Below are 57,671 nucleotides of genomic sequence, written 5' to 3'. Positions count from 1 at the left end.
CGCGCTTCTGACTACGCCATGCAGACCCCGCCAAGGGGTCAGGGTCTGAATGGCTGATGACTTGCAGAAAAGGTTTTCAGAACAGCTTGGAAACAATATTCAGGATGGTCAGCACACCGATGATGGTGACAAACAGGTTGCTGGCCTGACCTTTATATTTTGCCAGTGCCGGTGTCTTGTTGACGGCATACATCGGCAGCAGACAGAGCAGGGAAGCGATGATCGGCGCCCCCATTGCCTCAATCAGGTCGAGGATGTTGGGATTGACATAAGCAACCAGCCAGGTAGAGCCCATGATGAACAACATACTGATCATGTTCAGCTTTTTACTGGAAACCTTGCTTTTGTCGCCCTGATAGCCAAAGCGGAGGATGAGGCCGTTCAACCCTTCCAACGTTCCCAGATAGTGGCCGAAGAAGGATTTGAAGATGGCAACCAGCGCAATGATAGAAGCCGCATACTCCAAAGTGGTGGCAAACGCAGACTTGCTGCCCGTCATTGAGGAGAAGTGGTTGGCCAGATAGGAGAGCACCGGAATGTTCTGGGCCTTGGCGTCCGCCATATTTTGCGGCGACAAGGTAAAGAGACAGCTGAAGGCAAAGAACATCACCACGGCAACCATCAGCATGCTGGCACCGGAGATGATTTTGGAGCAGCGTTTCTCGGTAAAATCGCGACCGAACTCATGCTCATACTCTTCCCGTTTGGAAACGATGAAAGAGGAGACAATCGGCGAGAAGTTGAAGGAGAAGACCATGATGGAGATCCCCAGCCAGACGGTGACCAGAATACCGTCGTGACCAAACATGGATATCTCGCTCAGGTTGACCTGATCAAAGACGGCACTGTTCCAGTAAGGAATGAGGGAGAGAGAAATAACGATCAGACTGGCAATAAAGGGAAAGACCAGATAGCTCATTACGCGAACCATCAGATCCTTGCCGAAATAGATCACGAAGGCCATCAACAGCAGCAGCCCAAGGGCGACAACACCCCGATTGAGCGGCGCCATTTGCAGTTGATGTTCCCAGAATGCCATGAAGGTATTGGTGATTGTCACACCATATATCCACAGCAGTGGGCAGATGGCAAAGAAATAGAGGAAGGTAATTACCACCCCGCCCATTTTGCCAAAATGCTCTTCAACGGTCTCGGTAATATTTGCCGATGGGTTACTGCCGGAAAGACATAATCTGGCCAACGCTCTGTGGCAATAAAATGCAATAGGGTAAGCCAGCACCAACATGATTAATATTGGTATCAGGCCACCATATCCGGCCCGAATGGGGAAAAATAGAACACCTGCACCGATCGCTGTACCAAACAGACCGAGTCCCCAGGTTGTATCCGATTTACGCCATGCTTTGACACTCTCTTTACTGCTGCTAACGACACTATCCAAGATCATGACTGTATTCCTTACAGGCTAAATTGACGGATATTGTTCTGTTCGATAATTTCGACGATCCGGGTCAGGTCAATATTGCCACCCGAAATAATGCTGACGGTCTTTTTGCCTTCGACATAATGCTTGAGTTTGCCGCTGAGCAGTGCTGCCGAGGCCAGAGCTCCCGCCCCTTCGGTAATCACCTTGTTGCGCTGAATCAGGTCAACCATGCTGTGACGAATATCATCTTCAGTCACCAGAACAATGTCATCGACCAGCTCTTTGACAATTTCATAGGTCAGGGTGCCGGGTCTTGCCACGTCACAGCCATCAGCCAGCGTGCTACTGGTTCTATGATTGGTAATGGTGCCTGCGTAGTATGAAGCCGCCATGCCGTGAACATTCTCCGACTGCACGCCAATCACACGGATAGTCGGGTTGATGGATTTGATGGCCATGGCAACACCCGCAATCAGACCACCGCCGCCAATCGGCACTATGATGTTATCGACATCATACAAATCTTCGATAATTTCCAGGCCAATGGTTCCTTGGCCGGCAATCACTTTTGCATCGTCAAAAGGGGGTATAAATACGCGACCTTCCATTTCCACGATTTCGCTGACTTTGGCAATGGTGTCATTGAAACTATTGCCATGCAGAATAACTTCCGCCGAATAATCGCTGGTTGCAGCAATTTTTGATTTGGGTGCGCAGCAAGGCATGACCACCTTGGCATCAATTCCCAGCATGGCACTGGACAAAGATACCCCCTGCGCATGATTACCGGCAGAGCAGGCGACAACACCTTTTTGACGCTCCTCCAGACTTAATGAACTGAGTTTGTTGAAAGCACCGCGAATTTTAAAAGAGCCAGTACGTTGCATGTTTTCAAGCTTGAGGTAAACCTCGCCATGACAACGTTCGCTGATGTAATTAGAGGGTAATTGCGCGGTCTTGTATATATGGTTGGTCAGTCTTTTTTTGGCTTCGGTAATATCATGAAGACCAATGGGCAGATTGCTATACATCTTCATCGCAAATCTCTTTTTATTTATTAATTTGTAGGGTTTTATTTCACTGGGCGAAGCGATACTAGGTTCTATCACTTGCAATTAATGTGAGCATAAACACAAAAAAATCTACAAAGAGACTGCGTAACGGTGAAATTATCAAAAAATGTGATGACAGCGACACTTGAATCCAAAATTATTAAAAAAAGTAATCGTAGATTGGAAAATCAATATGGTTAACAACTCCAAAACAAAGCGGAAAAGATTAGATTTTTCAGGGCAATCGCGTTGCTTTTTGCAACCGGTGATCAGTTTCTTGCCTGCCAGAACCGGGATAATAAAAAAAGGAGCCGATGTGGCTCCCTATCGACAACACAGGACCGATTACTCGGCTGCTGCATCATCTTTCTTGTACTTGGCAGCAGTCTCTTTGATCAGACTCTGCAACTCGCCAGCCTGGAACATCTCGATCATGATGTCACAGCCGCCGATCAGCTCACCTTCAACCCACAACTGCGGGAATGTCGGCCAGTTGGCAAACTTCGGCAATTCAGCACGGATATCCGGATTTTGCAGGATATCAACATATGCAAACGGCTCGCCGCAGGACATCAGTGCCTGGGAGGCCTGGGCAGAGAAGCCACAGCTGGGTAGCTTGGGGGATCCCTTCATATAGAGGATGATGGGGTTGTCAGCCAGCTGCTGCTTAATCTTTTCAATAGTTTCCATAGGTGCCTCACTAGAGCGATTTCGGCGGCCATTCTACTGCAATCTTGCCAGAGCACAAACTGACAAAGGGGTGACTCGGCTCGAATTGTGCAAAGAACCTACTCAGGCTTGATCGCGATCATGGCGCCAATCAAGAGTTGTTAGGCCATCTTTGATACTGCTACAATCCCTTGGCTTTGGGCTACTCGGCCCCATCATTTTAAAAACAACTCTTTTCAGATATAGAAAAGAGTACGCAATGTCTTGCAACCGTCGCCTTCGCACGGTCCAGCCAATGGAGAGTAGAAAATGGCATTCGAACTTCCCGCTCTGCCCTATGCAATCAACGCTCTGGAACCGCACATCTCCCAGGAAACTCTGGAATATCACCACGGCAAGCACCACAACACCTATGTGGTCAACCTGAACAATCTGGTGCCGGGTACCGAGTTTGAAGGCAAGTCTCTGGAAGAGATCATCAAGACCTCCAGCGGCGGCATCTTCAACAACGCAGCCCAGATCTGGAACCACACCTTCTACTGGCACTGCCTCTCCCCGAATGGCGGTGGTGAGCCGACTGGCGCCCTGGCTGATGCCATCAACAAGGCATTCGGCTCCTTCGCCGAGTTCAAGGATGCCTTCACCAAATCAGCCATCGGTAACTTCGGCTCCAGCTGGACCTGGCTGGTGAAGAAAGCTGACGGCTCTCTGGCTATCGTTAACACCTCCAACGCAGGTTGCCCGCTGACTGAAGCCGGTACCACCCCGCTGCTGACCGTTGACCTGTGGGAACACGCCTACTACATCGACTTCCGCAACCTGCGTCCGAAGTACATGGAAACCTTCTGGGCTCTGGTTAACTGGGAATTTGTGGCCAAGAATCTGGCTGCCTAATAAGCCTCGCTTGTCAAAACGCCCCGCACTGCGGGGCGTTTTTTTATCTCTATATAGCAGCTGAAATGAAAGAGGCGCCCGCAGGCGCCTTTTTACATATCGGGATGGCCCACTTACTGGTCCAACTCGTCCATATATTCATCCAGATTGGCATCGTCGGCCTGCTCTTGCTGAGACGCTTTCAGCTCAGCCTGCTTGCCCGTCACCTTGCCTTGGCTGTACTGCAGATAGAAGTCCTTGGTTAGCGCATAGGGGTCGAGGGAGTTGTCGATGATCCGCTCCTGATCGATCAGCTTGGCGCGATTACCCAAACCATCCAGTACCCAATGGGTAACCCTTAACGGGATAGTCAGCAAGGCATAGGGGAAATAGATGGTATCAATAGTGTCACCGACCAGCTCCCGGGTGGTGGTCGGACCGTAAACAGGCACCATGATGTAAGCACCATTACCAATATCAGCCTTGCCAAGTACGGTATCCATCTCCAGCTTGTTGCGCTCGAGACCGGCATGTTTGGCCACATCGAAGATACCCAGCAGACCGACCGTGGTGTTGATGGTAAAACGCCCCAGGTTGGTACCCGCTCCTTTCAAGTCGCCGGTGATCAGGTGGTTCACCATGCTGCTCGGTTCATCAAAGTTGGCAACAAAGTTGGCAATGCCATCCTTCACCCCCACCGGAATATAGCGAGCGTAAGCATGTACCACAGGACGTGCTACATAGGGCTCCAGCACATCATAATTGACCGCCCACATGGCCCGGTTTGCTCCCTGGAAGGGATCACGCGGGTCGGCCGCCTTACTGGTGGCGCCCGGACGATTCATACCGGGATTGAGATCCAGACTCTCTGGGCCAGGCTTGGGCGGGCCACCGGCACAACCAGCCAGCAAGAGGGCTGCCAGTATGGCCCCTGAACGAAGATACATATGATTGTCCTGACGTTTTATTTTGATTTATCAGAAGTATAGATAACCCGGCCCCTATCAAGGAGCCGGGTTATTCAAAGGACATATTAGAGGGCGTGATCGATACGGATGTCAATCGGAGCAGTAGGGATCTCGGCCGTCTTGACCGGAACGGATACCCCTTCGAAGGCTCCTTCCTTGTTCATCACATTGCCACCGCGGGAAAGACGTGCCTTGAACTGCAGTTCTGGATACGCTTCCAGCTTGCTGCCCTCCATCATGGCGTCACCATCCCCCAGTGAAAGGGTGACAGGCAGGGTTGGCCCAGCGATACGTTTCACCGCGATGGGCATGGGTGGTCCGTTGGGCACTACAGCAAAGACGAAGAGATGAGCATCTTCCGGCATCTGGATGCCCGCAGCCAGCGTGATGTGGATGGGGAACTCTCCCTCATTAACGTCAGACTGCTTTACCTGCTCTGTTCCCGTTTTGGCTGCGCCTGAATTCGTCACCTCTATGCCACGCTGCTTGAGCTGCGTGCGGGCATACTCCATGGAGCGCTCAACCATCACATAACGGGGAGAGCCTTTTTCCATCAAGGGCAACATCGCCTGCCAGCGATCGAGGGCGGTCTGGAAGTCCTCTTTCTGCAGCGCCATAAAGGCATAGACGGAGCGCGCCTCGATATTATCAGGCTCCTGCGCGATGGCTGCACGCAGCAGTGCATCGGCCTGCACCTCCTCCCCCGTCATCATCAGCGCTTGGGCATAGGGCACCGCCACCAGCGATTTCTGGGGAGCAAGCTTGTAGGCACGCGACAGCGCATCGTTGGCCATCTCGGGATCATTGCCATCCAGTGCCAAGCGCCCCAACAGCAACCAGCCTCGATAGTCGTTCGGTTCATCCTTGAGGCGGGTACGCAGTGCCAGCGTGAAGTCGAGCAGATCCTGCTCGGTTACCTTGGCATCGCGCTCAACCAGTATTCGGTTGCTGAGCTCGCCAAGACGGCTGCTGGTGTCTTGCCAGCGGCTCACCTCCTGCCATGAACCCAGCTTGTAGTAGATTCCCAGGCTCACCACCACCAGCACCAGAACACCCGGGATCCAGCTCAGACTCTTGCTACTGCGGGCGGTCTGCTCCACATCGGGAATATCATCCAGCAGGCTGCGCTGCAACTCGATGAGCGAATCGGGCTCCTCGGCAAGCACACCCTGTTCTCGCTCCTCGCCGATCTCCAGCAAGCGCTGACGATAGAGCTGTTTGTTGAGCGCCGAACGACTGATGCTCTGGTTCCCCTCACTGCGCCACAACGGTAACACCAGAGCCAGACTCACCAGCACCAGCAGGGCCGCAATCACAATCCAAAAGGCGGTCATTGTTTCTCTTCCTCTTTGAGCAGCTCGGCCAGGCGACGCTGCTCTTCATCGCTCAGGGTGCTATCCACAGGCTCTGACGTTGCCGCAGAGCGTCGGCTACGTATCACCACCACGCCGAGACCGATAACGATCACTAACAGCGGGCCCAGCCAGAGGATCAGGGTCGAAGCCATCAGGGGCGGGTTATAGAGGATAAAGTTGCCATAGCGGGCAACCATGTAGTCCACGATCTCCTCTTTATTCTTGCCCTCGCGCACCATCTGGTAGGTCTTGTCGCGCAAGTCCTTGGCCAGCCCCGCATTGGAGTCGGCGATATCCTGGTTCTGGCACTTGGGGCAGCGCAGCTCTTTGGTCAGTTCGCGAAAGACCTGCTCCTGATTGTCGTTTTCGAAGGTGTAGACATCGATCGCAGCCATGGCCGGCGCTTGTACCACCCATCCCAGCAACAGTAGCAGGGAAGCAATAAACACTCTCATCGAAACACCCCTCACTTCATGGCGTCAAAGATGGGTTTGAGGGTCGATACCCAGTTCTGGGGGTTGATATCCCCCACGTGGCGATAACGGATTATCCCCTTGCTGTCGATAAAGAAGGTTTCCGGCGCGCCGTACACCCCCAGATCAAGCCCCAGCATGCCGTCCGGATCATAGAGATTGACCTGATAGGGGTTGCCCAGCTCAGCCAGCCACTTGATCGCCTTGGCGCGTTCATCCTTGTAGTTCATGCCGATAATGGGGATCCCCTGCCCTGCCAGCTGTTTGAGGTAAGTGTGCTCGCCATAACAGGTAGGACACCAGGTAGCCCAGACGTTGAGCAACATGGGTCGGCCGGTCAGAATGGTGCGATCATGCTGTTTACCCAGATCGTAAATGTCCTGAAGGGTAAATACCGGCACCTCCTTGCCCACCATCACGGATTCGAGTTTGGTGGGATCGGAGTAGAGCCCTTTGAACAGGAACACAGCCCCCAGCAAAAAAACGATAAAGGGAATTAGAAACAACCAGACCTTTTTGTTCATGCCTTGGCTTCCTCCTCACGACGGCCGAAACGGTAACGCTTGTCCAGCATCGCCAGCACGCCACCGATAGCCATAAAGACGCCACCGAACCAGATCCAGCGCACGAACGGCTTGTAGTAGATCCGCACAGCCCAGGCATTATTGTCTAGCTGCTCGCCAAGGGCCGCATAAAGATCTCGCGTGAAACCGGCATCAATGGCCGCTTCGGTCATCGGCATCCGGGTCACTGTGTACATCCGCTTCTCGGGTTTGAGCAGGGCTACCTGTTTGCCATTCTTGTGTACTTCCAGCACGCCTTTGAAGCCATCATAGTTGGGGCCATTCTTCTCCTTGATACCGGTGAAGACGAACTCGTAATCAGCAAAGTGCACCCGATCACCCGCCTGCATCCGCAGATCCTTCTCGATGCTGTAGTTCTGGGTACAGGCGATGCCTATGATGCTGACTGCCAGCCCCACATGGCCAAGGATCATCGCCCAGTGACTGTTGCCAAGCTTGCGCACACCGACCGCAAAATGGTGCTTGTGGGTGGCCCGCACCCAGGTCTCCTGCAGGCTGGTAACGATGATCCAGACCCCCAGACCAATCCCTACCGCCGCCCACGGCTTGAAGGTTTCGGCCAAGAGCAGCGGTAACAGCAGGGCTGCAGCCAGGCTCAGCACCAGCGCAAGGATCACTTTGCCCTTGAGCTCGCCAAGCTCCTGGCGGCGCCAGCGAAACAGCGGACCAACCCCCAGTAGCAGAGCAAACGGAATGATCAGCCAACTGTAGATATGGTTGAAGAAGGGGGTACCGATAGAGATGCTCCCCAGCCCCAGCTCCTTGTGCACCAGCGGCAGCAAGGTGCCGAGCAGCACAGTCAGCAGGCCAGCCACCAGCATGATGTTGTTGGCCAGCAGCAGGGTTTCACGACTCCACAGCTCATGCTTGCCGTGGCTTTTCACCTGCGAACCTTTGAAGGCAAACAGCAGCAAGGATGAACCGATCACCGCCAGCAGGAAGCCGAGAATAAACAGGCCGCGGGTCGGGTCGGAGGCAAACGCATGCACAGACACCAGCACGCCGGAGCGCACCAGGAAGGTACCCAGCAGGCTCAACGAGAAGGCCGAGAGGGCCAGTAGCACGGTCCACGCCTTGAAGGTGGCGCGCTTCTCGCTCACTGCCAGCGAGTGCAGCAGGGCCGTACCCGCCAGCCAGGGCATGAAGGAGGCGTTTTCTACCGGATCCCAGAACCACCAGCCGCCCCAACCGAGCTCGTAGTAGGCCCACCAGGAGCCCAGCACGATGCCGAGGGTCAGGAATACCCAGGCCGCCATGGTCCAGGGGCGCGACCAGCGGGCCCAGGTTGCATCGAGACGACCGGTCATCAATGAGGCTATGGCGAAAGCAAACGCCACCGAGAATCCCACATAGCCCATGTAAAGCATCGGTGGATGGAAGATCAGACCCGGATCCTGCAGCAGCGGATTGAGGTCGCGGCCATCGACCGGAAAATAGGGCAAGGTGCGGGTGAAGGGATCAGAGGTGAACAGCACGAACGCGGTGAAGCCGACCGAGATCAGCCCCAACACGCCAAGCACCCGCGCCACCGCATCGAGCGGCAGACGGCGGCTGAACATGGCCATCGCAGCAGTCCAGCCGCCCAGGGTCAGCACCCACAGCAACAAAGAGCCCTCATGGGCGCCCCATACTGCGGAAATGCGATAGGCAAGCGGCAGCAGGCTGTTGGAGTTAGTGGCCACATACTGCACGGTGAAGTCGTTGTCGATAAAGGCCCAGGTCAGGCAGAGAAACGACAGCAGCAGTAACAAAAACTGGGCATAGGCGAGCGGACGCGCTGCCGACATCATGCCAAGACGCCCCCAACTTGCACCAAGCAGCGGATAGCTACCCAGCAACAGAGAGGTCGCAAAGGCCAGGATCAGCGCAAACTGTCCTAATTCCGGGATCATGGCTTATTCCCCTTCAACTGCGCATCAGTGTATTCCGGTTTGAAGTGCATGCCACTGGTGGCATCGGCCACTTCTGGCGGCATGTAGTTTTCATCGTGTTTGGCCAGTACCTCGAAGGCTTCGACCGTGGTGGCATCTTTGAGAGTTCCTTGCGCCACAATCCCCTGCCCCTCGCGGAACAGATCCGGGAGGATGCCATCAAATTGCACCATCACCTGATGACCACCATTGTCGATCAGGTTAAAGCTGACCTTGAGGCTGTTCGGATCACGCTTGACTGTGCCGGGGACCACCAGACCACCAATGCGCAGGCGCTGCCCCTCTTCCGGTTTGATCTTGTCCGGCCCCTTCCCTTCCACCAGCTCGCTCGGGGTATAGAAGAGGTCGATATTCTGACTGAGGGCGTAAAGCACCAGCCCGCTCACGGTGGCGAGGCCCAGCGTGATGGCCAGAATAATGGTGAGGCGTTTTTTGCGTCTCGGGTTCATAGGGTGTTCTCCATCTGCCGAGCTGCCTTGCGACGGCTCTCGCGTGCCTGCTTGCTGCGTAACTCATTAAACAGACTACGGGTTTTCATACGGGTGGAAATGATGATACCGACCAGACAGAGCAAGGTCAGTCCGAAGGAGAGCCAGACGTAAAAGGCGTAACCGCCCATCGCCAGAAAGTCACTGAATGAGGCAAAGTACATGCTTACTTCTCCTGCTCGGCAATCTCTTGAACCCAGGGACGATGCCACTCCCGCATCAAGAGCTCGTTTCGAAAACGCATCAGGGTAAGGGCCCCGAGAAAGGCAGCAAACGCCAGGATCATGATGAGTAATGGCCAAAGCATCTCGGGAGAGATAGAGGGTTTGTCAAACTTGGTAATAGTGGCCCCCTGGTGCAGGGTATTCCACCACTCAACCGAGTAGTGAATGATGGGGAGATTGATCACCCCAACCAGCGCCAGAATGCCGGCGGCACGGCCAGCAACAACCTTGTCACTGAAGGCGTTGTAGAGGGCAATCACGCCAAGATAGAGAAACAGCAGGATCAGCTCGGAGGTGAGCCGTGCATCCCACACCCACCAGGTTCCCCACATGGGTTTGCCCCAGGCTGCACCGGTAAACAGTGCAATAAAAGTGAACACGGCACCGACAGGAGCAATAGCCGCCACTGTCATGTCCGCCATCCGCAGTTGCCATACCAGCCCGATAAAGGCTGCCACAGCCATGGTAGAGTAAGCTCCCATTGAAAGAATGGCGGAAGGAACATGGATATAGATGATCCGGAAGGAGTCACCCTGCTGATAATCGGCGGGGGCAAAAGCCAGCCCCCAAACAGTGCCGATGATGAACGACAGCAGACTTATCACGGCAAACCAGGGTAACAAGGTTCCTGCCAACCGATATGCCCGTTCGGGTTTAGCGTAAGGGTGCAACCATTTCCACATAACTCACAAACCTTTTTGTTATTAATTGTTTGGCGAGGCCTAAACATACTGACCTCGGGATAACATCAAATACCTCGAAAGCAATAAGCGGCAATCCGCTTGATCCATCGCAACTTTATTTCAGGAAAAGAAAGCCCCCACACGAAACCACACTGCGTTCTACCAATAGACCATCAGTTAAGACTGACCCTCAAGGCAGCCGAAACGGCCAGTGGCGTTAGCGTCAAGGCACCAACCATCATGGCGGCCAGAATGGCAAGCTGACCGCCATAGGGCAAGCCCATCCCCGCCGCATCAATAGCAGAGGTAGCAAAAATCAGCACCGGAATATAGAGCGGCAGGATCAGCAGACTGAGCAGCACTCCACCTTTGCGCAGTCCGACCGTAAGGGCTACACCGACCGCACCGAGCAGGCTCAGCACCGGAGTGCCGAGTGCCAGAGTGGCGACTACCGCCAGATAACTGTCCATATCCAGCGACAGCAAAATCGCCAGCAAGGGCGAAATCAGCAGCAGCGGCAATCCAGTCAGTAACCAGTGAGCAATCACTTTGGCCAGCGCCAGCAACCCGAGTGAATGGGGCATCAACATCAGCTGCTCCAGCGAACCGTCGCCAAAGTCGTCGCGAAACAGCCGCTCCAGCGACAGCATGGCCGCCAGCAAAGCCGCAACCCAGATGATGCCGGGAGCAATGCGAGCCAATAACTTGGGCTCAGGGCCGATACCGAGTGGGAACAGGGTGATGACAATAAGGAAAAACCAGAGCGGGTTAAGAATGTCTGCACGCTGGCGCAAGGCCATCAATAACTCGCGGTGGATCAAATGCATGACGGCACGCAACATCGAAACTACTCCTGCAGCAAGGGCGTAAGCGAGAGGGTCTTCAGTCGCCCCTGCATCAGCGTCATATCCTGATGAGTGGTGAGGATTACCATCCCCCCCCGCTCGGCATGAGCCAGAAACAGCCTCTCCAGCACCTTGACCCCCTGCTTGTCAATGGCGGTAAAGGGCTCATCCAGGATCCAGAGAGCCGCTTTGTCACTGAGCCAAAGCCTGGCCAGAGCCACCCGGCGCTGTTGACCTGCCGAGAGCTGCCCGGTCGGGTTCTCTTCAAAACCGGCCAACCCAACCTGGGCAAGCACCTGCCACAAATCGACCGTCTGCCGGGACACATGATGCAGCTTCTGGTAAAAGGCGAGATTTTCGAGCGGAGTCAAAGCAGCTTTGACCCCGGGCTGATGACCGAGATAGAGCAGATTGGCATGGTACTCATCACGGCAATGGCGAATATTTTCACCATTCCAGCACACTTCACCGGCAAACGGCTGAGACAGCCCAGTCAGCAGGCGCAGCAGGCTGGTCTTGCCTACCCCGTTGGGACCTTCAATTTGCACCAGATCACCGGGAACTACCGCAAAGGAGAGATGTTCAAACAGAGTGCGATCTTCACGCACGCAGCTCAGATTGTTAACTTGAAGCAGCATGGAGATTTTTTCAGAGAAAATGAAGCGGCCTGCATCTTAACACAGTATTGGAATACGTCTTTTCCAAGATGCCCATCATCCACTGTTTTTGTGGAGAAGATCGCGCATAAGAGAAAATAGGCGGGAAAAATGATGACAATCAACGACTTCAAAATACATCAAATCGAAAAGATTAATAAAAAATCATCTTAAAACATAATAATTCAATCATCTCACTGTACATCGCGCTACATCAGAGAGCTGTATGCAAGGAGCAGAAAAAAATTCAGGAAGGCGACTGCCTCCCTGAATAATCAAGAGCGACCTTTTCGCAACGATATCAAGAGCTCTGCTTCTGCCTTTGGCAACTCACACTCACTCATGACTTCATCAAGATCGGCGCCCAGTTCGACCATCTTAGCCGCTCGACTGTAGAGCCTGCGTTCGGGATCTTGCATGGTCAGTTCTTGCTGGCGTTCATTGACCTGCTGCATCGCGCCTTCTACCGACTGTAACCGCTGTCCCATGCCAATGGAGCCGCTATGAAGCTCCATCATCTGTTTGCGCAAGCTTTCCAACTGACCTTGCAGCGTTGCCACACTGGCCTCGGACTCCTGCTTGCTACGCTTGCTCTTGAACCAGTTATAAGAGGCAAACACCAAGGCAATCAGGGACACCCCCAAGGCAACCATCTCGATTATCAAAACATCACCTTATTTGTCAGAGGGAACCGATATCTTCCCACTCTTCATCGGAGAGCAGCTTGTTCAAGTCAACCAGGATCAGCAGTTGACCGTCACGGTTGCTGACTCCCTGAATGAACTTGGCACTCTCTTCGGTTCCCACGGCCGGAGCCGCATCGATTTCGGAAGATTTCAAATAAACCACTTCCGCCACACTATCGACCATAATGCCAATCACCTGCTTCTCGGCCTCGATGATAACAATACGGGAATTTTCGCTCACATCACCGGAAGGCAGACCGAAACGGGAACGGGTATCGATGACAGTCACCACATTGCCACGCAGGTTGATGATCCCCAGTACGTACTCAGGCGCACCCGGCACCGGTGCAATTTCGGTGTAGCGCAACACCTCCTGAACCTGCATCACATTGATGCCGTAGGTTTCGTTTTCCAGTTGGAAGGTTACCCATTGCAGCACTTCATCTTCGGCCAGATTCTGTGCGATATTGCGCTTTTCTGTCATGTTTTTATTCCTTTTATGAAAACGTCTACTGCTAAAACTAGCAATAAAACAGCTCGATTGCAGAAGTTATCAGCGACCTTCTATGTTAACCCCACGTTCCAGCAACAGGAGCAGTTCGCGGACGTGTAACAGGGCACACATTTTTTCTTTGACCATGCCCGCCAACCAGGGGCGCTTGCCCTCCTGATGGCGCCATTTCACTTGGTCACGGTGTAACAATTCAGTCCCTTTGAGATGGTGGCAGGCTAATCCCCACGGCGATTCACCAAGCATAATCAGATACTTGTAATCATCCATCTCGAGATGCTGACCCGGCATGACCCACTGGGCAGTATCGACCACATTCATCTTCTGCTCGCGAGAGGTCATGATCCCCTTGTACCAGCCAGGCTGGCCAAACAGGGAGGTGATCTCGCCCAACTGATGAATACCACCCAGCTCGGTCAACGGCACCGCAAACGTCACACCCGCGACTTCAAAGAAAAGGGCCTGAAACTCTTTACCGGTATCGATATTTTCCCAAGCAACCGGTTCACTGGCCTCTACCGGAGCAACCTCCAGCGCAGTCTCGGTCAGGATAGTAGTATGGGGCTCTGCAACCTCGGGAAGCAGAACCTCCGCAGGCCATTCAGGCTCCACCGGCAGCAGTGATTCCTCTGCCACAATCTCCAGCGGAGTGGTGAGTGTTATCTCCTGGGTGAAGGCATCATTTTCGAACTGGACTTGTCCCACCTGAGCCAATAGCTCACCAAGTTGGGCAAGCCGTGGATCGCTTTCGAGGTAAGGTGCGGAGACTACCTCAGGGACGCTTTGGGGCTGACGTTGCAACTGTAAAACAGGGGCAGATTGAACCTCTTCCACCTCATCCAGCACCAGTGGCTCATCGAGCAGCAGGGAGTGGAAATAGTCATCCATCGCCCGTACTTGAATGGTATCTCTCATGCCGTCACCTCATGAACCCGTTGCCGCTCAAGGGCATCCAGATGGTTGAGCAGCGTTTCATATGCATAGGTTCCACGACTCCCGGGAGAATAGATAGACGGGGGGATATGCAGCAAGCTGGCATCCCGAAACTTGGTATCAATAGGGATCACCGCATTCCACACCGAATCCCCATATTGATCCTTGATCGATTTCAAGGTCATCAAAGAAGCACGGGTGCGCTTGTCGAACATGGTCGGGATCACGGTATAACGGAACTTGTCACGCTTGGAACGCTGCATGATCTCGAATGTTTTCATCATCCGCTCCAACCCCTTGAGGGCCAGAAATTCGGTCTGGACAGGCACCAGAATGCGATCGCAGGCAGCCAGCGCGTTGACCATCATCACCCCCAGTACTGGCGGGCAATCGATCAGCACGTAATCATATTGCTCCTGAATGCGCAGCAGTGCCCGCTTCAGTACCAGTCCCATCCCCTCACGATTGCCCATCACCCGATCAAGGGTCGCCAAGGTAATAGATGCTGGCAGTAAGTTGATATTTTCGAACTTGGTCTTAAGCGTCAGTTTATTGACAAGCTCGGCTGTCGGTTTGACAGCTTGAAACAACTCATAGAGGGTTCCATCCAGGCGATCTGAATCAAAATCAAGATATGCAGTCAGCGAAGCATGGGGATCGGTATCAATCAACAGCACCCGCTGGCCACGCTGGGCCAGGATCCCCGCAAGCGAGACCACTGTGGTGGTTTTACCCACACCACCTTTCTGGTTGGCAACCGTCCAAACAATCACTGTATCAATCCTGCCTTGTTGTTATGCGTATGCCACCACCGGGCAAGGTGATCACCTTTATCTCTCCTGCATCCACCGCCTGTTGTACAGCAGGAACCGGTTCGGCAACTACCGTAGGCGTTGCAACCACAGGTGCCGGCGGCACCCAGGCAAATTTGGAGATAGCGACCACAACCTTGCGATTCTGCAGTCTGCCCTGCTCGCTGCCGTTGTCAGCAAAGGGGGAAAACTCGCCATATGCCTCGAACGCCAGACGCTGGGGGGCGATCCCATCGGCAATCAAACCATTGAGTACCGCTTCGGCCCGAGCAGCAGAAAGCGCCCAGTTAGAACGATAAATTTCATTATTTATCTGTTGGTTATCGGTATAACCCCGAACCCTTACATAGTTATCGACCGGTTTGAGAATACTTGAAAGAGTATTAATGACCGGTGCTGCGTTTGGTCCCAAAAAGGCACTGCCGCTACCAAACAACAAGCCGGAACTGAGTTCAACCGTCAGCCAGTTCTCATCTTGCGTCAGTTTGACGATACCGGCATCTACCAGCGAGCCCATGCTCTGTTGCAACTGCATATCGAGTTTTGCAAGTGTCGCGCCATCTTGCAGCACTGGCACACCAGAAATAGGAGCAAGTGAAGGAGAGGGGGATGCTGGGCTTTCCAGCAATGATGGAGAGGCAGATACCGGGTTATCCAGCAGGGAATTACCCTGCCCTTCAAGCAAGCCATTGCCGCCAGACTGCATGACACTGAACGCCTGGCTCATACCATCAATCACCGCGCGATACTTGTCCTTGTTCACCAGTGCAACAGAGTAGAGCACCACGAACAAGGCAAAGATCAGCGTCATATAATCGGCATAGGAGACCAGCCAGCGGTCAAGATGCTCGCGACCCTGCAAGTGCAACCGATAGCGCTTGCGCATGGCTACTCTCCTTTCAAATAGGCCCTGAGCCGGCGTTCAACCTGCAAGCCGTTTTCACCATGGGCGATAGCCAGCAGCCCTTCCAGGGTCATCTCCTGAAAGAGTGCATAGTGATAGTGAAATGCGCGTAGCCTGTTGGCGATAGGCAGGTAGATGAGGTTGGCAAACCCCACTCCATAGATGGTTGCCACAAATGCCACTGCGATCCCAGCTCCCAGTGCTGATGGGTCTTCGAGATGAAACATGGCCTGGATCAGGCCCAGCACGGCACCGATGATCCCGATGGTCGGACTGTACCCCCCCATTGCTTCAAATACCCTGGCGGCATGTTCATTACGCTCCTGCTCGATATCGATATCGGCTTCGAGCAACATGCGAATATCCTCCGTGGAGACCCCATCGACAATCATGCCAAGCCCTTGGCGAGTAAAGTTGTCTTCCTCCTGCTCGGCCTGATTTTCAAGGGCCAGCAGCCCTTGCTGGCGCGCAAAGACGGCCCATGACTGCAACCGTTCGGCCTGCGCCGCGAGATCTTGGTGGGGAGGGGTAAAAATCCATAACAGCTGGCGCAACGCCAGCAGAATGTACTTGGCTGGAGTCTGCAACGTGACGGCACCAACGGTACCACCCAGCACGATCAAAAAAGCGGGGCCGTCCACCAACGTCAACAGGGAGCCGCCATGCCACAGTTGGGCAATGGCAATCGCCCCCAATGCCAGGAGCAGACCGAGCAAGCCCATGATTAGCGCCCCAACTCAACCAGAATACGCTGGGCCACCTTGTCCAGAGGGAGTGATTCGCTGGCAATCCCCGCTTTGGCTACCGCTTGGGGCATACCATATACCACGCAGGAAGCCTCATCCTGAGCCCAGATGGTTGATCCCTGCTCTTTCAGCAGTCTGGCGCCATCACGGCCATCTGCGCCCATACCGGTCAGCACAATCGCCAATACCTTGTCGGCATAGGTTTTGGCCGCAGAGGCAAAAGTGATGTCCACACAAGGCTTGTAATTTACCTTGTCGTTGCCATCCACGATGCGGATGCGAGCCCCAGTACCGCGACCTTCCAACAGCATCTGCTTACCACCAGGCGCCAGATAGGCATGTCCGGGTTTAAGCACATCGCCATCTTCCGCTTCCTTGACGCCAATCTGACATAACCCGTTGAGACGGGCAGCAAACGCGGCGGTAAAAGTGGCTGGCATATGCTGGATAAGCAGGATGGGATGGGGAAAATCCCCCGGCAACTTGGTCAGTACATTTTGCAAAGCAACTGGTCCGCCGGTAGAAGTGCCGATTGCCACCAACTGATAACTCTTGCCACTGCGCTTGAAGGAAGCACTTGGCACAATACGTTGTAGGTCAGGCTGACGATCAGGAGTTCTGGGCGCAGTGCTTCCCAGCGGAGCACGAATAACCGGTTCAGGTGCTTTGGGACGGGCAGCGGATGTCATCAGGAAGCGCTTGCGGGAGATCTCCTTCACCCGCTGTTGCAACAGTCTGACTGCTTCGTCCTTGTCTCTGGCAATGTCTTCAAATTTCTTGGGCAAGAAGTCGAGAGCACCGGCGTCCAGCGCGTCCAGTGTCGCCTTGGCGCCTTCATGAGTCAGGGATGAAAACATCAGAATGGGGGTTGGGCACTTGGCCATGATCTCCCGCACCGCACTGATGCCATCCATCACGGGCATCTCGATGTCCATGGTGATCACATCAGGACGCAGCGACATCACCTTGTCCACTGCTTCACGTCCATTCTGGGCCGTATCAATCACCGTCAGCATGGGATCCTGATTAATGATCTCGCTCACCCGACGGCGAAAGAAGCTCGAATCGTCGACAACTAATACCTTGACTGCCATTGTTGTTTTTCTAACTCCTTGGGCCTGAGCTATTAATGTCTACGCGCATATGCTTTGAGCAGACTCGGCACATCCAAAATAAGAGCAATTCCGCCATCACTGGTAATCGTCGCCCCAGCCATGCCTGGGGTACCTTGAAGCAGGTTATCAAGAGGCTTGATGACCACCTCTTCCTGACCAATCAGGCTGTCTACCACAAATCCGATTTGCTGAGTGCCAATCTGCACTATTACCACATGTCCGGTATCCTGACGTGAACGTTTGTTGGCGCCACGAATCAACCATTTGTGCAGATAGAAGAGCGGTATCGCCTTCTCGCGCACAATGATGGTGAGCTGACCATCAACCATGTTGGCTTTTTTCAGGTCCAGATGGAAAATCTCGTTCACACAACCAAGGGGAAGTGCGAAGGTCTGCTCACCCACTTCAACCATCAGAGTCGGCAGAATGGCTAGCGTCAACGGAACCTTGATTTCGAGACGGGTACCTTTCCCCCAAGTGGAATCTATATGCACCGACCCATTGAGGCTGACAATGCTGGTTTTAACCACATCCATCCCGACACCACGGCCAGAGATATCGGAGATCTCGGCCTTGGTTGAAAAGCCCGGGGCAAAAATCAGGTTATAGGCATCGTTGTCGCTCATGCGAGCAGCAGTATCTGCATCCAGAACACCGCGACTGATTGCGATGGACTTGAGTTTCTCAGGATCCATCCCTGCTCCATCATCCTCAATGCAAAGCAGAATATGGTCACCTTGCTGGGAGGCACTAAGGGTGATCGTCCCTTGCCGCGGTTTGCCCGCTTTCTCCCGCACATCAGGCATTTCGACCCCATGATCGCAGGAGTTGCGAACAAGGTGAACCAGAGGATCGGCGAGCGCCTCTACCAGGTTTTTATCAAGATCGGTCTCTTCCCCCACCATCACCAGCTCAATCTCTTTCTTGAGGGTTCTGGCCAGATCACGCACCACGCGTGGGAAACGACCAAATACCTTCTTGATTGGCTGCATGCGGGTTTTCATAACCGCACCTTGCAGGTCAGCCGTTACCACATCCAGATTGGCAACCGCCTTTGACATCTCTTCATCATTGCTGGCAATACCCAGGCTCACCAACCGGTTACGGACCAGTACCAACTCACCTACCATGTTCATGATGACATCGAGAGTCTTGGTATCCACCCGCACCGTCGTATCGCTTTGCACAGCACTATTTTCTACTGGCGCAGGCGCCGCCTTGGCGGCAGACGCTGGTGCCTTGGCTGCTTCGGCAGATTTTGCGGGAGCAGCCGGTGCTGGTTTGGCTACAGGAGTGGCCGGTTTGGACGGAGTCACCGCGGCAGGTGCGGCAGGTGCGGCAGGTGCGGCAGGTGCGGCAGGTGCGGCAGGTGCGGCAGGTGCGGCAGGTGCCAGAGTACTCTGAGGCCCTTGACCACGACCATGCAATTCATCAAGCAGGCGCTCAAACTCATCATCATCGATAAGCTCGTCCACCTCTTTTTGCACCGACTTCAGAGGATTCACCTCTGGCGCCCCCATGTGCTGTCCCTGACCATGGAGTTGATCCAGCAAGGCCTCAAACTCATCATCGGTGATATCGCCAGATTGGCCAGCAACAGATGATCCTGCCGCACTATTGGTTGTGGTTGGTGTGCCCCCCACGCCATGCAACTCATCCAGCAGACGCTCGAATTCATCAGCTGAAATCTCGTCGATGGAGCCGCCCCCGTTAACAGCTGCAGGATCGCTTGCTTGGTTTATCGGTTCAACGACCTCGGGGTCAGAGACAACCTCAACAACAGAAGTAACAGCCTCCGGCTCCATGCCATTAGCACCGCTGGTCGCGGTTCGAAGTTGCTCTTCTCCTTCAGGCTTGCACAACTCGTGGAGGTCATGGAGCAAATCATCAGACGCAGGACTTGGCGCTTCACGGTTTTGTACTTGGGCGAACATCACGTTTATGGCGTCCAGCGCTTGCAGGATTACATCCATAAGCTCGGCAGTCACTGTTCGCTTGCCGTTACGCAAGATATCAAATACGTTTTCGGCACCGTGACATACGTCAACCAACTCACCCAAAGACAGGAAACCGGCGCCGCCTTTTACAGTGTGGAAACCGCGAAAGATGGCATTTAACAGATTCTTGTCGTCAGGCCGCTTTTCCAAGTCGACCAGTTGCTCAGACAACTGTTCCAATATTTCGGATGCTTCGACCAGAAAGTCTTGCAGTATGTCTTCATCAACTTCGAAGGCCATGCGTCACTCCATTAGAATCCCAAGCTAGACAGCAGATCGTCCACATCATCCTGACCATTGACTACATCGGCACGCGCCTCTGGATTCATGATGGGGCCTTCGGCTTCAATCCCGTTCGCAGGGAGAGTTCGAGTTGCATGCTCAGCTGCAGCCTCACCAAACATAGTCAGCATTTCTATTAATTTTGTTTCGACTTCCTGAACCAGCTTGATGACCTTGCGGATCATCTGTCCTGTCAAATCCTGGAAGTCTTGTGCCATCAGTATTTCTGTCAGCAGTTGTCGTAACTTATCGGCATCTGATTCAGAAGCCTTAATGAAATCATCGAGTTGATGGCATAAGGACTTAAACTGTCCCACGCTCATATCCCTGGACATCAGTGCATTCCAGTTCGGCATCACCAACTGGATATTATCATTCAGGCGATCAGCTATCGGCAGACTAGCCTCAACAGCATCCATGGTGCGATTAGCAGCCTTATCGGTCATATCGATGACATAATTGAGGCGCTCCCGCGCATCGGGAATGTCATGGGTGGCCAAATCGGGAATTCGGGGGTCGAGACGAAATTCTTGAAGTGAGTTATGCAGTTGTCGGGTCAGCTGACCAACTTTATCAAACAGATCGGCTGCGTTGGGGGCACATACATTGGCAAGCAGTTCATCGGCCAGCTCGAATTCACCTTGCTCCAGATGAGCAACAAGCATCCTTGCCTGGTCGAGCGAAATCATTGCTCTCGTTTTGGCCATCATCCCTGCTGCTCCTTAGCCAAGGCGTTCAAAAATTTTGTCGAGTTTTTCTTTGAGCGTTGCTGCAGTGAAAGGCTTGACGATATAACCGTTAACGCCGGCTTGCGCGGCTTCAATGATCTGCTCACGTTTGGCTTCCGCCGTCACCATCAGCACCGGCAGATGCTTGAGCTTCTCATCGACACGAATGGCTTTCAGCAGGTCGATACCTTGCATGCCTGGCATGTTCCAGTCAGTAACCACAAACTGGAAATCACCATTTTTCAGCATCGGCAGTGCTGTGTTGCCATCATCCGCTTCATGGGTATTGTTGAACCCAAGGTCGCGCAGCAAGTTCTTGATAATCCGGCGCATCGTTGAAAAATCGTCAACAATGAGGATTTTCATGTTCTTGTCCAAAATTCCCTCCTCAATAGCCACCTGAGTGGCTCACTTACATGATGCTAAAAATGGGTTGTGTCATGCGGATTATGCCTTAGAGTTTCATCTCAGTGTAGCCAGTACAAACACTTATAGATGCCAATCTCTCAAACGAGCGCGCAGTCTGTGCATTGCTTGGCTATGTATCTGACTCACGCGCGACTCACTTACATTCAAAACCTCACCAATTTCACGTAAATTCAGCTCTTCATCGTAGTAAAGAGAGAGAACCAGAGCTTCTCTCTCTGGTAAGCGACCGATTTGCTCCGACAGTTGAATTTGAAATCGTTCTGCGGCCAGTTCATCAAACCCGGAGCCTGACGGTGCTTCATCAGGGTTACCGATCACATCCTCACTGACCCCCAAATCCTCGATACCGATGATCTTGCCGCAGGAGACATCCTGCAACATGACATGATAATCAGCGAGAGAGACTCCCATTTGCGCTGCGACTTCCGTATCACGAGCATCCCGTCCATTGGCTTGCTCAACATTTTCGATCGCTTCTGCAATCGCTCGGCTGTTTCGATGCACGGAACGAGGCACCCAGTCACCACGCCGGATCTCATCCAGCATGGCACCACGGATACGAATCCCGGCATAGGTCTCGAAACTGGCCCCCTTGCTACCATCAAAGTTCCGCGACGCTTCGAGAAGCCCAATCATACCTGCCTGGATCAGGTCATCCAGCAAGACACTGCTTGGCAGGCGAGCCAGCAAATGCTGGGCAATCCGCTTGACCAGTGGAGCATGGCGCTCTACCAGCAGATAGGAATCCTGATGACGCAAGTACGCTTGGGCTTTATTCACGGGAACCTTCCTGTGTGGTGGCCTGAGTCTGTAACAGATTCTCCAGGAAAAACTCCAGATGACCGCCAGGCTGGTTGGGTACCGGCCAGCTAGCCGCTTTGTTGGCCAATGCGCGGAAAGCCAAAGCCGCCGGCGACTTGGGAAACGCCTCGACAATCAGTTTCTGCTTGCGTACTGCTGCGCGTAAATTGGTGTCATAAGGCACGCAGGCAACCAGTTCCAGTGACGTATCAAGGAAACGATCCGTTACCCGGGTCAGCTTGGCAAAAAGCTCCTGCCCTTCGCGCAGGCTGCGTACCATGTTTGCCACTACCTTGAAGCGAAATACACCGTGCTCTTTGGAAAGGATCTTGATAAGGGCATAGGCATCGGTAATAGAGGTAGGCTCGTCACACACCACCACCATGATGTCCTGCGCGGCGCGGGTGAAACTCAGCACCATGTCCGAGATCCCCGCCGCCGTATCCACCATCAGAATATCAACCTGGGTCTTCATCTCGCTGAAGGCGCGGATCAGTCCGGCATGTTGTACCGGCGAAAGCTCGACCATAGACTGGGTCCCCGAGGTTGCAGGCACAATCATCATGCCGTACGGTCCCTCAACGATAATGTCGTCGATCGTGCACTCGCCTGCCAGCACGTGAGAGAGATTGCGATGAACCCGCAACCCCAGCATGACGTCAACATTTGCCAGACCAAGGTCAGCATCCAGCACCATCACCCGTTTGCCTTGGGCCGCCATGGCTCCCGCCACGTTCAGGGTCACGTTGGTCTTGCCTACGCCACCTTTACCACCGGAAACGGCGATCACTTTTACTCGATTGTTTTGACGCATTTTGCGCAGACCACTCGCCTGATCCATATACATGTTACTCATAAAACTCCGAATCTTCGGCCTCGCCAAAGCCTGTGCCCCAGAAATAGGGCTCCTCTGTTTCTCGCTCCAGCGAGCCCATGGCAGCTCCGACGAGCTGCGCCGCATTGGCAACCTGAATATCTTCCGGAACCCGCTGCCCATCAGTGATGTAACTGATAGGCAAGACATTCTGGATACACACGTTAATTACTTCGCCCAGATTCAGACTCTCATCCAACTTTGTAAGTATGCAGCCGCTCAAGGGAATGCGCCGGAAATGGTCAACCGCTTCCTGCATTACCCGACGCTGGGAAGTTGCCGACATCACCAGATAGCTGCGGATCCTCACCTTGGCATTTTTGACCAGGGTATCGAGCTGCTCGGTCAGCCGGATATCCCGTTGCCCCACGCCTGCCGTATCGATCAATACCAGCCGGCGGTGGCGGAACTGATAGAGGGCATTGGCCAGCTCTTCGGCATCACGCACCTGACGAACCGGACAGCCCATGATCCGGCCATAAGTCTGTAATTGCTCATGAGCCCCGATCCGGTAATTGTCAGTGGTGATAAGGGCCACCTGCTCGGCGCCATACTTCATGGCAAAACGGGCTGCCAATTTGGCAATGGTGGTCGTCTTGCCCACCCCTGTTGGCCCCAGCAGAGCAACCGCCCCCCCCTGACGTAAAATTTCGTCTTCACTGATCTTGAGCTGAGCCGTCAACACTTCAGCCAACTGGGCCATCGCCTGATGGATAGGCATGTCTTCAGGGATCAGCCCCGCCAGTTGATCGGAAAAGGCATCGTCAAAGCCCATCTTCTTGAGCTCTTTGATGAGCAGGGCACGCATCGGCTCGCGTCGTTCAACCTCCTGCCACATCAGACCGGAGATCTGGTGCTCCAGCAGTTTACGGATGCTGGCCATCTCCTTGCGCATCCCCTCCATCTCCTGATCCCGCTGGGCAGGTTGATGGGCCCGTTGGCCGGATACGACACGCGCCTTGGGTTTGGCAGGTTCCGGGACTGTGCCCCACTGTCCCTGCTCGGCCAGCGTTCTGGGCACTGCATTGGCAGCAGCCAGACCAGCCGATTGAGTGTTGCCCATGGGAGCCCCATTGCCAGGCTTCAGTTTCTGCTGACGCGCGAGGAGGGCGGCCAGGGTATCAGCATAATGTTCGTTCTGTTCCTGAACCTTTGCGGGCTCGGGACGGGTCATCTGCCGAGCAGCAGACGAAATATTGACGCTCTCATCGTTCAGCTGACGGCGAACCGGCGCATCTTTGGGGCTCGGAACCTGGGATTGATAATCAACAGCGGCGACTATCTCTACCCCCCCGGTAACCTTCTTGTTGGACATGATGACGGCATCGGGCCCGAGCGTCTCCTTGACCTCGGCCAGAGCCGTTCGCATGTCCTTGGCAAAAAACCGCTTAATCTTCACCCGTCGTCTCCGCTAACTAGTTCTGCCCTACCGCACTGACGATGCGAATCTGCTTGTCGTCCGGCACTTCCTGATAGGACAGCACACGTAATCCAGGAATGGCATTCTTGACAAATTTCGCCAGGGTATTGCGCAGGATCCCCGATGTCAGAAGCACAGCCGGTTGGCCTTCCAATTCTTGTCGTTGAGTGGCTTCCACCAGTGAACGCTGCATTCGCTCCGCCAGACCCGGCTCAATACCGGCGCCATCACCACCACCCGCTTGCAAAGACTGATGCAATATACGTTCCAATTCAGGTGCCAATGTAATCACCGGTAGCTCGGGATCAGGGCCGGCAATCTCCTGAACAATCAGGCGACGCAGGGCAATCCGGCAAGCCGCGGTGAGCACTTCCGGATCCGGGCTGCGCGGCGCGTATTCCACCAGGGTCTGCAGGATAGTGCGCATATCGCGAATTGGCACCCCTTCATTGAGCAAATTCTGTAATACCTTCACAAGGTTACCCATGCTGATCACTTCAGGCACAAGCCCTTCGACCAGTTTGCTCTGATGTTTGCCAATCATGTCGAGCAACTGCTGTACCTCGTCATGGCCGAGCAACAGTGACGCATGGTTGGTCAAGATCTGGCTCAAATGGGTGGCAACTACGGTCGCAGTATCCACCACTGTATACCCCAGGGTCTGCGCCTGTGACACCTGCTCCTTGGCTACCCACACTGCTTCAAGTCCAAACGCGGGATCCCGAGTGGCAATCCCCTGGATCTGGCCGAATACCTGCCCCGGGTTGATGGCCATCTCTTTATCATGGTAGACGTTGGCCTCGCCGGTACTGACTCCCATCAAGGTGATGCGATATTGGTTGGGTGCCAAATCCAGGTTGTCGCGAATGTGGACAGCAGGCACCAGAAAGCCCAGCTCTTGCGAGAGTTTCTTGCGCACCCCTTTGATCCGGTTGAGCAATTCGCCCCCCTGATTGCGATCCACCAGCGGGATTAGCTGGTAACCCACTTCCAACCCGATGATGTCTACCGGCATCACATCGTCCCAGCTCAACTCTTTCTGCTCATGCGATGGCTGATCTGCACTGGTCGGCATCAACTCGCGACTGGCTGCTTTGGCTACCGCCAGTTTCTCGCGGCGCAGCAGCCACCAGGCTCCGGCGGCAGCGAGCGCCCCCAGACTCAGGAAGGCGAAGTGCGGCATCCCCGGCACCAACCCCATCATCAGCAGGATACCGGCAGAGATGATCAAGGCCTTGGGGTTATCGAACAGTTGGCCTAATACCGCTGTGCCCATATCCTGATCGGTATTCTGACGGGTCACTATGATGGCTGCGGCGATAGAGAGCAGCAGGGAGGGGATCTGCGCTACCAGACCGTCACCGATCGCCAGCAGGGTATAGATCTCGGCAGATTCGCTGAAGGTAAGATGATGCTGCATCATCCCGATGATGAAGCCGCCGATGATGTTGATGAAGAGGATCATGATGCCTGCTATCGCATCACCTTTGACGAACTTGGAGGCACCATCCATGGAGCCATAGAAATCGGCTTCCTGGGTTACATCAAGGCGACGCTTCTTCGCCTCTTCCTGATTGATGAGACCGGCATTCAAATCGGCATCGATAGCCATCTGTTTACCCGGCATCGCATCCAGGGTAAAACGGGCACTCACTTCCGCGATCCGCCCGGCACCCTTGGTGATAACTACAAAGTTGATGATCATCAGGATGGTAAAGACGATGATACCGACCGCATAGTTGCCGCCGATCACCACGTTACCGAATGCCTCGATCACATGGCCTGCCGCTGCACTGCCATTGTGGCCCTCCAGCAGCACCACTCGGGTCGAGGCCACGTTCAACGCCAGCCGCAGCAAAGTGGCGAGCAGCAATACGGTCGGGAAGGCAGCAAATTCGAGGGGGCGCCGGGTATAAACGGATACCAGCAGCACCACGATAGAGAGCGCAATGTTGAAAGAGAAGAGCACATCCAGCATCAGCGGGGGGATGGGTAACACCACCATGCCGAGCGCAGCCAACACCAGCAGAGGGGTACCAAGGCCTTTGCTCAACACTCCCCGAGACTGTTTTAACTGGCCCAATACTGCCTTGAAATGCATCGCTCTTCTCAATGTCAACCTGCTGGTGCCAGATTAAAGCAAACATTAAGCCAACAATGCAAAACATTGAAATACAATGAATTTACTTTTACAGCGTCAGAACTTTGTCATTTGCGATATTCGGTCGGAATGGGGAGATCCTTGGCCAACGGCTGAGGACGGCGCCCCTGGCCACGGCGGAATTTCTTGAGCTGGAAGACATAGGCCAGAACCTGAGCAACCGCCGCAAACAGCCCTTCCGGAATCTCGCGGCCCAACTCGGTAGAGTGGTAGATAGCCCGGGTCAAGGCCGGTGACGGCATGATGGGTATCTCGTATTCTCTGGCTATCTCCCTGATCTTCATTGCAATTTCATCAGTGCCCTTGGCCACGACCTTGGGTGCGGCACCGGGTTTGCCCGCATCATACTTGAGCGCCACCGAGTAGTGGGTCGGGTTGGTGATCACCACATCGGCCTTGGGTACATCCCCCATCATCCGGCGCATCGCCATCTGCATCTGCAACTGGCGGATCTTGCCCTTTACCTCGGGTTTACCCTCGCTATCCTTGAACTCGTCCTTCACCTCCTGCTTGGTCATCTTGAGCTGACGCATATGGTTCCATTGCTGGAACGGCACATCGATGGCCACAATAGGCAACAAGGCACAGCAAAGGATGATCAGCATCCACAAAAAAAGGTCAAGGGCATCTATGATGCCGCCGGGAAAGCCCTCCATGGAGAGGTTGAGCAGATGATTAAACTGGCTTGAGAGCATCCACCAGGCAAACAGAGTAATGAACACCACCTTGGCGATGGACTTGACCAGCTCGATCAGTGACTGCACTCCAAACATTCGCTTGAACCCGCTGATGGGGCTCATCTTGCTGAATTTCGGCATCATTGCCTCAGTGGAGAAGTTCATTCCCCCCATCAGGATATTGCCGATAAAAGCCGCGATGGCGACCAGAGCGAAGAGCAGTCCGAGCGGAAACACCAGTTCCCCCAGCAGCGCCGGCACCATGGCTACCATGGCATTGGGATCGAAAGCCTGCTCTCTGTTTAGCGTGAAGCCCATAGTCACCACCTTGAGCATGGCGCTCGCCAGGTAACCCTTGATCAACAGCAGGCCAAAGACGGCTGACAGCAGTACGCTGGCAGTTCCCAGCTCTTTTGAACGTGCAATCTGCCCTTTTTCACGGGCTTGTTGCAGTCGTTTGCCCGTGGGTTGTTCGGTACGTTCCTGGTCGGTATCAGCCATTGACACCTCCGAAACATTGGGTGTCGATCAGCTCGCAACTGACCTCCTGCACCCGCTCCCACAAGGTGTCGAAATGGCCGAGGAAGCCGCCGATCGTAAGCCAGAGGATAAGCAAACCCGACATCATGCTGACGGCAAAACCGATACTGAAAATATTGAGCTGGGGGGCAGCCCGGGTCATCACGCCAAAAGCGAAGTTGATAAGCAGCAAAGCCACGATGGCAGAGAGAGCCATCACCAGCGAGGCCTGATACATGACCCCCAGGAATGCGCTCAGTGTTTGCATCGAAGAGACAGACAAACCGCTATCAGAGATGGGGAGCGTCTCAAAACTGAGGATCACCAGGCGCAGCATCACCAGATGACCATCGAGCGCCAGAAATACCAGGGTCGCCAGCATCAGATAAATCTGACCGACCACAGGGGCCGACTGGCCATTCATCGGATCCACCAGGGTGGCAAAACCCAGGCTGGTTTGCATGGCGATCACCTGCCCCGCCATCACGAAGCTCTCCATCAGAAACTGGGTCATCAACCCCAGCGCAATACCGATGAGCAGTTGCTGGCCCAAGACCAGAAAACTGCCGGCAGAGAAGAGCTCCACAGGAGGCATGGGAGGAAGCAGAGGAGCAACCAGAAACGTCACGGCTACCGCCAGCCCCAACCTGATCCGTGCTGCGACCAGCCGGCTGCCAAATACCGCCATAACCATGAAAAGGCTGCTTATTCTGGCCAGTGGCCAGAGAATGGCAGACAACCACTCCATGATCAGAGCGGTGGTATAGGTCACCCCACCACCTCGGGAATTTGATTAACCATCAGGATGAAGAAGTCCATCAGACTCTGCATTCCCCAGTGAGCACCGGCACCCAGCGCAAGCAGTGTCACGATGAGACGTGGCAGAAAGCTCAAGGTCTGTTCGTTGATGGAGGTAGCGGCCTGAAAGATGGCGACAACCAGACCTATAGCCAAACTGGGCAAGATAACGGCACTTACCATGATATTGACCAGCCAGAGCGCCTCACGAAAGACGTCGACAAAGGTTTCGGGACTCATGTTCTGGCTCCTTGCTCGCGACCGGTTAACCGGCACCCAGTCCGAAACTGTTAGCCAACGATCCCAGGATCAGGTTCCAGCCATCCACCATCACAAATAGCATCAGCTTGAAAGGCAGCGAGACGATCATCGGCGAGAGCATCATCATCCCCATCGCCATCAGGATGCTGGCGACCACCAGATCGATGACCAGAAACGGCAAGAACAGCATAAAGCCAATCTGGAAGGCTGTTTTCAGTTCGCTGGTAACAAAGGCCGGGATCAGCACACGCAGCGGCACATCGGCAGGCTTCTCTACCTGTACGTTGGCGATCTCCATGAAGGTATTGAGATCCTTTATCCGGGTCTGAGCCAGCATGAACTGGTGGATGGGCAATTCAGCCCGTTCCAGCGCCTCCTTGGCCTGAATGGTTTCGGACAGATAGGGCTGCAGCGCCTCATCATTGATACGATCCAGCACCGGCGACATGATGAAAAACGACATGAATAAGGCAATACCGATCAACACCTGGTTGGAGGGGCTCTGTTGCAGACCGATCGCCTGACGCAAGATACCCAACACTATGATGATGCGGGTAAACGAGGTCATCATGATGACCATGGCCGGCAAGAAGGAGAGCGCGGTCATCAACGCCAGCACTTGCAGGGTCAGGCTGTACTCCTGAGAGCCATCTCCCATGGTCTTGACTGTCACTGCCGACATACCATCCTGCGCCAACGCAGGCCAGGCGTAAAACAGCGGGATCAACAGGCAAGCCAGCCATCCGGTTTGCCACAACAAGCCGTTAGTTTTTTTCATGTTTGCCCATCAATTTACCCAGCTGCTGGGAAAATGCCTGCGGCTGCTGCTCGTCCAGCGGCTCCTCCAGCCGATAGAGAAAGTTGACCTGCTGTGGCGTCACCCCTAGCAGCAACTGCTGCTCACCCACCTTGACCACCAGCAACTTCTCCTTGTATCCCACTGGCAGCGTGGCGATCACTCTCATCTGTCCGCCCCCCATGGCGTTGGCAATCTTGCTCTTCTTGAGCAAAAAACCCAGCACCAAAATAAGCCCGATCACCATCAGGCTGGAGATCAGCCAAGAGCTCAGGCTGGGAGCATTTGCTGCCCCCCCCACCTCGGCAAATACCGGCAGTGGCAGCAACAACAGCAGCAGACGCATCATTTGAGTTTCTTAATCCGTTCAATCTGGCTGATGACATCAGTCAGGCGAATACCGAACTTGTCGTTTACCACCACCACCTCGCCGTGGGCGATCAGGGTACCGTTGACCAGCACGTCCAGCGGCTCGCCTGCCACCCGATCCAGCTCCACCACCGAGCCCTGGTTGAGCTGCAGCAGATTACGAATGCTGATCTGGCTGCGACCGACCTCCATCGAGATGGTGACCGGAATATCCAGAATGGTGTCAAGCTTGCGCCGCTCCTCGGCACTGATAGGGGCATCGTCCTTGAGCTCTTCCAGCGGAGCCGGTTTGGCTTCCGCCGTCACCTGCTCCTCCAGTGCTGCCGCCCAGGCATCAGCCATCAGATCCTCTTCCTCTGTTCCGCTCATCTTGTTTCCTTATACCGCTTCGTGACAGTCCATAACCGCAAACCGTCGATTAACGCTGTTGTTCTTCGATGCTGCGCTCAAGCTCTTCCAGCTCGGCCTCACCATCGATACGTACACCGCCCCGGGTCACCAGATGCATCTCGGTCTTGACCCCTTCCGGGCGCTTGAGCTTGTCGGTGATCTTGAGTGCCACATTCTCCTTCGTCCGCCCCATCTTGGCGTGGAAGGTGGGCAAATCTTCCACATAAACCAGCAGATGTTCAGGCATGTCGACCGGAATAATATCTCCCGGCTGCAGCTCCATCAGCTCACGCAGTGTAAGCTCGGTCTCCAGCAGTTTGGCCCTCAACTCGACTTTTACATCCATGATCTCGTCGCGCAGCGCCTTGCTCCAGCGCACGTCTGTATCACCCTTGTCACTCTGCACACCGGCATCAAGCAGTTCACGGATCGGCTCCAGCATGGAGTAAGGCATAGCCACGTGGAAATCACCGCCACCACCATCAAGTTCGATGTGAAAGGAGCTCACCACGATCACTTCAGTCGGGCTGACGATGTTGGCCATCGCCGGGTTCACTTCAGAGTCGAGATACTCAAACCCTACGTCCATCACCGGCGCCCAGGCATCCTTGTAATCCTCAAACACCAGTTTGAGCAACATCTGGATGATCCGGCGCTCGGTCGGCGTGAATTCACGTCCCTCAATCTTGGCGTGGTAGCGACCGTCACCACCAAAGAAGTTCTCCACCAGGATGAAAACCAGCCGCGCCTCCATGGTGATGAGTGCGGTTCCTTTCAATGGTCGGAAACGCACCATGTTGAGGCTGGTCGGCACGAACAGAGTGTGAACATACTCGCCAAACTTCAGCATCTGTACGCCGTTGATGGAGACCTCGGCGGTACGGCGCATCATGTTGAACAGGCTGATCCGCATGTGGCGGGCAAAACGTTCGTTCACCAGCTCCAGGGTTGGCATCCGGCCACGAACGATGCGGTCCTGGGAGGAGAAGTCAAACTGGGCAACACCGGGATCTCCGGCGCCGCCTATCTCTTCCTCTTCGACATCATCGACACCGTGCAAGAGGGCATCAATTTCGTCCTGACTTAACAGATCGCTCACGCTTCACCTACTGCATTACAAAGCCGGTAAACAGCACTTGTTCGATAACGGGGGAAGAGACTAGGTCCTTGAGCACCCGACGGCACTCTTCCAGTGAATCTTTGCGCAGCTTCTCCTTGCCTTCAAAGGTCATCAGCTGTTCGGCACTGGCCGCACTGAACACCCGCAGCAAGGTACCTTCAATCAGGGGAATATTCTGTTTGGCCAACGTCTCGTCGGCGGTGCCGCGCACCATCAACTGGATCTTGATCTGCACCAACCGATCCCGCTGGGCACCCGCGACGTTGAAGACAAAGGGGCGTGGCATCCCGACATAAAGGGATGGCTGGGGTGCTTCCACCTTGGGTTGGGCATCGGCTCCCTCCGCCGCTTCTGCAGGGGGCGCATCCGAGCCGGAGAGCATAAACCAGGCACCAGCTCCACCACCGCCCAGCAAAATAACCGCCAGGGCAATGATAATGATCAGCTTCTTTTTCTTGCCCGCAGCCGGGTCTTTTAGCGTCAATTCGTTATCGTCAGCCATCCCTTGTCCACCCTAGTCTCAAACTTGTTCGATATCATAAACTTACTCGGGATTGCATCAAGCATAGAAATCTATTCCAGAGCCGTTTGTCGATTCCACCAGCAAACTGAGGTTGGCTGTGGTGAGTTCTCCCTCAACCAGCCCGTTACCGGCATGTGACTGACCGCCACCCTGGCCCTGCTGCCCCTGCCCGCCAAAAGTGGGCTGACCCTGCTGTTGCTGCGACTGCTGTTGAACCTGCGTCTGGCCAAGCTGGATCCCCTGCCCTGCCAGCATTTCACGCAGACGAGGCATCGCCTGCTCCAGCATCTCGCGAGTCTGTCCATGCTGAACAACGAAATGGACGTTAGCCTGACTGTCCGCTCCAATCTGGATTTGGATCTTCATCTTGCCAAGACCGAGGGGGTCAAGCTGAATTTCCGCCTGTTGCAGTTTTTCGGCCAGCATCACGTTGACCTTCTGGTGCAATTCGGCAGGCGCTTCCTGACTGGCCAGTTTCAGATGGGGTAAATTCTGCGGTTCACGGCGCAACGTAGCCTCAGTGGCGGGCGCCCGGCTTTCGGCCACCTGTGGCTGGGGCTGACTGTTCTGGCCATGCTGCACAGTCTGGCTCTGGCTGCTCTCACTGTTCGATGTTGTAGCAACAAGACTCTTCTCCGCCTCACCGACCTTCGGTTTCAGCTCCTGCTGAATCGCTTTGCGCACCTCGTCGGTGCCGGTCACTTCCATCTGCTTGATGCCGGCTGAAATGCTCGACAGCGGTGCTTGTGGCCCCTGAGATTCGGCCTGGGCCAACACCTGCTGCGGCGCCACCATCACGGGAGCGGCAGTGCTATCGGTCTGAGTCGTCGCATTTACCGTCACACTCCCCTGAGCCGCGGCACTTTGCGTCATCATCACCGGTGCCGAGCCTTGATTGGCTACTGTGGTAGTGGCTGTCTGCTGACTCACCTCGGCGGCACGCTTCTCAGCCCCCTTGCCAGCCATGCCAAGGCTCTCAGCGATTGTGGTTACGGTGCCCGCATCAGGTTGCTTGAGCCCCTCGCTGAATGTCTTGAGTACAGTCCCCTGTGTCACGACTTGCGCCGTTGGTCCCTTGCCGGTCACCACACCATTGGCTGAGGAGCCGGATTTGCTGTCGTCCCCCTCTTTCGCTACGAGTGACTCAACAGACTTGGTAGTACTGGCCGACTCATCGACCGGCAGCACCTTGGCCAGCTGAGTCATTCGCTCTGCCCCCGTAAGGGGCTTGGTTGGCTTGCCATCCACCCCGAGCGGTTCTCCCTTGGCAGAGACTTTCTCCCCAGACTGCTGATCCGATGGGGGGGCAACAGCTTCCTCCTCAGAGGAGAAGGCCGCATGGGAGAGAACGACGGAGGATGATGCGTCGCCCTGCGCCACCACTCGCGCCGCAGAGGGCGATACTGTGGTGTCCGGGGTCGATGTGGCGGTCGTGGCCAACGGCGATTGCGCCCCGGTCTGACCAGCAAGCTGGCGGACAATCCTGGAAGCGGCAGGGGCCAGCGCGCTTTCATCAAGCCCAATGCTCTCCTGCTCACCCTCTTGCGGCAACGGATTGCCGTCTAGCGCAGTGGCGCTCTGTTGGGCTGCCACCACCAGCTGGGGTGTCACTAGCGAGGTATCAAGCTTGAGGGAGTCTTGCAGACGCAGCAGAAAGTCGGTAGCGGGAACCTCCTCCATCTTGTTGTCGGCGTCAGGATCCTGCTCCTTGCTGGGCTCCTCGTGGGGAGAGGCACTCTCGGTCGCCAAAGATTTGGCAGACTGAAGAGTCTTAACGCTCTGATTGCTATCAGCAACACCCTGTTCACTGCCCTGGACCTTTGCAATCAGCGAGGCGAAATCCCCCTTGCTCTCGCTCCCCACCATATCAATGCCATTGCTCTCGGAAGCGCCGTTCAGAGGCGCTTTATCCAATCCGTTAGCCGGAACCGAAGGCGTTTGTGTCAGCACTGTCTGCATCATGATGGCATCCCTGAATTCTGGCGGCCCCAACGAGATAGCCGCCGACAATGTCCAGATCAAAGCAAGTTACAGGCCAGCTTGATGAAAACGCCGCAACATGGCGTACTCATCCAGCATTTTCTGCTCCTGACGCAGGGCTTTCTGCTGCTCGCGGCTTGCCTGCTTCTCCAGCAACAGCTCTACCGCCTTGCGCCGCTGCTGAGCCGCCAGCCACTCTTCACGACGTTGCTCCAGAGCCTGACGTACCTGCAGCACCCCTTCGTATTGCTGGGTAGCAGCCTGCTCGAGCTTGTTGATAAAGGCGTGATACTGGCTGTTTTGCTGGGGCGAGATCCCCTGCAAACCTCGATCGGTCCACTGCTGGTGATAGATTTGGCGGTACTGGTTGAGAGCATTTTGCTGATCCATAAACAGCTTGAGGTCCTGCTGCGCTTTTACCAGAGCCAGAGCACACTGCTGCTCGGCCTCAGCCAGCCGCTCAGCCAACAATAACAACCCTTTACTCATTGCCTCACCCTCTCTTCCCAACCGTCATCAACGCATCAAGGGCATCGCCACCATCTGCAAGGCTTGCAGGCCATCATCGTAATGAATGACCTCACGCATCCCCTGCTGCAAGAACTGATCCAGATAGGGTTTTTGAATGATGGCTCGGTCGATACGCGGATCAGAACCCTGGCTGTAGGCACCGATAGTAATGAGATCCCGGTTCTGCTGATAGAGGGAGTAAAACTGCTTGAGGGTCCGCGCCAACTCCATATGTTCCGGCGAAGTGACCATGGGCATGACCCTGCTGATGGACTTTTCGATATCGATAGCCGGATAGTGGCCTGCGTCGGCCAGTTCGCGCGACAACACAATGTGGCCATCGAGAATCGCCCGCGCCGCATCAGCAATGGGGTCCTGCAGATCATCCCCCTCGGTCAGTACGGTGAAGAAGGCGGTGATGGAGCCCTGGCCGTCACTTCCGTTTCCCGCTCGCTCCACCAGCGCAGGTAATTTGGCAAAGACCGAGGGTGGATATCCCTTGGTGGCCGGCGGCTCGCCCACCGCCAGGGCGATTTCACGCTGGGCTTGGGCATAACGGGTCAGTGAGTCCATCAGCAGCAACACATTGAGCCCCTGATCGCGAAAATATTCAGCGATGGCCAGCGCCGTTTCACATCCCTTTAGCCGCATCAGCGGCGAGGCATCGGCAGGGGCCGCCACCACCACGGAGCGGGCACGCCCCTCCTCCCCCAGAATATCTTCGATAAACTCTTTCACCTCCCGGCCCCGTTCACCGATGAGGCCGACCACGACCACATCCGCCACCGAGCCGCGGGTCATCATGCCAAGCAGCACCGATTTACCGACACCAGAACCGGCAAACAGCCCCATTCGCTGGCCCTGACCCACCGTCAGCACAGCATTGATGGCACGTACCCCTACATCCATCGGCTGATGTATCGGGCGGCGAGAGAGCGGGTTGATGCGATGCTGAGCAAACTGCACAGTCCGGGAGGAGAGAATGGGGCCGAGGCCATCGAGCGGCTGGCCGATACCGTCGATGACCCGGCCAAGCAGGTTCATGCCAACCGGTATGCCATGCTCTTCGGTGACGGGCACCACCCGGGCACCGGGGATCACCCCCTTGAGCTGTTCGCTCGGCATCAGATAGAGGCGATCGCCCGAGAACCCCACCACTTCAGCCTCCAGAGTTCCCTCGAGAGTGTCGATGCGACACAAGGCTCCGATGGCGGCACGGCAACCGATGGCTTCGAGGGTGAGCCCCACCACCCTGGTCAATTTGCCGGCAACCGGCGGTTTGGGGGCGCTGTCGCGTACCTTGTACCCTTGCAACCGGTTCAGTAGCGAGCCGCTCATCTGGCCTCCTGGGAACTAAAAAGTGCAACCGGACGACATCGTCAGGCATCGGTTATGGGCGTGGATCCTGCGAAGCCGGGTTCTGCGACGCGTTGTCCCGCAAGAAGTTGCGCAGCAACTGATCGATGCGCCCGGAGAGGGTCAGATCGATGCTGGAGAGTTCAGTAGCCAGTTGCAGATCGCCAGGGGAGAGGGTGGGGTCACTCTGCAACCGCCAGTGGCGTCTGGCGCACTCGTCAGCGCCAAATGCCTGCTCGACTCGCGTGATATCATCGGGATGCAGCATCAGAGTCACCCCCTGCTCGGCGGCGGGCAACAATGCCAGCCCCTCCTTGAGTGCCTCCAGCAGGATGCGGGGAGAGGTCTCGGCTTCATGGCGAATGAGCGCGCGGGAAAGTTGCATCACCAGCGCGACCAGTTGCTGCTCTACCGCCTGATCCAGCTCAATCAGGGGATTGGCGAGGCGGGCGACGAGCCCCTGCCAGTGAGCGATCTCCTGCTCAACCAGATCGCGCCCCATGGCCAGTCCCTCTTCCCGCCCCTGCTCGAGACCGGCCGAGTGCCCCTGTTGCAGTCCCTCCAGCTTGCCCTCTTCGAGCCCTTTGGCATAGCCAGCCTCGCGCCCCTCGGCCATTCCTTCTTCCCAAGCCGCCTGACGGATCGCTTCGAGCTCTTCGGCGGTGATGCTGGGAGTCGGTTCCTGTTCGGGCTCCGGTTCCACCACCTCCTCTTCCTGTTGATACCAGTCAGGGGCAAGACCGAGAGCATTGGTCTCGGTCTCGACCGCCACATCCATTTCGGGCCAGCCCCAGGTCTCTACCCTGGTCTCTTCCCCTTCAGGCCGTACATAGCCACGCAGCTTGTTGTTCATCTATTCGCGCCGCTCCTTGCCATGACCGCATACTGGGCTGGCAGACAGGTTCCATGAGTTGGTCATGGTCTAGAGGAACTCCTCGCCACCGCCGGAGCCCAGCATGATTTCGCCTGCATCGGCCAGACGGCGGGCGATGGAGAGGATCTCCTTCTGGGCAGCCTCCACCTCGGAGACCCGGATTGGCCCCATGGCCTCCAGATCGTCTGCCAGCATTTCGGCCGCTCGTTTCGACATGTTCTTGAAAATCTTCTCGCGCATCTGATCGTCGGAGCCCTTGAGGGCGCGCTGCAGCAGATCCCCCGGCACTTCCCGCAGCAAAGTCTGGATACCGCGGTCGTCCACATCGATGAGATTTTCGAACACGAACATCAAATCCTGGATTTGCTGGCTCATCTCTTCGTCCGACTCGCGGATCGAGTCCATCAGCTGGCCTTCGATGTTGGTATCCAGGTAGTTCATGATGTTGGCAGCCGCTTTCAGGCCACCCATCTTGGCCGCCTGGGCACCCGCCGCACCGGCGAACTGTTTCTCCATGATGTCGTTCAACTCTTGCAATGCTGCCGGTTGCACCTCTTCAAGGTTGGCGATCCGCATCACCAGATCCAGACGCACCTGCTCCGGGAACTGGCTCAGGATCTCGGCGGACTGCTCCGGCTCCAGATAGGAGAGCACTATGGTCTGGATCTGCGGGTGTTCGTTCTGGATGATGCTGGCCACTTGACGGGCATCCATCCACTTGAGCGAATCGAGGCCGCGGGCACCGGAACCAAGAATGATCTGGTCCACCAGGTTGCTCGCCTTGTCCTCGCCAAGCGCGGCTACCAGTGCCTTGCGCACGAAATCTTCGCTGCCGATACCTATGTTGGTGTACTTCTGGATATCGTCGATGAATTGACGGTGCACCGCCGCTACCCGATCGTGGCTGAAATCAGACATGGATGCCATCGACATACCGAGCCGCTGTACCTGCTTGGGTTCGAGATGGCGGAAGATCTGGGCGGCATCCTCTTCGTTAAGGCTCAACATCAATACCGCCGCCATCTCCATACCGGACATCTGATCCAGCAACTGACGCTGGCTATCGGTGATATCGTTGCCGGTTACCTGGTTTTTACTTTCTTCAGGCATCTTTGGTTACCCACTCTTTAATGACCTGAGCGGCCAGATCCGGTTCGTTCGCCACCAGGGCACGCACCGCCTTGAGCAAATCTTCGTCACGATGCAGATCCGGCAGTTTCAGCTGGCCATCGCGTACCCCGAATACCTGCTCTCCCTCAACCTGAGCTGCCAACAAGCTGAGTTCGTCGTCACCACCCAGTACGGTGTGGTTGTCAAAGTCCACTTCCCCTTCCGGCTTGGCATCCGGATAGAGCAGCCGCTTGAGCATGGGGCGAACCACGGTGACGATCAAGACAATAATCACCAGTACAGATGCCGCAATCCGTACCGCACGCCAGAACCAGGGCTGATCGTAGAGCGGCACCTCGGCGACGGTATCAAGCTCGGGGCGATTGAACGGAATGGCAACTACCTCAAGGGTATCACCACGGGTTACATCAAAACCAAGGCCACCGCTGAGCAAACGACGCAGGGTATCGAGTTCCGCCTGACTGCGCGCTTCGCGGGTCACGGCCCCGTCAGCGCCTGGCACTGCCTTGTAATCCACGGCAACGGAAACGGTCATGCGACGAATGCCACCCATCTGGCGCCGGGTGTGGCTGACGGTGGTATCCAGTTCGAAGTTACGAGTCGCCTCTTTGCGAGAACGACCCGAAGCCGCCGCACCTGTACCATCACCGCCAGTGGCCTGTTCAGGGATATTGGACGCGGCAGGCGGCTGGTTGCTGAGGGCCCCCGGCACTCCGCCATTGCTGCCGCTGGAGCTGTTCTCTTCCAGCGTCATCTCGGAGCGCACCGCAGGCAGATCGGGATTGTAGGTTTTGCGAGTCTGTTCCTGCTGGGAGAAGTCGAGAGAGAGATCCACTTCCGCCGTATAGTTGTCGGCGCCGAGCACCGGGATCAGAATGGCGTCAATTTTTTGCTTGTACTCCAGCTCCTGCTTCTGCTGCATCGCAAACTCTTTGCGAGTCTGGGCAGAGACGGGATCCTGGGAACCGGAATTAAGCAGGCGACCATTCTGATCGGTCACGGTGACACGGGTCGGCTCGAGGCCATGTACCGCAGAGGCCACCATATCAACAATAGAGTCCACCTCCCCCTGCCCCAGTGCAGCCCCTTTCAGGTTGAGAACCACAGTGGCACTGGGCTTGCGCTCGTTACGGGCAAAGACGTTGTCTTTGGGGATGGCCAACAGCACCTGGGCCTTGGCCACATTCTGGAACTGTTCGATGGCGCTAGCCAGCTGGCGCTCGCGACTCAGCTTGAGGCGCTCGGTCTCCATCCGCTGGCTGACGCCAAAACTGGAGTCCTTGAGCAGGATATCCTCTCCACCATTGGTCACATCAGCCGCATTGGTGAGACCGGCCCGGGTCAGCGCCAAACGGATGCTGGCAAAGTTCTCGGCACTGACCAGCACGCTCTTACCGTCCACCTCATAAGGGATCTTCTGCTGATCGAGAAAGTCGAGGGTCTTGACCAGCTCCTGGGTGGTGTAGGTGCCAAGAGGGCGCATATCCGGCTCCTTGCCCCATAGCAAGATAAAGACGGCGATGGCCAGACAGATGGCAAGCCCCAGGATCAGCGTGATCTGGCGCAGAACATCGGTATTGGACAAGAATCCCAGTGCCGAGCTCTTCTGCTCGTTGGCATCGAGGGCGGCGGTGCCCTCATCATTTATCAGCAGATCGCCATTTTGGTCAGTTGCCACGATTTATGTCCTTATTGCTGACATGTCATGATGCACAGTCATCATTTATACCGGCATATTCATGATGGTTTTATAGGCCTCAACCATCTTGTTGCGCACCTGTACTGTCGCCTCGAAGGCGATAGAGGATTTCTGGCCAGCAATCATCACCTCGGCCAGATCCACCGACTTGTCGCCCATATCGAAACGGGTGCGCAGATCATTGGCGGCGCCCTGCAACTCGTTGACGTTACCGAGAGCTTGCTGCAACAGCAGGCCAAAATCAGAGGTCACCTGGCGGCCAGGCTGTGGCAGCGGGGTTGCACCGGCCTCTACCTTGAGTGCCTGCATCTCTTGCATCAGGCTGCTTGCACTTATTTCCATTTTCGTCCCCAGACAATTCATTGACGCTGACAGACCGAAAGCAATAAAAGTGCCAATCAGGTAAAAATGGCCTCAAGCCGCAGAAATAGAGGAGAAAAAGGTGGTGAGTAGGATAGTGCCGATTCAATCATGTCACTATCCCCTCGAAGGCTACAACAGCAGAGCCGGCTATCAAGCTCTGCGCGTTTGCGTGATGTATTCCGGTGCCCCGGTCAAAGCAGGCACCGGACACAGCCGTTATGGCACAGAAGTGTCCCCCCTGGCGGCCAGCGCCTCATCCACTTGCTGATCCCGCTGCCCGGTCATGCCGGCGTGACGGGCGATCAGGTGGTAGATAGCGGGCACCACCAGCAAGGTAACCAGGGTCGCCAGCGACAGACCGAAGAAAACCACGGTACCCACCGCCATCCGGCTCTCGTAGCCCGCCCCCATGGAGAGCATCAACGGCACCGCACCGATAATGGCGGTGAGCGAAGTCATCAGGATGGGCCGCAGGCGGCGCACCGAGCCTGCAATAATCGCCTCCTCGAACCCTTCCCCGCGCTGGCGCAGCTGGTTGATGAACTCGACGATGAGGATGCCGTTCTTGGTCACCATGCCGATCAGCATGATCATGCCGATCTGGCTGTAGATACTCATCTCCTGCTCCGTCAGCCAGAGGCCAAGCAAGCCGCCGAAGATGCCGAGCGGCACCGTCATCATCACCACGGTCGGGGTGAGGGTGCTCTCGAACTGGGCCACCAGCACCAGATAGACCACCAGCAGGGCGAGGCCGAAGACCATAGCCATCTCCCCCTGATTGTCGCGGTAATCCTTGGAGTCACCGGCATAATCGACCGTCATGCCGCTCGGCAGATGCTCGTTGGCCCAGCCGTCGAGGAAGTCGAGCGCCTCGCCAAGGGTATGATCCGGTGCCACGTCGGCGGTCAGGGTCACCGCCTTCTGGCGCTGGTAGTGGTTGAGGCGGTTGGCGGTCGCCACCTGCTTGACCGTCGCCAGCGTCGAGAGGCTCACCATCTCGCCATTGGCTGCCTTCAGGTAGATGCGACCGAGATCCGATATGCCGTTGAACTCCTTCTGGTTAGCGCGCAGGTAGACGTCATACTCCTCGCCCCTGTCCACATAGGTGGTCTTGCTCACCCCGCCCAAAATCGCCTGCAAGGTGCTGGCGACGGTGGAAACCGGAATGCCGAGCTGGCTGGCGCTGTCGCGCGAGACGGTCACCTGCAGCTCAGGAGTCTTCTCGGCGTAGTCGAGATCCGGGCTTATCATCAGGCCGCTCGCCTGCGCCGCTTTTTGCAGCTCCAGCCCCTGCTGGTAGAGCTCGGCATAGTCGTTGCCCTGCAGCACGAACTGCACCGCAGCGGTAGAGCCGCCACGAAAGCCTGGCTGGAAGGTGCGGATCATCACATCGGGAATAACCGACAGCTTGGCGCCGAGCGAGCGGGAAAACTCGGTGGCGGTCACATCACGCTCGGCCCAGTCGGTGAGCTGGATGATCACCATGCCGGTCTGATCGCCGCCGCGGCCAAAGGCGGGTGTACTGAAGCTCATCGCCTTGACTACCCCCTGGCCCAGCATCGGCATGATGGTCGATTCCACCTGCTGCATGTTGCGTTTCATCCGCTCGATGCTGGTCCCCTCAGCCCCCTTGACGAAGACGAAGACCACGCCGCGATCCTCGGTCGGGGTGAGGCTGCTCGGCAGCTGGGTGAACAGAGCACCGATACCGCCAAGACAGAGCAGCAGCGCCAGCGGTATCCAACGCGAGCGACGCAGCACCCACGACAGCAGGTGGCGATAGTGCCCTTCCACCCGGCCCAGAGTGCGATCGAGGGCCGCCGTCAGCCGATTCGGCTTGTCAAGCGGGCGCATCAGCCAGGAGCCCATGGCCGGAGTGAGAGTGAGTGCCACCAACGAGGAGCAGAGCACCGCCAGCGAAAGCAACATCGCAAACTCGGTAAAGAGCCGGCCCACCATGCCATCCATAAAAGCGATGGGGATAAAGACCATTACCAGCACCGCCGTGGTGGCGATGACCGCAAACCCCACCTCGCGGGTGCCGTGCCAAGCCGCCAGCAGGGGTGATTCACCCCGCTGCAGATGGTGGTGAATGTTCTCCACCACCACGATGGCATCATCCACCACCAGACCGATGGCGAGGATCAGCGCCAGCAAGGTGATGAGGTTGATGGAAAAACCGAGATACCAGGCGCCGATAAAGGCGGAGATAAGTGACACTGGTACCGTGATGGCAGGAATGAGGGTGGTGCGCCCCTGCCCGAGGAACAGATAGAGCACCGCCACCACCAGCACGGCGCAGATGGCCAATGTTTCATATACCTCGTCGATGGCCTGCTTGATAAAGATGGTGGAGTCGTAGTCAACCTCCAGCTTGGCCCCCTCCGGCAGGAAGCGCTGCATCTCCACCAGCTTCTTCTCCACACCCTGCGCTACCGCCAGCGGGTTGGCGGTGGACTGGGCGACGATGCCGATACCCAGACTCTCGCGGCCGTTGCGCTGGTAGGCGCTGTCTTCGTTCTTGGCCCCCACTTCCACATCGGCAATGTCGGCCAGATAGACACTCTGACCGTTGGCGGCGGTACGCACCTGCAACTGCTGGAAATCTTCAGCTGTGTGGTAGAGCCGGGCAATCTGCACCGACATGGTCATGGAGTTATTGCGGATCTCGCCGCCCGGCAGCTCGATGTTCTCGCGCTTGAGGGCATCCTGCACATCCGCCACAGTGACGCCGCGCGCCGCCATATCGGCCGGGCGCAACCGCACATACATCACCTGGGTGAGATCGCCGGATAGCGCTACTTCGCTCACCCCGTCCACCAGACTCAGGGGGTCGACCAGCACCCGGTTGGCGTAGTCGGTCATGGCGGTGCGGTCCATCTGGCTGCTGCTGAAGTTGAGCCAGACCGCCACATCACCGCTGCCGCTATCCTTGGTCACCAGCGGGTCGTCGGCATCCTCCGGCAGCTTGCTCTTGGCACGGGTCAGGGCGTCACGCACATCGGAGACCCCCTCCACCATGTTCCAGCCAAGCTTGAACTCCACCGTGATCATCGAGCGCCCCTTGCGGGTCACCGAGTTGATGTTCTTGATACCGCTGATGCCGGAGAGCTGATCCTCGATGGGCTTGGTGACCTGGCTCTCCATCACTGCCGGGGCGGCCCCCTCATAGGTGGTGGTGATGGAGACCGACGGGATCTGCACATCGGGCATCTCCCGCACCGTCAATTTGCTGAAGGCGACCAGACCGAACACGCTGAGCAGGGCGCTGAGCACCACCGCCACCAGCGGGCGGCGTACTGAGATATCGGAGAGCCACATCAGCCATTTACCTCTGCCAGATCGTGGACCTTGGCGCCATCACGCAGATTGACCAGCCCCTCGACCACGATGCGATCGCCTACTTTCAGCCCTTCGGTGACCCAGACGGTCTCCCCCTCGGTCTCGCCAAGCACCACCGGCACCCGCTTGACCCGGCCATCGGCCTCGAGGCGATAGACGAAGCGCTGCTCGCCGGCGTACTCCACCGACTGGGCGGGAATAATGGTGAGCTGGCGGGAGGGGAGCGAGAGCTCCACATTGAGCAGCATGCCCGGGCGCAGCTGACCGTTGTGGTTGGGCAGTTCAACCCGCGCCTTGATGTTCTGGGTCTCGTTGGAGATGCGGCTATCGAGAGTGGTGAGGGTGCCGTTAAAGCGTTGCTCCGGCCAGGCTGTGCTGGTCGCCGTCACCGCCATGCCGGGGCGCAGCAGGGCGAGGTAACGCTCCGGCACAGCCAGATCGAGGCGCAGGGTATCGATATCATCGAGGTGCAGCAGGGTATCGCCGCTATTGACCAGCGCCCCTTCGCTCAAATCAATCAGGCTTACCGTGCCGGCAAAGGGGGCGATGAGAGTACGAAGGGATAGTTCGTAACGGGCGGCATCGACCCGCGCCAGCACCTGATCGACGATGGCCTCCTGCCCCTCCAGCACCGACTGGGTGACGGCACCACGAGCGACCAGCTTGCGCATCTCGGCCAGCTTGCGATTCTCGTCGCGCAGACTGGCACTCTGTTCGGCCAATTCAGCCTGTTGCTTGCCCGCATCCAGCGCGACCAGCGTATCGCCCTTGTTGACCTGTTGACCCGACTGTACCGCAATCTTGATCAGGCGTCCGGTTACCTCTGGTGTGATCACCACCGAGTTGTTGGCCGCCAGCTTGCCTACCAGCTTGAGAGTTGGCTCGGCCAGACTCTGCTTGACGGTCTGGGTACGAATATTGATCTCGCGGGAAGGGGCTTTGGTTGCCGGTTGCAAGTGGCCAACCGCCCACCAGATGGCCGCTATCAGAGAGAGCAGGCCGAGGCCAATCCAGATACGCATTTTCATCAAACAATCCATGAAGTGTTAAGAGGGGTAAATCTGATTGGGGGCCATTTTAGCCCCAGACTATGCCGTGACTATGTATAAATGTGACAAAACGTAACCGGAGCGTGGCAAGATCAGCGCGCTGTGCAGGATTCTGGTCATTTTCACTGCGCTTCGCTTACACTAATGCCCTTTCTTCGCCAATTCAGATGACTCTCGATGCCCAATGTGTTCGATCTTCGCCGCCTTGTGCACCTGACCTGGCTACTGCTGACTCTGGCCATACTGCTGGTCGGCGTGACCCTGCAGCACAGTCTGAAACAGATAGAGAATCTTTATCAGAGCGATACCCTCAACAGTGCTATTTATCTACGAGAGCAGTTCCGACAGAGCGAAATTTTTCTGGAAGCGATGCGCGGGCAGGCCGAAGAGCGGCTGCGCAGCGACCCTCACTCCGTGCTGACCCGCCAGCTTTATCGCCATATTCAACAACTTCCGGGCAAGGGGCTCGCGCTCGACAACATTCCTGCCGACCTGCCCAAAGGTTTGGTGGGCAATCTCACTGGTACCGGTCCGCTACCACCACCGGGCAGCGAGCGGGAAGCTCGCATTCACTTGGCACTGAGTCTGTCACCGCTTCTCTCCACCGCCAGCCAACGCCTGGGAGAAGAGATCGCCTGGGTCTACTTTACCGGTGTGGATAACTTTATCTATCTCTACCCCTGGCAGCCCTCCAGCAGGTTTCATTTCTACCCGAGCATCTACCAAAAACGCTTTTGGCAAGACACTCTGACCAGCAGCAACCCGGACAAGAAAACCGTCCTCTCACGCCCTTATGATGACTTTATTGGCCGCGGCCCCATGGTCACCATGTCCCAGCCACTCTACAAAGAGGGGACGCTGGTAGGGATGATCAGTATGGATGTGCTGCTCGCACGTCTGCAGCAACAACTCGACAAGCTGACCCCGGAGCTGGGGCAGTATCTGCTGCTCAATCAGTACCATCAGGTGTTGGCCAGCAGTGCGCACGAGCTCGTACCGCCACCAGAACCGTTGTCAACCGGCCAATACCTTTGGCGACAGGGGGCATGGCAGCTAACGCTGGCTATCCCCGATACCCCTTTGCGGCTGGTACACCAGGTGAGGCTGCTGCCGCTGTTCCGGGCAATACTCTGCCAGTCTGCGCCAACTCTTCTGGCTATTGCGTTTCTGCTGCTGGCCGCACTTGCCAACCTGAAAGCTCGCCGTCTCAACCAGCGACTCAACTACCTCTCCTGCCACGATGCCCTTACCGGTACCTTCAATCGCCACTATCTGGAGCAACTGAAACAAGGAGGCGAGCTGGCACAACTGCGGGCAGGGATACTGATGTTCGATGCCGACCACTTCAAGCGAGTCAACGATCATTTCGGCCATGCCGTGGGTGATATGGTGCTGATCAGGCTGGTGCAGCTTTGCCAACAGCAACTTGGCCGGCAAGACCGCTTGCTCCGCTGGGGTGGAGAAGAGTTTTTGCTGCTGGTTGCCAACAGCGATGAGGTGCGGATAGAGGAGCTGGCAGAACAGCTGCGAGAAGCCGTAGCCGAACACAACTGGGAGGCCATCGTGCCCGGATTAAAGGTTACGATCAGCCTGGGGTATCTCCCTTATCAGCCAGATATTCCTCTGCACGAAGCGGTGCGGCGCGCCGATGTGGCGCTCTATCAGGCCAAGGCCAATGGACGCAACCGCAGTGAGCGATGGTGGGGTGACGCATCCCGACTCTCGGAGTAAGCTGGTCGCTCAAACCCCTTTTTGGAGAAAAGTCGTGCCACGTAAACCCCGCGTAGGACTCGCTCTCGGGAGCGGCGCCGCCAGAGGATGGGCCCATATCGGCGTCATCCGCGCCCTTGAACGTCTCGGCATCAAACCGGATTTGATCGCTGGCTGCTCCATCGGCAGCTTTGTCGGTGCCGCCTATGCCGCTGGTGAACTGGATCGACTGGAAACCTGGGTGCGCGGCTTTACCCGCCTGCAGGTGGTCAGCCTGCTCGACCCGGCCCTCTCCGGCGGTCTGTTTCGCGGCGAAAAGGTGTTTGGTCTTGCGGCCAGCCATCTGGGGGACCCCGATCTCGAGAGCCTGCCCATCCCCTTCGCCTGCATCGCCACCGAGCTCGATACAGGCCGCGAGATCTGGCTGCAACAGGGCCCGCTGCGCCAGTCGGTGCGCGCCTCCTGCGGTATGCCGGGGATCCTCACCCCGACCCGGATCAACGACCGCTGGCTGGTCGATGGCGCTGTGGTCAATCCGGTGCCCATCTCTCTGGCCCGTGCCATGGGGGCCGAGGTGGTGATTGCGGTCAACCTCAACACCGACATGCATCAACCCTGGACCGACGAGCCGGATCAACCCGGCAGCGGCGGACTGCTCAGCCAGTGGCTCAACCGCGGTGAATCCGCGCCAGCCACCCCGGGTCTTTGGAGCGTGATGAGTGGCTCCATCAACATCATGCAGGAGCGCATCACCCGCGCCCGGATGGCCGGTGATCCGCCGGAGATCCAGCTCTGCCCACGGCTTGGCAGCTTCTCCATCATGGATTTTCATCGCGCCAGCGATGCCATCAACGAGGGGGAAGCCTGTGTCGAGCGCAACCTCGATCAGCTCAAGGATGAACTGGGCCGCCTTGGATTACTGTGATCCCCACGCCCATCACACCAACAAAAAGAGCGCCTTGTGGCGCTCTTTTGCTATGGCAAAACCTTCGGTTTAGAACAGCCCAAGCCCCTTGAGCATCACGATCAGGATCAGCAGCGGTGATACGTAGCGAATGATAAAAAACAGTGGCTTGAGGATGGGCAGAACCAGCTCGCCGCCATTGGTCAGAGCATCGCGCATCTTCTCCTCGCCCCATACCCAGCCAACAAACAGGCAGAGGAAGATACCGCCAAGCGGCATCAGGATGTTGGAGGAGAGGTAGTCGAACAGATCGAAGAAGGTCTTGCCCGCAATCTGCACATCCGCCATGGCACTGTTGGAGAGCGCACAGGTAGACCCCACCGCACCCAGCACCAGCAGGTTGATCAGGGTCGCCTTGGCGCGGCTCATCTTGAAGCGCTCGGAAAGCACCGAAACCGGCACTTCCAGAATAGAGAGCATGGCACCGGTGGCCGCGATGGCCGACAGCACGAAGAAGAGCACCATGAAAACATGGCCAAACGGAATGCTGGCAAAGACCGCCGGAATGGTGATGAACAACAGAGAAGGACCGGCGGTCGGCTCGAACCCGAAGGCAAACACTGCCGGGAAGATGGCGATACCGGCCAGCATGGAGACAAACAGGTCGGCACACATAACCCGGAACGCGGTGACCGGAATGTTCTGGTCATCACGGAAGTAGCTGCCGTAAGTCATCATGCAGCCCATGCCGATGGAGAGCTTGAAGAAGGCAAGTCCCATGGCGGTCAGCACCACGGCGCCGGTGATTTTGGAAAAATCGGGTGAGAAGAGGAAAGAAAGACCTTCGCTCGCCCCCGGCAGCGTCAGACTGCGGATACCGATCACCAGCAGCAGGATAAAGAGTACCGGCATCAGTTTTTTGGTGACAGCTTCGATCCCCTTGGAGACCCCCATCAACAGGATGCCGCCCATCAAGGCCAGTACCAGCCACTGCCACAGCAGGCTCTGCAGCGGGTTGCTGATCAGCGAGCCAAACGCAGCGCCGGTCACTTTGGGATCAGTGGAGAGAATTGAGCCATCGATCGCCTTGAAGATATAGGCAAACACCCAGGCCGCGACTTCCGAGTAGAAAGACATGATCAGGAAAGCCGCCAGCACCCCCATTACCGCAATCAGCCACCAGGGTTGCCCTTTCGGAGCGAGCTTGTTCAGGGTAGTGACCGCATCGGTTTTGCTTTTGCGGCCCAGCATGATCTCGGAGATCATCACCGGCAGACCGACCAGCAGGGTCGCAATCACATAGACCAGCAGAAAGCCGGCACCACCATTTTCACCGGTCAGATAGGGGAATTTCCAGATATTGCCGAGGCCGACGGCTGAACCAAGAGTAGCGGCAAGGACACCGAATTTACTGGTAAAGCCATCGCGGACCTTGGGGGGGGTTTGACTCATGCTTGTCTCACTTATTTCGCATCATGCGAGATGAACCGGGTTTTTAGGGTCGGAATTTTCTGAAGTTTATGGCGGTTTGCCAAGATGTTTTGAGCAAAAGCCCTAGATAGAGCACAGATAAGAAAAAAGCGGGGCTCAGGGCTCTTATTGGTTGGCGGGCAAAAAAATACCGCCCGAAGGCGGCATTTCTATTCATATCTATGATCAGCCCTTGGCGAGGTCATCCGGTCCGATCTGGCCGATTTCTGCGACTTTTTTGTCCGCCAACAGCCAGAGGGTAAACTTGTGCAGATCCGGGTGGTGAGCAAGGGCAACCAGGAAGGCGCCACCCACTTCACGATAACCCAGCTCATAGTTTTTCAGGGTTGTGGGGGGAACACCGAGCAAATCTGCAAACTTCGGGCGGCTCAGACCGACCGCTTCACGGATCTGACGGATCTTCTTGCCAACAGTGACGATATTTGAATTCATAATGTTCCATACTCCGTTTGACGGATTAAATCCGTCTTTATTTTTCGCGACGACTCGTAGTCAAGTGTATCAGTTTTGGTCGGACTCGTTATGGTCGAGCCTCTATCTTTATGAGCGCCTTTCGGCGACAACCCTTATCTTCAACGGGGGATGGTAATCGCTCAGCTGTCTCAGGTAAACAGTCTCGAAAAGAAACCTTTATTGTTGCCACCAGAATAACTCGTATAATCCGCCAGCTACCCATTAAGAGGAATAAGTATGGCGTTTCCCGGCATTATCTCTCGCCTGCACCCGGTTTCTGACCCAGCCCAATTGCAACAACAGCTCACTCAAGGCGCACAATATCGCGCCGAAGCATTCTGGCTTCCGGCCTTGATGCCAAGCCACGTCAGCGAGCTGCTGGCCGCCCTGCCGGACAGTTGCAGCCTATTTCTTGAACAGGAGTCGCAGAACCTGTCTTTGCGCAGCCACGATGGCGCCCTGCATAACAATGAAGGACTCATCACGGTAAATGGCCAGTCTATTGCTCTGGCAACCACCCCGGGTGATGGTGGTCTGGTAGCCGAATCGGGCATGTGCGAGATGACCGACTGGCTGGAGGCGGGACACCGCCATTTCATCTGTTCAGCTGCGGTTCAGCCTGTGGCACGGGCCATACTCAACATCTGGCCCCTGGATCCCTATCTGGCCCGCCACTACCTGATGACGTTTACTCCCCTGCTTAAAAGTGCAACGGAAGCAGAGTACCTTGAGGTGTTTACTGCCAGAGCACATCCTGCCAACCCGCACTCCGACTGGGTTCAGGCCTATATGAAGCTGGAAAAGAAACTGCACAGGGCCTATCTGGATCACTAATTAATCTGGATAAACAGCCAGTTAAGGTCACGACACAATTTGCCATAAGGCTCATTTGTGAGCTTGATCATGTTTTAAAATCGGCATAGAGTGCGCCTCGTCATCGGAATGACATCAGTTGCCTGGCAGCGGTTTATCACGCTTTGCGTGCCATGCCAGTGCACTCGACACACCAGGAGAGTGTGCAACCCGGTTATACCGGGTCATCTGCCAGACTCGACGCCAGCCGTACGGCGGAGCCTGCAGCTTACATAAATTACAAAGTGTGAAGCACGTGAATAACGTGCGATCTCAACGAGGATTTTTTTATGATGAAAATGGCTCCTTCCATGATCGCCATCGCCATGGCTGCTCTGGGTGCTACCGCTGCTCACGCCGCTGACGACATCTACTTCGGTGCCGGTGTCGGTGCTACTCACTTCAACGGCCTGAACAAGCTGGAAAGCACCAATGTAGGCCAGGAAGACGCAGCTGCTGCCAACGCCTTCATGGGTTACAACTTCACCGAGAACTTCGGTACCGAACTGGGCTACCAGTACACTGGTCGTGGTAACACCGACGGCAACCGTTACGAGAGCCAGGGTGCCACCCTGTCCGGTATCGCCCGTCTGCCGGTTGGCAACGACGTCTCCCTGTTCGCTGAAGGCGGCGCCTACTGGGGTCACACCGATGGTCTGGGCACCAGCGACACTAAAGTTTCCCCGCTGGCCGGTGCTGGTGTGACTTACAAGGTAAATGACGCGCTGGATCTGCAAGCTCGCTACCGCTACATGTGGGACGTGGCTGACCTGCACGCCAACGGTGAGCGTTACAAAGCCAACCAGAGCATCGCTACTCTGGAAGCGGTATACCACCCGTTCCGTACTTCCTACGTAGCTCCGGTAGCTGCTCCGGTTGTTGAAGAAGCCCCTGCTCCTGCTCCGCAAGTGGTAGAGAAGAACTTCGCCCTGAACTCAGACGTGCTGTTTGCCTTCGGCAAAGACACCCTGAAGCCGGAAGGCGTTGCAGCCCTGAACGGTCTGTATCAGCAAATCGTTGAGTTCCAGCCGAAAGATGGCAACGCTGTTGTTGTTGGTTACACCGACCGTATCGGTTCCGACGCTTACAACCAGAAGCTGTCTGAAGCCCGTGCCCGTACCGTTGCCAACTTCCTGGTGAGCAAAGGTATGGCTGCCAGCAAAGTTGCCATCGAAGGTCGTGGCGAAGCTAACCCGGTTACCGGCACCAAGTGCAACGGCGTAACTGCTAAAGCTCAACTGATCTCCTGCCTGGCTCCGGATCGTCGCGTAGAAGTTCGCGTATCTGGCGTACAAGAAGTTCAGCAATAATCTGACCTCGTTCAGATAGTGCGAAAAAAAGGGATGCTGCGGCATCCCTTTTTGTTTGTCTCGTTCTCGCTTGCATCCCTCATTCCCGCCTCCCTGCCCTTGCCTGCCCCGTCTCGAAAGCATAAAGTAGTTGCGCCTGTAAGGTATTGGATAAGCACTAAAAAGCGCTTCTTGTCCGGTCTGTTGTCCATGACGCCAATGCATCATGAGAGTCCAAAGCCTTCGCTATCCACTTTGCTGGCGATTTTTCGCAGCAATAAAAACAAGTGCATTGCCCGACATGGGCTAACACAACGAGGATAAACCGATGAAACTCAAAATGGCTCCTACCCTGATTGCACTGGCGCTCGCCGCCGCAGGTACCACAGCTCAGGCTGCCGATGACTGGTACACCGGTGTTGGTGCAGGTTGGGCATATGCCCACGGTCTGGATGATTTTGGCAAAGACACTGACAAAGACGCCACTGCGCTGAGCCTGTTCGGCGGTTACAACTTCAACGACTACTACGCAGCTGAACTGGGCTACCTCTACGCCGGTAAAGCGGGCGTTGACGGTGCCGATTTCAAAACCCAGGGTGCCACCCTCTCCGGTATCGCCCGCCTGCCGCTGGGCGACATTTTCTCGGTGTTTGCTGAAGGTGGTGCCTACTTCAATCACGTCAACGGCAATGGCAACAGCGACAACGGCACTGCGCCGCTGGCGGGTCTGGGTCTGACTGCCAAGCTCTCCGACCTTATCGATGTGCAAGCACGCTACCGCTATCTGTGGAATCTGGGTGACGAGCAGAAAACCTGGGAGAGCGACATGAGCGTCGCGACCCTGGAGCTGGTGATGCACCCGAACCGTACCTCTTATGTTGCCCCGATTGCCGCCCCTGCGCCTGAGCCGGTTCCCGAGCCGGTACTGGTCGACAAGAACTTCGCCCTGAGCTCTGACGTGCTGTTTGCCTTTGGCAAATCCACCCTCAAGCCAGAAGGTGTCGCAGCGCTCAACACCCTGTATCAGCAGATCGTTGATGTTCAGCCGAAAGATGGCAGCGCCGTGGTCGTCGGTTACACCGACCGTATCGGCTCTGACGCCTACAACCAGAAACTCTCCGAAGCGCGTGCCCGTACCGTAGCCGACTTCCTGGTTGGCAAAGGTCTTCCGGCCGGCAAAGTTGCCATCGAAGGTCGCGGTGAAGCCAATCCGGTAACCGGTACCCAGTGCAACAGCGTCAAGGGCAAGGCTCAGCTGATCTCCTGCCTGGCACCGGATCGCCGTGTAGAAGTACGCGTCACCGGCGTGCAGCAAGTACAACAGTAATCCTGCAGTTCGACATAACAAGGAGGCCACCTGGCCTCCTTTTTCTTACCGCTTATTCGCCCACCTTGTAACCCTCTTTTGCCCCCTTCCTCTTCCCGTCTCGCGCCATGGTTCACGGCGTGTCGCCCCCCCATACCTCTTTGGTGGTTAAAAACAGCCCGTCACCTATACATAAGTGTGGGGTTTGACCAGCAGGCAACCCCACTACACCAAACATCGACGAGGATACGCGATGAACATAAGAGTAAAACCTGTGTGGATTGCACTGGCATTGGCGAGCACAGGCGCACAAGCGGAACCGGTTCACGACTGGTATGCCGGGGTTGGCGGTGGCTGGGCCATTGCCCACAATCTGAATGATTTCAGTCAGGATGTCGGCAAGGATGCGACTGCGCTCTCCCTGTTTGGCGGCTACAACTTTACGGAAAATCTGGGGGCCGAGATTGGCTATCTCTCCACCGGTAACTGGGATATCAGCGGCCATGACTTCAACAGCAAGGGAGCCACACTGTCAGTCATTGGCCGCCTGCCGCTCAGCGAGATGTTCTCGCTCTTTGCCGAGGGTGGTGGCTATATCTATCATGTCGAATCGGTCAATGGCGGGGACGACAACCTGGCGCCGCTGGCGGGTCTGGGAGTGACGGCCCGGCTCCATGACTGGGTCGATCTCCAGGCCAGGTATCGTTATCTGGTAAGGGTCGGCGATGATCCTGACAATGACAAGGCAAACAGCGGCACCCAGCGCTGGGTCAGCGACATCAGCACAGCAACCCTGGAAGTAGTGATCCATCCCAATCGCAGCCAGCCGACAGAGCCGGCTCCCACGCCCGCACCGGTCGTGGTCCCCCCGCCACCGGCCGAACCGGAGATGGTAGATCAGACCTTCAACCTCAGTTCCGATGTGTTGTTCGCCTTTGGCAAAGCGGACCTCAAACCGGAGGGGATGAGCGCGCTGGACGCTCTCTACCAGCAGATCGTCGATGTACAACCCAAGGATGGCAGTGCCGTCGTGATGGGATATACCGACCGTATCGGCTCGGATGCCAGCAATCAGAGGTTGTCAGAAGCTCGGGCCCAAACCGTTGCCGACTTTCTGATCAACAAAGGGCTGCCTGCCGACAAGGTAAGCATTCAGGGCAATGGCGAGAGCAATCCGGTCACCGGCAACCAGTGTGACGACATCAAAGCCAGAACCGCCCTCATAGACTGCCTTGGGCCGGATCGCCGGGTCGAGGTGCGCGTCACCGGCGTACAGGGCGCCAGCGAGTAGTTGATCTTGAGGCGATAACCATGTCAGACGTGCAGTAAAAAGGGATGCTTTCGCATCCCTTTTGCTTTGCCGTGGCATTCCCTTCTCCCCAATCAGAAGGAGGTGCGGCGGTAGCGGCGATACTCCGGATGCCAGAAGTTGGCTTCGATGGCCTGATCGATCACCTCGTCCGGGGTCTGCACCGCCTTGCCCTGCAGCATGGCGGTCTTGGCCACCATCTTGGCGATGTAGCGGGAGACCTGATGGATATCCGCCAGGTCCGGCAGCAGGGAGCCCTCCTCCCCTTTCACCAGCGGCGAGCACTCCGCCAGCGCGCGGCTGGCCGACATCAACATGGCGTCAGTCACCCGGGTGGCGCCGGAGGCGATGACGCCAAGGCCGATCCCCGGGAAGATGAAGGAGTTGTTACACTGGGCGATGACGTAGCGCTTGCCCTTGTACTCCACCGGTGCAAACGGACTGCCGGTGGCCACCAGCGCCTGACCGTCGGTCCAGCGGATGAGGTCTGCCGGCGTCGCCTCGACCCGGGAGGTGGGGTTGGAAAGCGGGAAGATGATGGGACGGGCACAGTGCTTGTGCATGGTCTTGACCACCTCTTCGGTAAACAGCCCCGGCTGGCCGGAGACCCCGATCAGGATGTCCGGGCGACCGTGCTCCATCACCTCCAGCAGGGAGATATTGTCCCCCACTGGCCAGTCTTTGATCCGCTCCACCGGCTGGGAGAGACGGCGCTGGAAGTCGAGCTGGTTGGGGATCTTGTCGGTGATAAGACCAAAGCGGTCCACCATAAAGACCCGGCTGCGGGCCTGCGCATCGGTCAGCCCTTCGGCCTTCATCTGCGCCACGATCTGCTCGGCGATGCCGCAACCAGCGCTGCCCGCACCGAGGAAGGCAACCCGCTTCTCGGAGAGCTTGGCACCGGAGGCCTTGCAGGCGGCGATCAGGCTGCCCAGCGTCACAGCCGCGGTACCCTGAATATCGTCGTTGAAGCAGCAGAGCTCGTTCTTGTAGCGGTTGAGCAGCGGCATGGCGTTGTTCTGGGCGAAATCCTCGAACTGCAGCAGAATATCGGGCCAGCGGCGCTTGACCGCCTGAATGAAGGCATCGACAAACTCGGCGTACTCATCCCCCGAGATACGCGGATTGCGCCACCCCATATAGAAGGGGTCATTGAGCAGTTGCTGGTTGTTGGTGCCCACATCCAGCACCACCGGCAGGCAGTAGGCAGGCGAGATGCCGCCACAGGCGGTGTAAAGCGACAGCTTGCCGATGGGAATGCCCATGCCGCCGATCCCCTGATCACCCAGACCCAGGATCCGCTCGCCATCGGTCACCACGATCACCTTGACGTTCTGCTTGGTGGCGTTTTGCAGCATGTCATCGATCCTGTCCTTGTCCGGATAGGAGATAAACAGGCCACGGGCGCGGCGATAGATGTTGGAAAACTCCTCGCACGCCTTGCCCACCGTCGGGGTGTAGATGATGGGCAGCATCTCGGTCAGGTGGTTGTGCAGCAGACGGTAGAAGAGCGTCTCGTTGGTATCCTGGATGTTGCGCAGATAGATGTGCTTATCCATGTCGTTGCCAAACGCCATAAACTGGCGATAGGCGCGCTCGGCCTGCTCTTCGATGGTCTCGATATTCTGGGGCAACAGACCTTCGAGGTTGAAGTTGCTGCGCTCTTCGCTGGTGAAGGCGCTGCCCTTGTTGAGCAAGGGGGTCTCCAGCAGGGCGGGACCGGCGTAGGGAATGTAGAGAGGACGTTTCTGGTTATCATCTTCAAACATGGATCTTGGTACCTAAACGGTTAGCTAGACGCAGGGACCCGCCGATCCTAGGGGCTTGTCTCATTAATTTCAAAGAGTTTGCACATCCGTTGCAAAAGGTTTGCGACCCAGTCGACGAAAGGCGCCGGGGGTCTGACCAGTCAGACGACGAAAGCGGTTGGCAAAGTTGGCCCCATCGCTGTAACCGACCCGGGCCGCCAGCTCGCCAAGTGGCCAGTTGGTATAGAGCAGCAGCTGGCGCGCCTTGTTCATTCTGAGCTCGGTCACCCTCGCCATCGGCCCCATACCAAACGCTTGCTGACAGAGCCGGTGCAGATGGGGAACGGAGCAGGCCATCTGTCGGGCCAGCAGGGCGACACTCCAGGGTTCGTCCAGGCGCGCCTCCACCCGGCGAAACAGTGCCTGCAACCTGAGTTCAGGGGTACCGCGCACCTCCCCTTGCAGGGTCCGCTCCAGCAGCGCCAGCAACAGGCTGAGCAGTTGAGGTTGCAGCGAAGAGCGAACCCCCTCCCCCTGCATCAGGCTGAGCAGATGGTAGAGCTGATCGCCGCCATCCCCTTGCCAGATACGGTGACCAAGGCGATGCAGGTGCTGCCAGCGTGGCACGTCATCGAGCAAAATCCAGCTGATCTGCCAGCTTTCGCCAATCAGTTTGAGACCACCGGGTACGGCGGCGGGCAGGAAAATCAGCGATCCGGCCGGAATGGCTTGCTCCCCCTCGTCGGTGAGCAGCGCGCCACCCTCATCGTGACTCACCATCAGGATGTGAAACTCGGGGCGATTGCGACGGATGAGGTAGTGATCACGCACCCGGGAGAGGCCGGTCAGGAAGATCCCCGCCTCGCCGAGCAGCGGCAGCCCTTCACGTCCCAACATCTGCTCTTCACAGGCTGGCGCTATCTCCAGACACTCTCTGGCAAATGGCATAACACCTCAAAAGGATAGTTTTACACAAGAAAATCGAGATCTACTCACAGTGGTAACTGCTCTACACCCCCTTATCATAACCATGACAACCCTTGCTTTTCTCATACCCGGTTAACAACTATGAATTATTGGCAAGCGATTTTAAAACAAACCACCGATCGCGAGTTCATGACCCGATTGTGGCGACTGGCCCTGCCCGTCTCGCTGCAATCCATGATGTTCTCCCTGCTCGGCCTCATCGATATCATGATGGTGAGCCAGCTTGGTACCACAGCTGTGGCGGCGGTCGGCTTGGGTAACCGGGTCTTCTTCTTCAATCTGCTGGTGATAGCGGGCCTCGCGGGCGGGGTCTCGGTATTGGCAGCACAATACTTCGGGCGCGGGGAGATGGCCGGGGTACGCCGCTCCCTGGCGCTGGCCATAGTGGGCGCCTTGCTGGTCACCCTGCCCTTTGCCTTCATCTATGTGTTATCACCGGGCAGCGTGCTCGGCTTTGCCAGTCAGGATCCGGCGCTGCGGGCACTGGCGGATCAATTCTTGATGATCACCGGCGCCACCATCCTCTGTACCGCCATCGTGGTGCCGCTGGAATCAGCCCTGCGCTCGGTGGGCAATGCCGCCGCGCCGACCCGGATCGGCATTATCGCCATCATCGCCAACGTCATCCTCAACTACGCCCTCATCTTCGGTCACTTCGGCTTCGAGGCAATGGGGGTGGCCGGTTCGGCCTGGGGCACCACCATTTCCCGGCTGCTGCAGACAGCCCTGCTGCTGCTCTACGTAAAGCGTTATGAAGCGCGCCTGATCCCGCGCGCACCAGACTGGCTGGCCGCCTTCAAGCGCAAGGAGGTGGTGCGCTTTACCCTGATCGCCCTACCGCTGCTGTTCCATGACGGCCTCTGGGCCTTCGGCATGCTGATTTACGGCTTTCTCTATGCCCATCTTGGCACCGATTCGCTGGCCATCATGACCACCCTCGGCACCCTGGAGAGCATCCTTATCTCCCTCTTCTTCGGGCTGGCAGTGGCCTGCTCCACCCTGCTCGGCCACCGGCTCGGGGCCGAAGAGTACGAGGTCGCCTGGCAGCACTCCCAGCTGTTCCTGCTGCTGGCACCGATTGGCGCGCTACTGGTGGGGATCATCGTCTGGTTGCTGCAAGCCAACCTGCTGCAGTGGGTCGGCAACCTGCCCCCCGAGCTGATGACGGAGGCGGGTCAGGTGCTCGGCATCATGTGTCTCGGGATGCTGCTCAAGGTGTTCAACATGGTGGGGATCATCGGGGTGCTGCGCTCTGGCGGCGATGTTAACTACAGCATC

General features: G+C 56.5%; 56 protein-coding genes (1 of these 56 cut by a window edge). 8 read left to right on the top strand and 48 right to left on the bottom strand.

What is annotated here, in order from left to right; translation table 11 throughout:
• Positions 1 to 76: 76 nt before the first annotated feature.
• From tdcC to G5171_RS06110, 3 genes are all read right to left on the bottom strand, one after another.
• The gene (tdcC, locus tag G5171_RS06120) at positions 77 to 1,408 is read right to left on the bottom strand and encodes a threonine/serine transporter TdcC (protein ID WP_216979252.1); all 1,332 of its coding nucleotides are present in this window, start codon (positions 1,406 to 1,408) and stop codon (positions 77 to 79) included.
• 11 nt (positions 1,409 to 1,419) lie between these two features.
• Entirely contained in the window at positions 1,420 to 2,424 is a 1,005-nt protein-coding gene (tdcB, locus tag G5171_RS06115) for a bifunctional threonine ammonia-lyase/L-serine ammonia-lyase TdcB (protein ID WP_005344020.1), read from the bottom strand.
• A gap of 360 nt (positions 2,425 to 2,784) precedes the next feature.
• Complete coding sequence (locus G5171_RS06110) at positions 2,785 to 3,129, bottom strand: Grx4 family monothiol glutaredoxin (protein ID WP_005344017.1); 345 nt, start codon at positions 3,127 to 3,129, stop codon at positions 2,785 to 2,787.
• A 288-nt stretch (positions 3,130 to 3,417) separates the two neighbouring features.
• Between G5171_RS06110 and sodB the strand changes: the two genes are divergently transcribed.
• Positions 3,418 to 4,002: a superoxide dismutase [Fe] gene (sodB, locus tag G5171_RS06105; RefSeq protein ID WP_005344015.1), complete on the top strand. Its 585-nt coding sequence runs from the start codon at positions 3,418 to 3,420 to the stop codon at positions 4,000 to 4,002.
• A gap of 113 nt (positions 4,003 to 4,115) precedes the next feature.
• On the opposite strand, the gene G5171_RS06100 is transcribed toward sodB, so the two are convergent.
• The 41 genes from G5171_RS06100 to G5171_RS05900 form a co-directional block, all read right to left on the bottom strand.
• Positions 4,116 to 4,928 carry a VacJ family lipoprotein gene (locus G5171_RS06100; protein WP_421259956.1) on the bottom strand — a complete coding sequence of 271 codons (813 nt, stop codon included), beginning with the start codon at positions 4,926 to 4,928 and terminating at the stop codon, positions 4,116 to 4,118.
• 86 nt (positions 4,929 to 5,014) lie between these two features.
• Positions 5,015 to 6,283, bottom strand: coding sequence for a c-type cytochrome biogenesis protein CcmI (ccmI, locus tag G5171_RS06095; RefSeq protein ID WP_421259955.1), 1,269 nt, complete (start codon positions 6,281 to 6,283; stop codon positions 5,015 to 5,017).
• A complete protein-coding gene (locus tag G5171_RS06090; protein WP_005344009.1) occupies positions 6,280 to 6,759 on the bottom strand; it encodes a cytochrome c-type biogenesis protein in 480 nt (159 codons plus the stop codon). The genes ccmI and G5171_RS06090 overlap by 4 nt, the downstream gene beginning before the upstream one ends.
• 11 nt (positions 6,760 to 6,770) lie before the next feature.
• The gene (locus G5171_RS06085; protein ID WP_005344005.1) at positions 6,771 to 7,301 is read right to left on the bottom strand and encodes a DsbE family thiol:disulfide interchange protein; all 531 of its coding nucleotides are present in this window, start codon (positions 7,299 to 7,301) and stop codon (positions 6,771 to 6,773) included.
• Positions 7,298 to 9,253: a heme lyase CcmF/NrfE family subunit gene (locus G5171_RS06080; RefSeq protein WP_421259954.1), complete on the bottom strand. Its 1,956-nt coding sequence runs from the start codon at positions 9,251 to 9,253 to the stop codon at positions 7,298 to 7,300. Before G5171_RS06080 ends, G5171_RS06085 begins: the two co-directional genes overlap by 4 nt.
• Entirely contained in the window at positions 9,250 to 9,741 is a 492-nt protein-coding gene (gene ccmE, locus G5171_RS06075) for a cytochrome c maturation protein CcmE (protein WP_005344003.1), read from the bottom strand. The genes G5171_RS06080 and ccmE overlap by 4 nt, the downstream gene beginning before the upstream one ends.
• Complete coding sequence (gene ccmD, locus G5171_RS06070; RefSeq protein ID WP_005344002.1) at positions 9,738 to 9,944, bottom strand: heme exporter protein CcmD; 207 nt, start codon at positions 9,942 to 9,944, stop codon at positions 9,738 to 9,740. Before ccmD ends, ccmE begins: the two co-directional genes overlap by 4 nt.
• A 2-nt stretch (positions 9,945 to 9,946) precedes the next feature.
• Complete coding sequence (locus tag G5171_RS06065; protein ID WP_005344000.1) at positions 9,947 to 10,687, bottom strand: heme ABC transporter permease; 741 nt, start codon at positions 10,685 to 10,687, stop codon at positions 9,947 to 9,949.
• A gap of 173 nt (positions 10,688 to 10,860) precedes the next feature.
• A complete protein-coding gene (gene ccmB / locus G5171_RS06060; RefSeq protein WP_421250590.1) occupies positions 10,861 to 11,529 on the bottom strand; it encodes a heme exporter protein CcmB in 669 nt (222 codons plus the stop codon).
• Positions 11,530 to 11,534: 5 nt separating this feature from the next.
• Complete coding sequence (ccmA, locus tag G5171_RS06055; protein WP_005343996.1) at positions 11,535 to 12,170, bottom strand: cytochrome c biogenesis heme-transporting ATPase CcmA; 636 nt, start codon at positions 12,168 to 12,170, stop codon at positions 11,535 to 11,537.
• A gap of 293 nt (positions 12,171 to 12,463) precedes the next feature.
• Positions 12,464 to 12,841, bottom strand: a complete 378-nt coding sequence (locus G5171_RS06050; RefSeq protein WP_216980226.1) for a DUF2802 domain-containing protein — start codon at positions 12,839 to 12,841, stop codon at positions 12,464 to 12,466.
• Positions 12,842 to 12,869: 28 nt separating this feature from the next.
• Positions 12,870 to 13,358: a chemotaxis protein CheW gene (locus tag G5171_RS06045; protein ID WP_005343991.1), complete on the bottom strand. Its 489-nt coding sequence runs from the start codon at positions 13,356 to 13,358 to the stop codon at positions 12,870 to 12,872.
• 69 nt (positions 13,359 to 13,427) lie between these two features.
• Positions 13,428 to 14,300: a chemotaxis protein CheW gene (locus tag G5171_RS06040; protein ID WP_323910562.1), complete on the bottom strand. Its 873-nt coding sequence runs from the start codon at positions 14,298 to 14,300 to the stop codon at positions 13,428 to 13,430.
• The gene (locus tag G5171_RS06035; protein ID WP_005353663.1) at positions 14,297 to 15,091 is read right to left on the bottom strand and encodes a ParA family protein; all 795 of its coding nucleotides are present in this window, start codon (positions 15,089 to 15,091) and stop codon (positions 14,297 to 14,299) included. Before G5171_RS06035 ends, G5171_RS06040 begins: the two co-directional genes overlap by 4 nt.
• 4 nt (positions 15,092 to 15,095) lie before the next feature.
• Positions 15,096 to 16,016, bottom strand: coding sequence for a flagellar motor protein MotB (locus G5171_RS06030; protein ID WP_005334698.1), 921 nt, complete (start codon positions 16,014 to 16,016; stop codon positions 15,096 to 15,098).
• A gap of 2 nt (positions 16,017 to 16,018) precedes the next feature.
• Positions 16,019 to 16,756 carry a flagellar motor protein gene (locus G5171_RS06025; RefSeq protein ID WP_019444726.1) on the bottom strand — a complete coding sequence of 246 codons (738 nt, stop codon included), beginning with the start codon at positions 16,754 to 16,756 and terminating at the stop codon, positions 16,019 to 16,021.
• Positions 16,757 to 16,758: 2 nt separating this feature from the next.
• Positions 16,759 to 17,874 (bottom strand): protein-glutamate methylesterase/protein-glutamine glutaminase, encoded by a 1,116-nt coding sequence (locus G5171_RS06020; RefSeq protein ID WP_421244140.1) that lies wholly within the window; start codon positions 17,872 to 17,874, stop codon positions 16,759 to 16,761.
• Positions 17,875 to 17,906: 32 nt separating this feature from the next.
• Complete coding sequence (locus G5171_RS06015; protein ID WP_421259953.1) at positions 17,907 to 20,132, bottom strand: chemotaxis protein CheA; 2,226 nt, start codon at positions 20,130 to 20,132, stop codon at positions 17,907 to 17,909.
• Between the two features lie 11 nt (positions 20,133 to 20,143).
• Complete coding sequence (locus tag G5171_RS06010; protein WP_005343984.1) at positions 20,144 to 20,884, bottom strand: protein phosphatase CheZ; 741 nt, start codon at positions 20,882 to 20,884, stop codon at positions 20,144 to 20,146.
• A gap of 12 nt (positions 20,885 to 20,896) precedes the next feature.
• Positions 20,897 to 21,280: a chemotaxis response regulator CheY gene (cheY, locus tag G5171_RS06005; protein ID WP_041234108.1), complete on the bottom strand. Its 384-nt coding sequence runs from the start codon at positions 21,278 to 21,280 to the stop codon at positions 20,897 to 20,899.
• A 111-nt stretch (positions 21,281 to 21,391) separates the two neighbouring features.
• Positions 21,392 to 22,111: an RNA polymerase sigma factor FliA gene (locus G5171_RS06000; RefSeq protein ID WP_005343982.1), complete on the bottom strand. Its 720-nt coding sequence runs from the start codon at positions 22,109 to 22,111 to the stop codon at positions 21,392 to 21,394.
• Positions 22,104 to 22,946 (bottom strand): MinD/ParA family protein, encoded by an 843-nt coding sequence (locus G5171_RS05995; protein ID WP_408082997.1) that lies wholly within the window; start codon positions 22,944 to 22,946, stop codon positions 22,104 to 22,106. Before G5171_RS05995 ends, G5171_RS06000 begins: the two co-directional genes overlap by 8 nt.
• Before the next feature lie 34 nt (positions 22,947 to 22,980).
• Positions 22,981 to 24,405, bottom strand: coding sequence for a flagellar biosynthesis protein FlhF (gene flhF / locus G5171_RS05990; protein ID WP_421259952.1), 1,425 nt, complete (start codon positions 24,403 to 24,405; stop codon positions 22,981 to 22,983).
• 16 nt (positions 24,406 to 24,421) lie between these two features.
• A complete protein-coding gene (flhA, locus tag G5171_RS05985; protein ID WP_421259951.1) occupies positions 24,422 to 26,527 on the bottom strand; it encodes a flagellar biosynthesis protein FlhA in 2,106 nt (701 codons plus the stop codon).
• A 107-nt stretch (positions 26,528 to 26,634) separates the two neighbouring features.
• Positions 26,635 to 27,765, bottom strand: coding sequence for a flagellar biosynthesis protein FlhB (gene flhB / locus G5171_RS05980; RefSeq protein ID WP_005343971.1), 1,131 nt, complete (start codon positions 27,763 to 27,765; stop codon positions 26,635 to 26,637).
• Positions 27,758 to 28,555: a flagellar biosynthetic protein FliR gene (gene fliR, locus G5171_RS05975; RefSeq protein ID WP_421250594.1), complete on the bottom strand. Its 798-nt coding sequence runs from the start codon at positions 28,553 to 28,555 to the stop codon at positions 27,758 to 27,760. Before fliR ends, flhB begins: the two co-directional genes overlap by 8 nt.
• On the bottom strand, positions 28,552 to 28,821 hold the full coding sequence (gene fliQ / locus G5171_RS05970; protein ID WP_005343969.1) for a flagellar biosynthesis protein FliQ: 270 nt from the start codon (positions 28,819 to 28,821) through the stop codon (positions 28,552 to 28,554). Before fliQ ends, fliR begins: the two co-directional genes overlap by 4 nt.
• A gap of 25 nt (positions 28,822 to 28,846) precedes the next feature.
• Positions 28,847 to 29,620: a flagellar type III secretion system pore protein FliP gene (fliP, locus tag G5171_RS05965; RefSeq protein WP_216979260.1), complete on the bottom strand. Its 774-nt coding sequence runs from the start codon at positions 29,618 to 29,620 to the stop codon at positions 28,847 to 28,849.
• Positions 29,607 to 29,987, bottom strand: coding sequence for a flagellar biosynthetic protein FliO (gene fliO / locus G5171_RS05960; protein ID WP_216979261.1), 381 nt, complete (start codon positions 29,985 to 29,987; stop codon positions 29,607 to 29,609). Before fliO ends, fliP begins: the two co-directional genes overlap by 14 nt.
• Entirely contained in the window at positions 29,984 to 30,376 is a 393-nt protein-coding gene (gene fliN / locus G5171_RS05955) for a flagellar motor switch protein FliN (RefSeq protein ID WP_005343964.1), read from the bottom strand. The genes fliO and fliN overlap by 4 nt, the downstream gene beginning before the upstream one ends.
• A gap of 49 nt (positions 30,377 to 30,425) precedes the next feature.
• A complete protein-coding gene (gene fliM / locus G5171_RS05950) occupies positions 30,426 to 31,496 on the bottom strand; it encodes a flagellar motor switch protein FliM (protein WP_005343961.1) in 1,071 nt (356 codons plus the stop codon).
• Between the two features lie 7 nt (positions 31,497 to 31,503).
• Positions 31,504 to 32,019, bottom strand: coding sequence for a flagellar basal body-associated protein FliL (gene fliL, locus G5171_RS05945; RefSeq protein WP_216979262.1), 516 nt, complete (start codon positions 32,017 to 32,019; stop codon positions 31,504 to 31,506).
• A 57-nt stretch (positions 32,020 to 32,076) separates the two neighbouring features.
• The gene (locus G5171_RS05940; RefSeq protein WP_421259950.1) at positions 32,077 to 34,002 is read right to left on the bottom strand and encodes a flagellar hook-length control protein FliK; all 1,926 of its coding nucleotides are present in this window, start codon (positions 34,000 to 34,002) and stop codon (positions 32,077 to 32,079) included.
• A gap of 66 nt (positions 34,003 to 34,068) precedes the next feature.
• Positions 34,069 to 34,509 carry a flagellar export protein FliJ gene (gene fliJ / locus G5171_RS05935; protein ID WP_337072573.1) on the bottom strand — a complete coding sequence of 147 codons (441 nt, stop codon included), beginning with the start codon at positions 34,507 to 34,509 and terminating at the stop codon, positions 34,069 to 34,071.
• Between the two features lie 27 nt (positions 34,510 to 34,536).
• The gene (gene fliI / locus G5171_RS05930) at positions 34,537 to 35,868 is read right to left on the bottom strand and encodes a flagellar protein export ATPase FliI (protein ID WP_005343955.1); all 1,332 of its coding nucleotides are present in this window, start codon (positions 35,866 to 35,868) and stop codon (positions 34,537 to 34,539) included.
• A gap of 52 nt (positions 35,869 to 35,920) precedes the next feature.
• A complete protein-coding gene (fliH, locus tag G5171_RS05925) occupies positions 35,921 to 36,739 on the bottom strand; it encodes a flagellar assembly protein FliH (protein WP_421250597.1) in 819 nt (272 codons plus the stop codon).
• Between the two features lie 69 nt (positions 36,740 to 36,808).
• Complete coding sequence (gene fliG, locus G5171_RS05920) at positions 36,809 to 37,870, bottom strand: flagellar motor switch protein FliG (RefSeq protein ID WP_005343953.1); 1,062 nt, start codon at positions 37,868 to 37,870, stop codon at positions 36,809 to 36,811.
• Positions 37,863 to 39,569, bottom strand: coding sequence for a flagellar basal-body MS-ring/collar protein FliF (gene fliF, locus G5171_RS05915; RefSeq protein WP_005343951.1), 1,707 nt, complete (start codon positions 39,567 to 39,569; stop codon positions 37,863 to 37,865). The genes fliG and fliF overlap by 8 nt, the downstream gene beginning before the upstream one ends.
• A gap of 45 nt (positions 39,570 to 39,614) precedes the next feature.
• Positions 39,615 to 39,932 carry a flagellar hook-basal body complex protein FliE gene (gene fliE, locus G5171_RS05910; protein ID WP_005343949.1) on the bottom strand — a complete coding sequence of 106 codons (318 nt, stop codon included), beginning with the start codon at positions 39,930 to 39,932 and terminating at the stop codon, positions 39,615 to 39,617.
• 237 nt (positions 39,933 to 40,169) lie between these two features.
• Positions 40,170 to 43,274: an efflux RND transporter permease subunit gene (locus G5171_RS05905; protein WP_421259949.1), complete on the bottom strand. Its 3,105-nt coding sequence runs from the start codon at positions 43,272 to 43,274 to the stop codon at positions 40,170 to 40,172.
• A complete protein-coding gene (locus G5171_RS05900; RefSeq protein ID WP_421250599.1) occupies positions 43,274 to 44,323 on the bottom strand; it encodes an efflux RND transporter periplasmic adaptor subunit in 1,050 nt (349 codons plus the stop codon). The genes G5171_RS05905 and G5171_RS05900 overlap by 1 nt, the downstream gene beginning before the upstream one ends.
• 198 nt (positions 44,324 to 44,521) lie before the next feature.
• On the opposite strand from G5171_RS05900, the gene G5171_RS05895 reads away from it, so the two are divergent.
• Positions 44,522 to 46,075, top strand: coding sequence for a sensor domain-containing diguanylate cyclase (locus tag G5171_RS05895; protein WP_421250600.1), 1,554 nt, complete (start codon positions 44,522 to 44,524; stop codon positions 46,073 to 46,075).
• 34 nt (positions 46,076 to 46,109) lie between these two features.
• A complete protein-coding gene (locus G5171_RS05890) occupies positions 46,110 to 46,979 on the top strand; it encodes a patatin-like phospholipase family protein (protein WP_005343942.1) in 870 nt (289 codons plus the stop codon).
• 69 nt (positions 46,980 to 47,048) lie between these two features.
• Here the strand turns inward: G5171_RS05890 and G5171_RS05885 are convergent, their stop codons facing one another.
• A complete protein-coding gene (locus G5171_RS05885) occupies positions 47,049 to 48,410 on the bottom strand; it encodes a sodium-dependent transporter (protein WP_288726594.1) in 1,362 nt (453 codons plus the stop codon).
• A 204-nt stretch (positions 48,411 to 48,614) separates the two neighbouring features.
• Positions 48,615 to 48,881 (bottom strand): helix-turn-helix domain-containing protein, encoded by a 267-nt coding sequence (locus G5171_RS05880; RefSeq protein WP_005343938.1) that lies wholly within the window; start codon positions 48,879 to 48,881, stop codon positions 48,615 to 48,617.
• Positions 48,882 to 49,139: 258 nt separating this feature from the next.
• On the opposite strand from G5171_RS05880, the gene G5171_RS05875 reads away from it, so the two are divergent.
• The 4 genes from G5171_RS05875 to G5171_RS05860 all read left to right on the top strand — a co-directional run bounded on the left by G5171_RS05875 (position 49,140) and on the right by G5171_RS05860 (position 53,640).
• The gene (locus G5171_RS05875; RefSeq protein ID WP_421250601.1) at positions 49,140 to 49,736 is read left to right on the top strand and encodes a hypothetical protein; all 597 of its coding nucleotides are present in this window, start codon (positions 49,140 to 49,142) and stop codon (positions 49,734 to 49,736) included.
• 308 nt (positions 49,737 to 50,044) lie between these two features.
• The gene (ompA, locus tag G5171_RS05870) at positions 50,045 to 51,064 is read left to right on the top strand and encodes a porin OmpA (protein WP_421244152.1); all 1,020 of its coding nucleotides are present in this window, start codon (positions 50,045 to 50,047) and stop codon (positions 51,062 to 51,064) included.
• A 307-nt stretch (positions 51,065 to 51,371) separates the two neighbouring features.
• Positions 51,372 to 52,370 carry a porin OmpA gene (gene ompA, locus G5171_RS05865; protein ID WP_421250602.1) on the top strand — a complete coding sequence of 333 codons (999 nt, stop codon included), beginning with the start codon at positions 51,372 to 51,374 and terminating at the stop codon, positions 52,368 to 52,370.
• Between the two features lie 232 nt (positions 52,371 to 52,602).
• On the top strand, positions 52,603 to 53,640 hold the full coding sequence (locus tag G5171_RS05860; protein ID WP_421250603.1) for an OmpA family protein: 1,038 nt from the start codon (positions 52,603 to 52,605) through the stop codon (positions 53,638 to 53,640).
• A 92-nt stretch (positions 53,641 to 53,732) separates the two neighbouring features.
• Here G5171_RS05860 and G5171_RS05855 read toward each other — a convergent pair whose 3' ends face one another.
• Together G5171_RS05855 and G5171_RS05850 are read right to left on the bottom strand one after the other, a co-directional pair.
• Positions 53,733 to 55,427 (bottom strand): NAD-dependent malic enzyme, encoded by a 1,695-nt coding sequence (locus G5171_RS05855; RefSeq protein WP_421259948.1) that lies wholly within the window; start codon positions 55,425 to 55,427, stop codon positions 53,733 to 53,735.
• 69 nt (positions 55,428 to 55,496) lie between these two features.
• Positions 55,497 to 56,354, bottom strand: coding sequence for a helix-turn-helix transcriptional regulator (locus G5171_RS05850; protein ID WP_421259947.1), 858 nt, complete (start codon positions 56,352 to 56,354; stop codon positions 55,497 to 55,499).
• Positions 56,355 to 56,474: 120 nt separating this feature from the next.
• Between G5171_RS05850 and G5171_RS05845 the strand changes: the two genes are divergently transcribed.
• On the top strand, positions 56,475 to 57,671 hold the 5' portion of the coding sequence (locus tag G5171_RS05845; protein ID WP_005338381.1) for an MATE family efflux transporter. Its footprint extends 183 nt past the window's final position; the window shows 1,197 of its 1,380 coding nt (coding positions 1-1,197); it begins with the start codon at positions 56,475 to 56,477; its stop codon lies beyond the right edge, outside the window.

Source organism: Aeromonas sp. 600774, from assembly GCF_049175075.1.
Lineage (GTDB): Bacteria > Pseudomonadota > Gammaproteobacteria > Enterobacterales > Aeromonadaceae > Aeromonas > Aeromonas veronii_A.
Note: the sequence above shows the minus strand (reverse complement) of the source record. Positions and strands in the feature narration are given on the sequence as shown.

Coding starts and splice junctions, on each gene's coding strand:
- tdcC (WP_216979252.1), bottom strand. CDS start 1,408: ATGATCTTGGATAGTGTCGTTAGCAGCAGTAAAGAGAGTGTCAAAGCA.
- tdcB (WP_005344020.1), bottom strand. CDS start 2,424: ATGAAGATGTATAGCAATCTGCCCATTGGTCTTCATGATATTACCGAA.
- G5171_RS06110 (WP_005344017.1), bottom strand. CDS start 3,129: ATGGAAACTATTGAAAAGATTAAGCAGCAGCTGGCTGACAACCCCATC.
- sodB (WP_005344015.1), top strand. CDS start 3,418: ATGGCATTCGAACTTCCCGCTCTGCCCTATGCAATCAACGCTCTGGAA.
- G5171_RS06100 (WP_421259956.1), bottom strand. CDS start 4,928: ATGTATCTTCGTTCAGGGGCCATACTGGCAGCCCTCTTGCTGGCTGGT.
- ccmI (WP_421259955.1), bottom strand. CDS start 6,283: ATGACCGCCTTTTGGATTGTGATTGCGGCCCTGCTGGTGCTGGTGAGT.
- G5171_RS06090 (WP_005344009.1), bottom strand. CDS start 6,759: ATGAGAGTGTTTATTGCTTCCCTGCTACTGTTGCTGGGATGGGTGGTA.
- G5171_RS06085 (WP_005344005.1), bottom strand. CDS start 7,301: ATGAACAAAAAGGTCTGGTTGTTTCTAATTCCCTTTATCGTTTTTTTG.
- G5171_RS06080 (WP_421259954.1), bottom strand. CDS start 9,253: ATGATCCCGGAATTAGGACAGTTTGCGCTGATCCTGGCCTTTGCGACC.
- ccmE (WP_005344003.1), bottom strand. CDS start 9,741: ATGAACCCGAGACGCAAAAAACGCCTCACCATTATTCTGGCCATCACG.
- ccmD (WP_005344002.1), bottom strand. CDS start 9,944: ATGTACTTTGCCTCATTCAGTGACTTTCTGGCGATGGGCGGTTACGCC.
- G5171_RS06065 (WP_005344000.1), bottom strand. CDS start 10,687: ATGTGGAAATGGTTGCACCCTTACGCTAAACCCGAACGGGCATATCGG.
- ccmB (WP_421250590.1), bottom strand. CDS start 11,529: ATGTTGCGTGCCGTCATGCATTTGATCCACCGCGAGTTATTGATGGCC.
- ccmA (WP_005343996.1), bottom strand. CDS start 12,170: ATGCTGCTTCAAGTTAACAATCTGAGCTGCGTGCGTGAAGATCGCACT.
- G5171_RS06050 (WP_216980226.1), bottom strand. CDS start 12,841: ATGGTTGCCTTGGGGGTGTCCCTGATTGCCTTGGTGTTTGCCTCTTAT.
- G5171_RS06045 (WP_005343991.1), bottom strand. CDS start 13,358: ATGACAGAAAAGCGCAATATCGCACAGAATCTGGCCGAAGATGAAGTG.
- G5171_RS06040 (WP_323910562.1), bottom strand. CDS start 14,300: ATGAGAGATACCATTCAAGTACGGGCGATGGATGACTATTTCCACTCC.
- G5171_RS06030 (WP_005334698.1), bottom strand. CDS start 16,016: ATGCGCAAGCGCTATCGGTTGCACTTGCAGGGTCGCGAGCATCTTGAC.
- G5171_RS06025 (WP_019444726.1), bottom strand. CDS start 16,756: ATGGGCTTGCTCGGTCTGCTCCTGGCATTGGGGGCGATTGCCATTGCC.
- G5171_RS06020 (WP_421244140.1), bottom strand. CDS start 17,874: ATGGCAGTCAAGGTATTAGTTGTCGACGATTCGAGCTTCTTTCGCCGT.
- G5171_RS06015 (WP_421259953.1), bottom strand. CDS start 20,132: ATGGCCTTCGAAGTTGATGAAGACATACTGCAAGACTTTCTGGTCGAA.
- G5171_RS06010 (WP_005343984.1), bottom strand. CDS start 20,884: ATGATGGCCAAAACGAGAGCAATGATTTCGCTCGACCAGGCAAGGATG.
- G5171_RS05995 (WP_408082997.1), bottom strand. CDS start 22,946: ATGCGTCAAAACAATCGAGTAAAAGTGATCGCCGTTTCCGGTGGTAAA.
- flhA (WP_421259951.1), bottom strand. CDS start 26,527: ATGCATTTCAAGGCAGTATTGGGCCAGTTAAAACAGTCTCGGGGAGTG.
- flhB (WP_005343971.1), bottom strand. CDS start 27,765: ATGGCTGATACCGACCAGGAACGTACCGAACAACCCACGGGCAAACGA.
- fliQ (WP_005343969.1), bottom strand. CDS start 28,821: ATGAGTCCCGAAACCTTTGTCGACGTCTTTCGTGAGGCGCTCTGGCTG.
- fliP (WP_216979260.1), bottom strand. CDS start 29,620: ATGAAAAAAACTAACGGCTTGTTGTGGCAAACCGGATGGCTGGCTTGC.
- fliO (WP_216979261.1), bottom strand. CDS start 29,987: ATGATGCGTCTGCTGCTGTTGTTGCTGCCACTGCCGGTATTTGCCGAG.
- fliN (WP_005343964.1), bottom strand. CDS start 30,376: ATGAGCGGAACAGAGGAAGAGGATCTGATGGCTGATGCCTGGGCGGCA.
- fliL (WP_216979262.1), bottom strand. CDS start 32,019: ATGGCTGACGATAACGAATTGACGCTAAAAGACCCGGCTGCGGGCAAG.
- G5171_RS05940 (WP_421259950.1), bottom strand. CDS start 34,002: ATGATGCAGACAGTGCTGACACAAACGCCTTCGGTTCCGGCTAACGGA.
- fliJ (WP_337072573.1), bottom strand. CDS start 34,509: ATGAGTAAAGGGTTGTTATTGTTGGCTGAGCGGCTGGCTGAGGCCGAG.
- fliI (WP_005343955.1), bottom strand. CDS start 35,868: ATGAGCGGCTCGCTACTGAACCGGTTGCAAGGGTACAAGGTACGCGAC.
- fliH (WP_421250597.1), bottom strand. CDS start 36,739: ATGAACAACAAGCTGCGTGGCTATGTACGGCCTGAAGGGGAAGAGACC.
- fliG (WP_005343953.1), bottom strand. CDS start 37,870: ATGCCTGAAGAAAGTAAAAACCAGGTAACCGGCAACGATATCACCGAT.
- fliE (WP_005343949.1), bottom strand. CDS start 39,932: ATGGAAATAAGTGCAAGCAGCCTGATGCAAGAGATGCAGGCACTCAAG.
- G5171_RS05905 (WP_421259949.1), bottom strand. CDS start 43,274: ATGTGGCTCTCCGATATCTCAGTACGCCGCCCGCTGGTGGCGGTGGTG.
- G5171_RS05900 (WP_421250599.1), bottom strand. CDS start 44,323: ATGAAAATGCGTATCTGGATTGGCCTCGGCCTGCTCTCTCTGATAGCG.
- G5171_RS05895 (WP_421250600.1), top strand. CDS start 44,522: ATGCCCAATGTGTTCGATCTTCGCCGCCTTGTGCACCTGACCTGGCTA.
- G5171_RS05885 (WP_288726594.1), bottom strand. CDS start 48,410: ATGAGTCAAACCCCCCCCAAGGTCCGCGATGGCTTTACCAGTAAATTC.
- G5171_RS05880 (WP_005343938.1), bottom strand. CDS start 48,881: ATGAATTCAAATATCGTCACTGTTGGCAAGAAGATCCGTCAGATCCGT.
- G5171_RS05875 (WP_421250601.1), top strand. CDS start 49,140: ATGGCGTTTCCCGGCATTATCTCTCGCCTGCACCCGGTTTCTGACCCA.
- ompA (WP_421244152.1), top strand. CDS start 50,045: ATGATGAAAATGGCTCCTTCCATGATCGCCATCGCCATGGCTGCTCTG.
- ompA (WP_421250602.1), top strand. CDS start 51,372: ATGAAACTCAAAATGGCTCCTACCCTGATTGCACTGGCGCTCGCCGCC.
- G5171_RS05860 (WP_421250603.1), top strand. CDS start 52,603: ATGAACATAAGAGTAAAACCTGTGTGGATTGCACTGGCATTGGCGAGC.
- G5171_RS05855 (WP_421259948.1), bottom strand. CDS start 55,427: ATGTTTGAAGATGATAACCAGAAACGTCCTCTCTACATTCCCTACGCC.
- G5171_RS05850 (WP_421259947.1), bottom strand. CDS start 56,354: ATGCCATTTGCCAGAGAGTGTCTGGAGATAGCGCCAGCCTGTGAAGAG.